At 60.1% G+C, this 57,277-nt stretch carries 53 protein-coding genes and 1 pseudogene (1 of these 54 cut by a window edge); 31 read left to right on the forward strand and 23 right to left on the reverse strand.

Features of this window, described 5'->3' with window-relative positions:
• Positions 1-121 precede the first annotated feature (121 nt).
• From gcvH to gap, 11 genes are all read right to left on the reverse strand, one after another.
• Positions 122-499 carry a glycine cleavage system protein GcvH gene (gene gcvH / locus JQF37_RS23965; protein ID WP_103406735.1) on the reverse strand — a complete coding sequence of 126 codons (378 nt, stop codon included), beginning with the start codon at positions 497-499 and terminating at the stop codon, positions 122-124.
• A gap of 377 nt (positions 500-876) precedes the next feature.
• A complete protein-coding gene (locus tag JQF37_RS23970) occupies positions 877-2,385 on the reverse strand; it encodes a sigma-54-dependent transcriptional regulator (protein WP_130211546.1) in 1,509 nt (502 codons plus the stop codon).
• Positions 2,386-2,517: 132 nt separating this feature from the next.
• Positions 2,518-3,867, reverse strand: a complete 1,350-nt coding sequence (locus JQF37_RS23975) for a CoA transferase (RefSeq protein ID WP_130211545.1) — start codon at positions 3,865-3,867, stop codon at positions 2,518-2,520.
• Between the two features lie 99 nt (positions 3,868-3,966).
• Entirely contained in the window at positions 3,967-6,105 is a 2,139-nt protein-coding gene (locus tag JQF37_RS23980) for a methyl-accepting chemotaxis protein (protein WP_130211544.1), read from the reverse strand.
• A gap of 201 nt (positions 6,106-6,306) precedes the next feature.
• Entirely contained in the window at positions 6,307-6,696 is a 390-nt protein-coding gene (locus JQF37_RS23985; protein ID WP_130211543.1) for a YbaN family protein, read from the reverse strand.
• 161 nt (positions 6,697-6,857) lie between these two features.
• Positions 6,858-7,466 carry a biliverdin-producing heme oxygenase gene (locus JQF37_RS23990; protein WP_130211542.1) on the reverse strand — a complete coding sequence of 203 codons (609 nt, stop codon included), beginning with the start codon at positions 7,464-7,466 and terminating at the stop codon, positions 6,858-6,860.
• A gap of 114 nt (positions 7,467-7,580) precedes the next feature.
• Positions 7,581-10,169, reverse strand: a complete 2,589-nt coding sequence (locus JQF37_RS23995; RefSeq protein ID WP_130211541.1) for a TonB-dependent receptor — start codon at positions 10,167-10,169, stop codon at positions 7,581-7,583.
• Positions 10,170-10,290: 121 nt separating this feature from the next.
• A complete protein-coding gene (locus JQF37_RS24000; protein WP_130211540.1) occupies positions 10,291-11,256 on the reverse strand; it encodes a FecR domain-containing protein in 966 nt (321 codons plus the stop codon).
• Positions 11,257-11,294: 38 nt separating this feature from the next.
• A complete protein-coding gene (locus tag JQF37_RS24005) occupies positions 11,295-11,813 on the reverse strand; it encodes a sigma-70 family RNA polymerase sigma factor (protein WP_047532469.1) in 519 nt (172 codons plus the stop codon).
• A 77-nt stretch (positions 11,814-11,890) separates the two neighbouring features.
• Entirely contained in the window at positions 11,891-12,355 is a 465-nt protein-coding gene (locus JQF37_RS24010; RefSeq protein WP_130211548.1) for a methylglyoxal synthase, read from the reverse strand.
• 727 nt (positions 12,356-13,082) lie between these two features.
• Entirely contained in the window at positions 13,083-14,084 is a 1,002-nt protein-coding gene (gene gap, locus JQF37_RS24015; protein WP_130210043.1) for a type I glyceraldehyde-3-phosphate dehydrogenase, read from the reverse strand.
• Between the two features lie 220 nt (positions 14,085-14,304).
• On the opposite strand from gap, the gene edd reads away from it, so the two are divergent.
• From edd to JQF37_RS24070, 12 genes and pseudogenes are all read left to right on the forward strand, one after another.
• Positions 14,305-16,131 (forward strand): phosphogluconate dehydratase, encoded by a 1,827-nt coding sequence (gene edd / locus JQF37_RS24020; protein ID WP_103406743.1) that lies wholly within the window; start codon positions 14,305-14,307, stop codon positions 16,129-16,131.
• A complete protein-coding gene (locus JQF37_RS24025; RefSeq protein WP_090464591.1) occupies positions 16,128-17,078 on the forward strand; it encodes a glucokinase in 951 nt (316 codons plus the stop codon). Before edd ends, JQF37_RS24025 begins: the two co-directional genes overlap by 4 nt.
• A 186-nt stretch (positions 17,079-17,264) precedes the next feature.
• On the forward strand, positions 17,265-17,996 hold the full coding sequence (locus tag JQF37_RS24030) for a response regulator transcription factor (RefSeq protein ID WP_034149176.1): 732 nt from the start codon (positions 17,265-17,267) through the stop codon (positions 17,994-17,996).
• Complete coding sequence (locus JQF37_RS24035) at positions 17,986-19,455, forward strand: ATP-binding protein (RefSeq protein ID WP_130210045.1); 1,470 nt, start codon at positions 17,986-17,988, stop codon at positions 19,453-19,455. Before JQF37_RS24030 ends, JQF37_RS24035 begins: the two co-directional genes overlap by 11 nt.
• Before the next feature lie 125 nt (positions 19,456-19,580).
• The gene (locus JQF37_RS24040) at positions 19,581-20,840 is read left to right on the forward strand and encodes an AGE family epimerase/isomerase (RefSeq protein ID WP_130210047.1); all 1,260 of its coding nucleotides are present in this window, start codon (positions 19,581-19,583) and stop codon (positions 20,838-20,840) included.
• A gap of 117 nt (positions 20,841-20,957) precedes the next feature.
• Positions 20,958-22,259, forward strand: a complete 1,302-nt coding sequence (locus JQF37_RS24045; RefSeq protein WP_130210049.1) for an ABC transporter substrate-binding protein — start codon at positions 20,958-20,960, stop codon at positions 22,257-22,259.
• A 144-nt stretch (positions 22,260-22,403) separates the two neighbouring features.
• The gene (locus tag JQF37_RS24050) at positions 22,404-23,312 is read left to right on the forward strand and encodes a sugar ABC transporter permease (protein WP_090324730.1); all 909 of its coding nucleotides are present in this window, start codon (positions 22,404-22,406) and stop codon (positions 23,310-23,312) included.
• The gene (locus JQF37_RS24055) at positions 23,305-24,150 is read left to right on the forward strand and encodes a carbohydrate ABC transporter permease (protein WP_130210051.1); all 846 of its coding nucleotides are present in this window, start codon (positions 23,305-23,307) and stop codon (positions 24,148-24,150) included. The genes JQF37_RS24050 and JQF37_RS24055 overlap by 8 nt, the downstream gene beginning before the upstream one ends.
• 2 nt (positions 24,151-24,152) lie before the next feature.
• Entirely contained in the window at positions 24,153-25,313 is a 1,161-nt protein-coding gene (gene ugpC, locus JQF37_RS24060; protein ID WP_130210053.1) for a sn-glycerol-3-phosphate ABC transporter ATP-binding protein UgpC, read from the forward strand.
• A gap of 30 nt (positions 25,314-25,343) precedes the next feature.
• Positions 25,344-25,418: pseudogene (locus JQF37_RS31860) on the forward strand (outer membrane lipoprotein carrier protein LolA); the annotation flags it as partial.
• Between the two features lie 99 nt (positions 25,419-25,517).
• Positions 25,518-26,864 carry a carbohydrate porin gene (locus JQF37_RS24065; RefSeq protein ID WP_130210055.1) on the forward strand — a complete coding sequence of 449 codons (1,347 nt, stop codon included), beginning with the start codon at positions 25,518-25,520 and terminating at the stop codon, positions 26,862-26,864.
• 158 nt (positions 26,865-27,022) lie between these two features.
• Positions 27,023-27,877, forward strand: a complete 855-nt coding sequence (locus JQF37_RS24070) for a D-hexose-6-phosphate mutarotase (RefSeq protein ID WP_130210057.1) — start codon at positions 27,023-27,025, stop codon at positions 27,875-27,877.
• Between the two features lie 129 nt (positions 27,878-28,006).
• Here the strand turns inward: JQF37_RS24070 and JQF37_RS24075 are convergent, their stop codons facing one another.
• Positions 28,007-28,867 carry a MurR/RpiR family transcriptional regulator gene (locus JQF37_RS24075; protein ID WP_170948639.1) on the reverse strand — a complete coding sequence of 287 codons (861 nt, stop codon included), beginning with the start codon at positions 28,865-28,867 and terminating at the stop codon, positions 28,007-28,009.
• Positions 28,868-29,095: 228 nt separating this feature from the next.
• Here JQF37_RS24075 and zwf point away from each other — a divergent pair, with 228 nt between their 5' ends.
• The 4 genes from zwf to JQF37_RS24095 all read left to right on the forward strand — a co-directional run bounded on the left by zwf (position 29,096) and on the right by JQF37_RS24095 (position 32,863).
• Complete coding sequence (zwf, locus tag JQF37_RS24080) at positions 29,096-30,565, forward strand: glucose-6-phosphate dehydrogenase (RefSeq protein ID WP_130210059.1); 1,470 nt, start codon at positions 29,096-29,098, stop codon at positions 30,563-30,565.
• The gene (gene pgl, locus JQF37_RS24085; RefSeq protein ID WP_130210061.1) at positions 30,552-31,265 is read left to right on the forward strand and encodes a 6-phosphogluconolactonase; all 714 of its coding nucleotides are present in this window, start codon (positions 30,552-30,554) and stop codon (positions 31,263-31,265) included. The genes zwf and pgl overlap by 14 nt, the downstream gene beginning before the upstream one ends.
• A 17-nt stretch (positions 31,266-31,282) precedes the next feature.
• Positions 31,283-31,948 carry a bifunctional 4-hydroxy-2-oxoglutarate aldolase/2-dehydro-3-deoxy-phosphogluconate aldolase gene (locus JQF37_RS24090; protein ID WP_090464570.1) on the forward strand — a complete coding sequence of 222 codons (666 nt, stop codon included), beginning with the start codon at positions 31,283-31,285 and terminating at the stop codon, positions 31,946-31,948.
• Positions 31,949-32,146: 198 nt separating this feature from the next.
• A complete protein-coding gene (locus tag JQF37_RS24095) occupies positions 32,147-32,863 on the forward strand; it encodes an intradiol ring-cleavage dioxygenase (protein ID WP_130210063.1) in 717 nt (238 codons plus the stop codon).
• Between the two features lies 1 nt (position 32,864).
• On the opposite strand, the gene JQF37_RS24100 is transcribed toward JQF37_RS24095, so the two are convergent.
• Positions 32,865-34,046, reverse strand: coding sequence for an aminotransferase class V-fold PLP-dependent enzyme (locus JQF37_RS24100; RefSeq protein ID WP_130210065.1), 1,182 nt, complete (start codon positions 34,044-34,046; stop codon positions 32,865-32,867).
• A 23-nt stretch (positions 34,047-34,069) separates the two neighbouring features.
• Entirely contained in the window at positions 34,070-34,306 is a 237-nt protein-coding gene (locus JQF37_RS24105) for a DUF3820 family protein (RefSeq protein ID WP_008056784.1), read from the reverse strand.
• Positions 34,307-34,508: 202 nt separating this feature from the next.
• On the opposite strand from JQF37_RS24105, the gene JQF37_RS24110 reads away from it, so the two are divergent.
• From JQF37_RS24110 to JQF37_RS24125, 4 genes are all read left to right on the forward strand, one after another.
• Positions 34,509-34,976, forward strand: a complete 468-nt coding sequence (locus tag JQF37_RS24110; RefSeq protein WP_103406526.1) for a PA2169 family four-helix-bundle protein — start codon at positions 34,509-34,511, stop codon at positions 34,974-34,976.
• A gap of 155 nt (positions 34,977-35,131) precedes the next feature.
• Positions 35,132-37,120, forward strand: a complete 1,989-nt coding sequence (locus JQF37_RS24115) for an FUSC family protein (protein ID WP_130210067.1) — start codon at positions 35,132-35,134, stop codon at positions 37,118-37,120.
• Positions 37,107-37,313 carry a DUF1656 domain-containing protein gene (locus tag JQF37_RS24120; RefSeq protein ID WP_047532442.1) on the forward strand — a complete coding sequence of 69 codons (207 nt, stop codon included), beginning with the start codon at positions 37,107-37,109 and terminating at the stop codon, positions 37,311-37,313. Before JQF37_RS24115 ends, JQF37_RS24120 begins: the two co-directional genes overlap by 14 nt.
• A 10-nt stretch (positions 37,314-37,323) precedes the next feature.
• Positions 37,324-38,187 carry an HlyD family secretion protein gene (locus tag JQF37_RS24125; RefSeq protein ID WP_130210069.1) on the forward strand — a complete coding sequence of 288 codons (864 nt, stop codon included), beginning with the start codon at positions 37,324-37,326 and terminating at the stop codon, positions 38,185-38,187.
• Positions 38,188-38,238: 51 nt separating this feature from the next.
• Here the strand turns inward: JQF37_RS24125 and JQF37_RS24130 are convergent, their stop codons facing one another.
• Complete coding sequence (locus JQF37_RS24130; protein WP_007974451.1) at positions 38,239-38,709, reverse strand: MaoC family dehydratase; 471 nt, start codon at positions 38,707-38,709, stop codon at positions 38,239-38,241.
• A 42-nt stretch (positions 38,710-38,751) separates the two neighbouring features.
• Positions 38,752-39,696 carry an alpha/beta hydrolase gene (locus tag JQF37_RS24135; protein ID WP_130210071.1) on the reverse strand — a complete coding sequence of 315 codons (945 nt, stop codon included), beginning with the start codon at positions 39,694-39,696 and terminating at the stop codon, positions 38,752-38,754.
• A gap of 250 nt (positions 39,697-39,946) precedes the next feature.
• Here JQF37_RS24135 and fadD2 point away from each other — a divergent pair, with 250 nt between their 5' ends.
• On the forward strand, positions 39,947-41,635 hold the full coding sequence (gene fadD2 / locus JQF37_RS24140) for a long-chain-fatty-acid--CoA ligase FadD2 (RefSeq protein ID WP_130210073.1): 1,689 nt from the start codon (positions 39,947-39,949) through the stop codon (positions 41,633-41,635).
• Between the two features lie 387 nt (positions 41,636-42,022).
• Positions 42,023-43,720 (forward strand): long-chain-fatty-acid--CoA ligase FadD1, encoded by a 1,698-nt coding sequence (fadD1, locus tag JQF37_RS24145; RefSeq protein ID WP_047532438.1) that lies wholly within the window; start codon positions 42,023-42,025, stop codon positions 43,718-43,720.
• 53 nt (positions 43,721-43,773) lie between these two features.
• Here fadD1 and JQF37_RS24150 read toward each other — a convergent pair whose 3' ends face one another.
• On the reverse strand, positions 43,774-44,151 hold the full coding sequence (locus JQF37_RS24150) for a hypothetical protein (protein WP_077047210.1): 378 nt from the start codon (positions 44,149-44,151) through the stop codon (positions 43,774-43,776).
• 199 nt (positions 44,152-44,350) lie between these two features.
• On the opposite strand from JQF37_RS24150, the gene JQF37_RS24155 reads away from it, so the two are divergent.
• The 3 genes from JQF37_RS24155 to def all read left to right on the forward strand — a co-directional run bounded on the left by JQF37_RS24155 (position 44,351) and on the right by def (position 46,218).
• Positions 44,351-44,542, forward strand: a complete 192-nt coding sequence (locus tag JQF37_RS24155) for a CsbD family protein (protein WP_090324694.1) — start codon at positions 44,351-44,353, stop codon at positions 44,540-44,542.
• Positions 44,543-44,719: 177 nt separating this feature from the next.
• Complete coding sequence (locus JQF37_RS24160; RefSeq protein ID WP_130210075.1) at positions 44,720-45,676, forward strand: YihY/virulence factor BrkB family protein; 957 nt, start codon at positions 44,720-44,722, stop codon at positions 45,674-45,676.
• Positions 45,677-45,678: 2 nt separating this feature from the next.
• On the forward strand, positions 45,679-46,218 hold the full coding sequence (def, locus tag JQF37_RS24165) for a peptide deformylase (RefSeq protein ID WP_130210077.1): 540 nt from the start codon (positions 45,679-45,681) through the stop codon (positions 46,216-46,218).
• 81 nt (positions 46,219-46,299) lie between these two features.
• Here def and JQF37_RS24170 read toward each other — a convergent pair whose 3' ends face one another.
• Positions 46,300-46,728 carry a GNAT family N-acetyltransferase gene (locus JQF37_RS24170; RefSeq protein WP_130210079.1) on the reverse strand — a complete coding sequence of 143 codons (429 nt, stop codon included), beginning with the start codon at positions 46,726-46,728 and terminating at the stop codon, positions 46,300-46,302.
• Positions 46,729-47,525: 797 nt separating this feature from the next.
• On the opposite strand from JQF37_RS24170, the gene JQF37_RS24175 reads away from it, so the two are divergent.
• Positions 47,526-48,845 (forward strand): PAS domain-containing methyl-accepting chemotaxis protein, encoded by a 1,320-nt coding sequence (locus JQF37_RS24175; protein ID WP_130210081.1) that lies wholly within the window; start codon positions 47,526-47,528, stop codon positions 48,843-48,845.
• 54 nt (positions 48,846-48,899) lie between these two features.
• Here JQF37_RS24175 and JQF37_RS24180 read toward each other — a convergent pair whose 3' ends face one another.
• From JQF37_RS24180 to JQF37_RS24190, 3 genes are all read right to left on the reverse strand, one after another.
• Positions 48,900-49,472, reverse strand: a complete 573-nt coding sequence (locus tag JQF37_RS24180) for a hypothetical protein (protein ID WP_130210083.1) — start codon at positions 49,470-49,472, stop codon at positions 48,900-48,902.
• A gap of 194 nt (positions 49,473-49,666) precedes the next feature.
• Positions 49,667-50,305 carry a glutathione S-transferase gene (locus JQF37_RS24185; RefSeq protein ID WP_130210085.1) on the reverse strand — a complete coding sequence of 213 codons (639 nt, stop codon included), beginning with the start codon at positions 50,303-50,305 and terminating at the stop codon, positions 49,667-49,669.
• A gap of 109 nt (positions 50,306-50,414) precedes the next feature.
• The gene (locus JQF37_RS24190) at positions 50,415-51,446 is read right to left on the reverse strand and encodes a LacI family DNA-binding transcriptional regulator (RefSeq protein ID WP_130210087.1); all 1,032 of its coding nucleotides are present in this window, start codon (positions 51,444-51,446) and stop codon (positions 50,415-50,417) included.
• Positions 51,447-51,661: 215 nt separating this feature from the next.
• Here JQF37_RS24190 and JQF37_RS24195 point away from each other — a divergent pair, with 215 nt between their 5' ends.
• Positions 51,662-52,195: a gluconokinase gene (locus tag JQF37_RS24195; protein ID WP_130210089.1), complete on the forward strand. Its 534-nt coding sequence runs from the start codon at positions 51,662-51,664 to the stop codon at positions 52,193-52,195.
• A gap of 81 nt (positions 52,196-52,276) precedes the next feature.
• Positions 52,277-53,629: a GntP family permease gene (locus tag JQF37_RS24200; protein ID WP_130210091.1), complete on the forward strand. Its 1,353-nt coding sequence runs from the start codon at positions 52,277-52,279 to the stop codon at positions 53,627-53,629.
• A gap of 117 nt (positions 53,630-53,746) precedes the next feature.
• Here JQF37_RS24200 and alaC read toward each other — a convergent pair whose 3' ends face one another.
• Positions 53,747-54,964: an alanine transaminase gene (alaC, locus tag JQF37_RS24205; RefSeq protein ID WP_130210093.1), complete on the reverse strand. Its 1,218-nt coding sequence runs from the start codon at positions 54,962-54,964 to the stop codon at positions 53,747-53,749.
• Between the two features lie 138 nt (positions 54,965-55,102).
• On the opposite strand from alaC, the gene JQF37_RS24210 reads away from it, so the two are divergent.
• From JQF37_RS24210 to JQF37_RS24220, 3 genes are all read left to right on the forward strand, one after another.
• Positions 55,103-55,765, forward strand: coding sequence for a LysE family translocator (locus JQF37_RS24210; protein WP_090464530.1), 663 nt, complete (start codon positions 55,103-55,105; stop codon positions 55,763-55,765).
• 66 nt (positions 55,766-55,831) lie between these two features.
• Positions 55,832-56,317 (forward strand): GyrI-like domain-containing protein, encoded by a 486-nt coding sequence (locus tag JQF37_RS24215; RefSeq protein ID WP_130210095.1) that lies wholly within the window; start codon positions 55,832-55,834, stop codon positions 56,315-56,317.
• 98 nt (positions 56,318-56,415) lie between these two features.
• Positions 56,416-56,904 carry an N-acetyltransferase gene (locus JQF37_RS24220; protein WP_130210097.1) on the forward strand — a complete coding sequence of 163 codons (489 nt, stop codon included), beginning with the start codon at positions 56,416-56,418 and terminating at the stop codon, positions 56,902-56,904.
• A 144-nt stretch (positions 56,905-57,048) separates the two neighbouring features.
• Here the strand turns inward: JQF37_RS24220 and JQF37_RS24225 are convergent, their stop codons facing one another.
• Positions 57,049-57,277, reverse strand: partial view of a GNAT family N-acetyltransferase gene (locus JQF37_RS24225; RefSeq protein ID WP_130210099.1) — the 3' portion only. The gene runs 257 nt beyond the window's last position; only the last 229 of its 486 coding nucleotides appear in the window; its start codon lies beyond the right edge, outside the window — the gene reads right to left on this strand; it ends in the stop codon at positions 57,049-57,051.

Raw genomic sequence — 57,277 nt, forward strand, 5'->3', positions numbered from 1 at the left:
GAGTCGAAGCCGAGGCTGTTGAGCATCGCTTGCTCGTCGCCGGCGCGCGGGCCGATGTGGCGGGCGATGAATTCGTTGGCTGTTGTCAGGCTTGCTTGAGTCATGTCAGCGCTCCTCAGGCTTAGGCGTTGGCTTTGATCAGACGGTCATAGGCGTCCTGATCCAGCAGTTGGGCAACAGCCGAGGCGTCATTTGGCTTGAAGCGGAAGAACCAGCCTTCACCCAGCGGATCTTCGTTGACCAGCTCAGGGCTGCTGTCCAGCGCAGGGTTCACTTCCAGCACTTCACCGTCCAGTGGCATGTACACGCCGCTGGCAGCTTTGACCGATTCCACGGTGGCGGCTTCAGCGCCTTTGTCGTAGGACTGCAGCTCAGGCAGTTGTACGAAAACCACGTCGCCCAATGCGTCCTGCGCGAAAACGGTGATGCCGACAGTAACCGTGCCGTCAGCTTCGGTGCGCAGCCATTCGTGATCTTCAGTAAAACGCAACTCGCTCATGGAAACTCCTAAGGGGGCCAGACTCGTCTGGTGGACGCTATTGAATGCTTGGGCAATGCCCTGATTTATGAAGGGTTACTAAGCAAAAACGCGGCCAATGTTAATTTCTTGTTATTAATCAATTATTTATGGGTATTTCGAGAGGCGCGGACAACGTTGACTGTAGCGAAATCGCTACGGTTGGGCACAAAGAAAAAAGCCTAGAGGGATCAAAGCCTTGCACGGCGCTGGTTGGGGGTGAGTGTAGCGATATCGTTACGCTGTAGCGCTTTCAGTACAGATGAAGGTCGCTTTTAGAGTGATTTTTTGCTGGACACGAAACCCGTGGGAGCGCGCTTGCTCCCACGGGATATGCGGTGATTCAGGCGTGGGCGGCGTCAGGGCTTGTTGGGAATGCCGTACTTGCGCAAACGGTGGGCAATCGCGGTGTGGGAGGTTTGCAGGCGACTGGCCAATTGCCGGGTCGAGGGGTAGCTGACGTAGAGTTTTTCCAGCAGGTCTTTTTCGAACGCCTCCATCGCCTGTTCCAGGCTGTCGACTTCATGGTCGCTTTGGCGCGCCACCGACGTGCCGGCGATGTCGAGGTCGCCGATGTCCACCAGGCTGCTTTCGCATATGGCGGCGGCGCGGAAGATCACGTTTTGCAGTTGCCTGACGTTACCCGGCCAGCGATTACCCAGTAGCGCCGGATAGGTGCCCGGCGCCAGGCGACAGACCGGACGCTGGATCTGTGCGCATGCCTGCTGCATGAAATAGCGGGCCAGCAGCAGAATGTCCTGACCGCGCTCGCGCAGGGGCGGGACTTCGACATTGAGCACATTGAGTCGATAGAACAGGTCTTCACGGAACAGGCCTTCGCTGACCATTTTTTCCAGGTCGCGGTGGGTCGCACTGAGGATCCGCACGTTGACCTTCACCTCCCGATCACCGCCGACCCGCCGGAAACTGCCGTCGTTGAGGAAGCGCAGCAACTTGGCTTGCAGGTAGGGCGACATCTCACCGATTTCATCAAGAAACACCGTGCCCTGGTTCGCCAGTTCCATCAGCCCCGGTTTACCGCCCCGTTGCGCACCGGTAAACGCGCCGGGGGCATAGCCGAACAGTTCGCTTTCGGCGAGGTTCTCCGGCAATGCAGCACAGTTCAATGCCAGAAACGGAGCGTTGTGTCGCGCACTGATGGCGTGGCAAGCCCGGGCCACCAATTCCTTGCCGGTGCCGGTTTCGCCCTGGATCAGCAGAGGCGCATCGAGGGCTGCCACCCGTTGTGCGCGAACCTTGAGCGTGCGAATCGCCGGCGACTCGCCCAGCAGCGCATCGAAGCCTTCGGCATGATCGTGATGCAGCGCCGACAGGCGTTCGCCGATGCGGTTCGGTTGATACAGGGTCAGCAGCGCGCCAGCGTCAGTGATGGGCGTGGCGTCCAGCAGTAATGTCTGCCCGTTGACGGTAATTTCCCGCAGTGGCAACCGGAAACCGTATTCGAGCAATGTATCGAGCAGGGCCGGGTCGCCGAACAGGTCGGCGACGCTTTCGCCGGCCGGCTCGCGACCGTACAGGGCAATCAGGGCCGGGTTGGCCAGCAACACCTTGCCGGCACTGTCCAGCGCCAGCACCGGATCGGTCATGGCCGCGAGCAGCGCGTCGAGCTGCAAGTGCCGACGCTGGCCGGGCAGGATGTCGACCACCGTCACCGCTTGCACCCCACGCACGCTGAACAGCGCATCACGCAGCTCTTCGAGGACTTCCGCGCTCAGGGTCGGGGCGTCGATATAAACGTTGGGCGGCACCATTTCCACCGCATCCAGATTGAGATTGCGCCCACCGAGCAAGGCCAGGACTTCCTGGGTGATACCGACGCGGTCGATGAAGCTGACGTGGATACGCATGGGACGCTAATGAATTCTGGACGGCGAGGGGGGGCAAGTATGCCTTGGCGCGGGCCAATGGTGAAATCCCGCGCACAATTTATGGGTAATGACAAACCTTGTGCGAGCCTGCTCGTGAAGGCTATCTGACCGTCACCACCACTGCGCGCGGTGGGAACCCAATTCAGAGGCCGCGATCGTCCACTGCAGGGGGGTACCGGTGATCTTCAATGGAACCTGCAGCCGATGCGCCGGCCCCCAGGTGGTCTGCTCGAGCACAAGTCCCTGATCGCCTTCGTCCTCTGCGCGCAATAACGCTTCGGTCCCGGGTCCATTGTCGATCAGCAACTTTGCCGTGCGCGCCAGTGACAGCCGCGCCGATCCACCACGGCCGTTGCTCAAGCGTTCAGCCAGCAGCTTGATCACACTGGCCGCCATCAGGTAGCCGGTGGCGTGATCCAGCGCTTGCAGCGGTAAAGGTGTCGGCTTGTCCGCGCACTTCCAGCGCATGCCGGCCTCGGCAATGCCGCTGCTCATTTGCACCAGGCTGTCGAAGCCTCGACGGTTTTGCCACGGGCCGCTCCAGCCGTAGGCGTTCAGGCAGACATCGATCAGGCCGGGGGCGAGTTTTTGCCGTTCGACGATGCCGTATCCCAGCCCTTCGAGCGCATCGGCGCGGTAGCCGTGGAGCAGAATATCGGCATCCTTGAGCAGCGTTTCGAACACGCTGCGATCAGCCTTGTCGTGCAGATCGAGGCGCGCGCAACGTTTGCCCAAGGTCATTTCTGGCACCACGCCGGGTTCGTTCCAGGTCGGCGGATCGATACGCAAGACGTCGGCGCCGAGGCCGGCCAGAAAACGGCTGGCAACAGGGCCGGCGAGCACACGGGTCAAGTCCAGCACTTTGATCCCGGCCAAAGGCTGTGCCACAGAACCTCGCCACGGTTTGCCCTCGTGGTTTCCGTGACGGTCGAACTGGATCAGCGGTTCTGCATTGACTGCCATGCCTTGCGGGTGAGACTGCCACTGCGCCCACGTACGCATTTCGGCGGCGCAACCTCCGGCATCGACCACCGCCTGCTCCAGGTCGCCCTTGGCCCATTGCGCCACTTTGCTCGCCATCGCGGATCGATCGGCACAGGCACCAAGCACGGTTTCGGCGGCGGCGCGGTGATGGGGAGCATTGGTGTGCAGGCGAATCCAGCCGTCCCGGGTGGCATAGTCACCGGCGATGGGGTCCCACAGCGGTGGCACACTCCAGCCCACCGGGCGGATCGAGGAGGAGAACCAGAACGAGGCTAAGCGGCGATCGACTTCAACCCCGGGCAAGCGACCGGTTTGCTGGTGCAGCAATTCACTGACAGCCTGGCCGGCGGCGGCGATGCTGGCGCACGCCAGGTCCGTGACGGCAAAGGCCGAGGGCAGGGCGCCACTGGCGGTGAATGAAACCTGGGTGCGGGGCAAGCCGAGTGCGGCTTGAATGGACGTGAGTAGATCAGTCATCGAAGGCCCTCCGGAGCGAGAGCCCGAGCATAGAACAAATAGGGGGCAGGCCGGATGAAATCCTGTGGGAGCGAGCTTGCTCGCTCCCAACGGGGGGCTCTATACGCGGAACTGATCCATCAGTTTCATCTGGTGGGTGGTCAGGTTGTTCAGCTGGCTGCTGATCTGCGCCGATTCATTGGCCTGCCCGGTCAAGGTTTCGGTGACGGTGCGGATCGCCGAGACGTTGCGATTGACCTCTTCGGCCACGGCGCTTTGCTGTTCGGCGGCGCTGGCGATCTGCAGGTTCATGTCGCTGATCACGGTGACCGCGTCGCTGATCTTGCTCAGCGCCTGCACGGCTTGCTGGATCTGCCCGGCATTGCTGTGGGCCTGGGTCTGGCTCGAATGCATGGTGGCGACCACACCGCGGGTGCCGCTCTGGATACGTTCGATCACCAGGCGAATTTCTTCCACCGAGTCCTGGGTGCGTTTGGCCAGGTTGCGCACTTCGTCGGCGACCACGGCAAAACCGCGACCGCTTTCGCCGGCCCGGGCGGCTTCAATCGCGGCGTTGAGCGCCAGCAGGTTGGTTTGTTCGGCGATGCTGCGGATCACTTCCAGCACCGATCCGATTTGCTCGCTGTTCACCGCCAGGGCTTCCACTTCAGTCACGGCCTTGCTGACTTCGTCGGCCAGTTGATTGATGTCGCGGGTGCTGCGCTCGATGATCTGCATGCCATCGCGGGCCGATTGGTCGGCGCCCTTGGCCGCATTCGCCGCGTTCGATGCGCTGTTGGCAACGTCGTGGGCCGTGGCGCTCATTTCGTTGGAGGCGGTGGCGACCTGGTCGACTTCGCGGAACTGCACCAGCATGCCTTCACTGGTCTGGCGGGCGATTTCCGCAGACTGGTCAGCAGTGCCGCGAGCATCGGTAATGCTCTGCTTGATCTGCGCGATGGTCGGTTGCAGCTTGTCGAGGAAGCGGTTGAACCAGCTGACCAGTTCACCCAGCTCATCCTTCTTGCTGTAGTGCAGGCGTTGGGTCAGGTCGCCGTCGCCGCTGGCAATCGCCTTGAGCATCTGGGCCACGCTATTGATCGGCCGGGTGACACCCGAAGCCGTCAGCCAGATCAACAGCAAGCCGATCAGGCCGGCAATGATCGCCACGCCAATGGCTTTGATCGTGCCGCTTTGCTGGGCGTCATCGAGCACCGCTTGCAGCTTCACCGAGTCGGCCAGCAACACTTGTTTGGGCAAATCGATCACCACGCCCCAGGCCTTGGCGTCAGGGATCGGGCTGACCGGGTAAACCGCACGGATCAGGTCGCCTTGCTGGAGAATTTTCGGAGCGCCACCGCTGAGCAATTGCAGAATGTCCTTGCCGTCGGCGCCCAGGGTGTCGTCGATGCTTTTGCCGACTTTGGCAGCATCGATGCTGTAGGCCGCCACCACGCCAGTACCGGAGGTGATCAGCATGTGCCCGGCACTATTGAACAGGTCACGCTGGGAGTCGACAGCCGCTGCTTGCAGGGTGTTGAGGGCGATGTCGATGCCCACCACGCCGATGGATTTGCCATCCACCAGCAGCGGTACGGAAACGGTGGTCATTAACACCTCCTTGCCACCAATGGTATCGGCGTACGGGTCGAGCAGGCAGGCGCGCTTGTTGTCCCGGGGGCAGGTGTACCAGATGTTATACGGCGTGCCGCTGAGGGTCAGGGTGGTCTTGTTCATGTCCGTTTCGAGCAAGACCGTGTTGAGCGATTCTCCCCCGGCACGGCTCCAGTAGGTGGCAAAACGTCCGACTTCGTTGGACTGGTGAGCGGCGTCATTGGCGAACTCGCTGTCCTTGCCATCCAGGCCGTTGGGTTCGAACGCGATCCAGATCCCCAGCACTTTGCTGTTGCGCTCGAACGCGGTTTTCAGGCTCTGGTTCAGTTCTTCTCGCAGGGCACCGGGCTCCAGGGAGCGCTTGGCGGCCAGGTTGCGCATGTCCTTGACCTGATCGGCCAGGGCGGTCACCACCGTCAGGGTCTCGCCAAATGCCTTCTGCACCCGCACCGCTTGCTCGGCAGCCTTGGCCTGCAGCAAATCCTGCACGCTGTTGGTGAGCATCTGGCTGCTGGAGGAACTGACCAGCGCATTGTTCTGATCGGTCTGGTAGACGTTCATGCCCTCGATCAGCGCGACCACGCCAAGCAGGCACAGACCGGAGAGCAGGACAATTTTCAGGCGGATGGACAGTGAGTCGAACATAGGGCGAACTCGCGAATGGATGAGGTGTTGGCTTTGAGTCCGGGCCGACTCGATTCGCCAAATCCATTCAGCGTATTCAATCCACATCGGCGAGGGGGGGGCATTGCATGAGGGTGATTCCGACGAACGGTAGCTGCTAAACGTTTGCGCGGGAAAATGTACCGAAAATCGTATAAAAAACAGGAAAAACAGCGGTTTGATTCAGGAAGGTTTCGGCAGTGTTTCGGGGCGCGACCAGATCCACACATTGCCCAGGCCCATGCCCGCCATCGCCAGGTAGATCGGCCAGCCATGATCGAGCATCACCAGCATCAGCGTGGCACACAGCAGCATGCTGACGGTGGCGCTGACCTTGGCCCGGCGCGCGATGATTTTGCCGTTGCGCCAGTGAATGAGAATGGGGCCGAACAGACGATGGTTTTCCAGCCAGGCGCTCAAGCGTGGCGAGCTTCTGGTCGCCGCCCAGGCGGCCAGCAGGATGAACTCGGTGGTTGGCAGGCCGGGTACGACAATGGCGATCAGGCCGATACCCAGGCTGACGCAGGCCAGCAGGCCGAACAGCAGACGGGTGAGTTTTGATGAGGACGGCATATTCTCAGAGGGGCGCGTGTGAGGCGGATCGGGATTTTACAGGCTGACCCGGTCCCTTGGGGGAGCGGGCTTGCCCGCGATAGCAGTCTTGCAGGCGACATCCGATTTGAATGCCAGTCCGTCATCGCGAGCAGGCTCACTCCCACAGGGATCGAGTGACTTCAGGCCGGTTCAGCCTTCGTGGCGTAAGCCTGTTCCAGCAACAGGGTGAAGCGGTTGAACGCGTCGATGGCGCCTTTATCCAGTTCGGCTTCCTCCTGGGCACTGAGCTCCAGTCCATCGAGGGTTTTGACGAAGCTTTTCCAGCCTTCAGCACGGCCACCGGCCGGTTCGCCCAGGTGGCGGGCGCCGAACGTTTCGCTCAGGCCCAGGCCGACGGCGCGCTTGATCAGGAAGGCCGCGCCGAGCTTCGACCCTTCGGACACGAAGAGCCAGCCCAGTGCCTGGGCTTTACTCGGATGGTGCAGGGCGCCGGCGACCGGTCCCGGCACTTCGGTGTCTAGGTCCGCCAGGTCGGCCATGGCCGCTTCGGCCCGACAGCGAGCAGGCAGGTCCGGAACGATGGCGGTCAAATCGGCATCGTTGTACAGCGGCACCAGTTCGGATTGGAACAGGTACTGCGCCACCACGAAACGGGCGAAGTTGGCTCGGGTTTCGAACGGTGCGTGGGCTTTGACCAACGCATCGAGTCGGGTGTGAGGTTCGTGGGTGATCTGGTTCAGGCGTTGCGAGCGCAATACCGGACGTTGAGGCGTTTCCTGGGTGGTCATGAGAAATCCTTGAGAATAAGAAGAGCCTGGTAACGAGACGTATGAGCAGGCCCACGACAGTAAAAAATCCTCACGACGCCGCTTTAATGAAGCGGCGTCGTGAGAAGGGCGGGATCAGATATCCCAGATCAGATTGACCGCGAAGTTGCGACCCGGTTGAGTCAGGCGATCAAGGTTGGCCGGTTGCGTCACCGAGGCTTCGCCGACGCTGTCGTAACCGCGCACGTCGTTCCACAACCAGTACTTCTTGTCGGTCAGGTTGTAGATGCCGGCGCTGACGGTCACGTCGTCGGTGACTTTGTAGAAGCCACTGAGGTCCAGCACGCCGAAGCCCGGGGTCTTGAACTGACTGCTGACGCCGTCCGGCGACTTGAAGTTGCTGTCGTCGACCCGATTTTTCTTTTTCACCAGCGTCCAGCTCAACAATCCGCCGTAGTTGTCCTGGTCGTAACCGAGCCCGAATACACCGGTCAGCGGATTGACGCTGTTGAGCGGCTCGCCGGTGTCGTCGTTGCGACCGTAGGCATAAGCCACGGAACCTTGGGTGTAGAGACCTTGCGGCGCACCGAAGGCATCGAGGTTCAGGCGACCTTTGACTTCCGCGCCTTTGATGGTGGCGTGCTTGATGTTGGCGCTCTGGAAGGTCGGCTCGTCATAACCCGGCGTGACGGCATCTTCGTTGATGAAATCGCGGTACTTGTTATAGAACACCGCCACATCGAAGGAGCCTTGCTCAAAAGTGCCGCGCAGGCCGGTCTCGTAGCTTTTGCTCTTTTCCGGTTCCAGGTTCGGATTTGGCTCTACGCGATAACCGGCAGCGGTGTTATCGAAGCGCCCGTACAGCGCCTTCGCGGTCGGGGTGCGGAATCCTTCGGCGTATTGGCCGTACCAGGTGTACTCGTCGGTCAGGGCATAGGTCAGGCCGAACTTGGGCGACACCTTGTGCCAGGTCTTGTTCTCGTCGCTGACGGTGCCGCGACCGTCGGCCGCCACGGTGTTGAGGAATTCCGGGGTAATGTGCGGCTTGAGTTCGGTGTAGTCGTAGCGCAGGCCAGGCAGGAAGGTCCACTGGTTCCAGCTGATCTGGTCTTGGGCGAACAGGCTGTAGGTGTTGATGGTCGGGTCCGGGAAGTCGCTGGATTTTTTCAGCACGTCCGCGGCACTGGTGGCGCCGACAACCCGACAGCTACCGAAGACCGCGAGGCAGGTGCCATTGCCACTGCGTGATCCGGTGACTTTCTGTTGCTTGAGGGTGGTGCCGTAGGTCAGCAGGTGTTCGGTGTCGGCAATGCTGAATGTCTTATCCAGTTGTGCATCGAAGACCCACTGCTTTTCTTCGTAGACCGTGTCTCGGGTCCGCAGCACTTTGCGTGACATCGGGTAGTAGAACTCCTCGGTGCTCTGATCGGTCTTGGCGACCTGGTGATTCAGGCTCCACTTGACGTTGTCCACCAGCAGGCTGTCGAGGGCGAAGCTGTGTTCCAGGCCGAAGCGTTCGCGGGTGATGGTGTCGTTACCGGTGCGCCACTGGTACATGCCGCCCGGCAAGATGTTGGCCGCAATGGTCGGTCGGCCGTTCAAGAACGGGCCGCCATAAGCGCTTTTCTGGTCGGTGTCGCGGTCGTCCTTGTACTTTTCGTAGACCAGGCCCAGGCGCGCGTCCTCTTTATAGTTCCAGCCGACTTTCGCCAACACGTTGCTGGCACGCACGTCTTCCGGGTTGGCGGCGGTACGTGCCAGCCCGGTGCCGTTGTTGCCGCCATAGGATTCGGTTTCGTGGCCATCGCGCTGGCTGTAATGCAACAGGCCATCGAACTGATCGGCACGGCCCGCCACGGTGGCGGATTTGAGCCAACTGTCGTCGGCGGAGCTGTAACCGGTCTTCAGCCGTGCACCGGCGTCCTGGCCAGGCTTGATGATGTCGTCGGGGTCCAGGGTGAAGTAGCTGACCGCACCACCGATGGCGTTGCTGCCGTAGAGCACCGAAGCCGGACCGCGGAGGATTTCGACGCGTTTGACGATTTCCGGGTCGACGTAGTTGCGCTGGGTCTTGGCGTAAGGGCCGTTGAAGAAGCCGTCCGGTACTTCGACGCCATCGACCTGGGTCAGGATCCGGTCACCGTCGATGCCACGGATGTTGTAGCCGCTGATTCCGCCGCGGGTGCCGGTACCGCCCACGGCAACGCCCGGTTCGTAACGCACCAGTTCCTTGATGGTATTGACGTTGTTGCGATCCAGCTCTTCACGCGTGTGAACGGTGACGGTGCTGGGCACGCTGTTCACGTCTTGCTCCTGGCGGGTGGCGCTGATGGTCACCTGTTGCAGGTTGAGGGTGCCGCTGTTGCCGCGCTTTTCCAGCACGATGTTGTTATTGCCCAGTTTGCGATAGCTCAGGTCGGTCCCCACCAACAGGCGATCGAGGGCTTTCTCTGGCGGCAGTGAGCCGCGTACACCCGGCGACGCCACACCTTCGGCCAGCGCTGAGGGCAAGCCAACCTGCCAGCCTGTGACAGCGGTAAACGCATTGAGCGCCGGCACCAGCGACTGTGGCGCAATGGCGAACGAATAGTCGCCCATGTTGCGGCTCGGCTGTTCGGCCGTGGCGGCCATGAGCGGTGCACTGCCGGCCATCAGAATGGCGGCGGTCAGCAGCGACAGTACGCGGGAAGGTGAAGAGGACTGGCGGGTAAGGCGAGAGGACATCGATAGCGCTCCGTGTCGCACGAATCTTTATAGGTGCTGATCGGCATTGAAGATGCGAATCAATTGCATTGGCTATAACGAGACGTACGAGGCTTGGCTATCGAGTAAAAATAATTCTCATTTAGTTCAGGATCACCAGTGCCGGGAACTCCCTGAGTTTGGCGGAGGTGATGTGGGCAAGGGAGCGGACGGCGTCCAGCGGCTGATCGAGGCGGTAATTCCCTGTCACCGCGACATTGGCCAACCGCTCGTTGTTGTTGATGATCCAGCCTGGGTAGTAGCGACGCAGTTCCGCCAGGACCTGGCTCAACGGACAGTTTTCGAACACCAGTCGGCCCTGGACCCACGCCAGTTCGGTGGCGGCATCCAGTTTGGCCGGGCGGTCGAACCCGTTGGGGCCGATGCGAATGCTTTCTCCGGCGCTCAAGCGAACGCGTTCGTCGTCGCGAGTGGCCCGCAGATCGACGTCCCCGCGTTGCACTCGAACCTGTGTCACACCATCCAGATAACGCACGGCAAATGCGGTATCCCGCACGCTCGCCGTGACCAGGCCAGCGTCGATTTCCAGCGGTTGTCCCGGATGAGGCGGCACCTCGAAATAGGCTTCGCCCTGATACAACCGCGCCACGCGTTGTTGGTCGTTGATGGTGCTGGAAAAGGCCGAGTTGGTGTTGAGCAGGACTTTCGAGCCGTCCTCCAGTTGCAGGCGCTGGCGTTCACCGACCACGGTCAGGTGATCGGCCTGCAGGCGCATCGGCAAATTGCTGAAGCTGAACAGGCCGAGGATCAGCACGGCGGCGGTGGCCAGGGGTTTGCAGTGGGGGCGCAGGCGCGAGAGTACGGTGATTTTCGCCGGGCGCGCGGCCAGGCTTTGTGCGCACTGTGTGATTTGCGGACCATTCCAGATCGCCTGGGCCCTGGCGAACGCATCGGCATGCGCCGGATCGGCCGCGAGCCATTGCTGGAACTGGCGGGTCTGTTCTTCGTTCGGGCTGTCCAGCACGATCAGCCAGTCGAGGGCCTGGTCCATCGCATCTGCAGTGTCCTGCGCCGGGGAGGGCGAAGGGAAGCGCTGGGTGTCCGTCACGGTATTTTCTCGGCAGGGGAGGAAATGCAGTTTCAAGCTTAAAGCTTCGAGCTGCGTCCTGCGACGCCCATACAGATTGTCATGATCAGTTTCAGCTCCTTTTGCACGGTGCTCAGCGATACACCGAGCTTTTCGGCGATCTCCAGATAGCTGTGACCGTGCAGGCGACTGAGGATGAAAATCTGCTGCTGGCGAGGGCTGAGTTGACTGAGGCGTACGTTCAAGCGCTCAAGCAATCGTTCGGCATGGACGGCATCTTCGGCATTGCCGGCCGGGGCGGCGACGCTTTGCACCACTTCCAGCGGGACGTCATCGACCATGGTTCGCGAGTGGATTCGCCGCGCACGCAGATGGTCCAGCGCCAGGTTGCGGGCAGTCTGGAAGACGAAGGGTTCAAGGTGATCGATGGCCCGCTCGCTGAGCGCACGGGTCACGCGCAGGTAGGTTTCCTGCAGCAGGTCTTCGGCGGTGCTGTGGTTGTTGACCATCCGCTCCAGCGTGCGCAGCAGAGTGATTCGCTGGGTGATGAAGACGTCGTTGAAGCGCGATTGACTCACGGGAGAACCTGATCCATTTCAAGCGGATGATAATGCTTATCATCCGCTTTGATGGTCAAGCACTGATTTGTTCCGGTTTATGCGCGATTCTGCAGATAGGTCGCGTAATCCGGAATCCTGTGCCCATGCGCCTGATCCATCAGCGGGCTGCTGAGCAGATAGTCGGCGCTGCATTCGTTGCACGCCACTGGAATGTTCCAGACCGCCGCGACGCGCAACAACGCCTTGATGTCCGGGTCGTGCGGCTGTGGCTCGAACGGGTCCCAGAAGAACACCAGCATGTCGACCCGTTGTTCGGCGATTCGCGCGCCGAGCTGCTGGTCACCGCCCAGCGGACCGCTGATCATGCTCTCCACCGGCAGGTCGAGGCGCTGTTGCAGCAACAACCCCGTGGTACCGGTGGCGACCAGTTCGTGTCGGGCGAGTTTATCTTTCTGCCGCTCGGCCCAATCCAGCAAGAACACCTTGCAGTGGTCATGGGCGACCAAGGCGATACGCTTGCGCGCCGCCAGGGTCTTTTGCGTAAAGCTGATGCCAATCATCGATTGTGGCTCCAAAAATGAGATGCACCTTGTAGGAGCGAGCCCGCTCGCGATGAACTTGAGAACACCGCGGGGCATCAGGTTCCCCGCGTTATCGTTCACGACCATCGCGAGCAGGCTCGCTCCTACAGGCAGGGGGTGCACCTTGTAGGAGCGTGCTTGCTCGCGATGAACTTGAGAACACCGCGCAGCATCAGGTTCCCCGCGTTATCGTTCACGACCATCGCGAGCAGGCTCGCTCCTACAGGCAGGGGGTGCACCTTGTAGGAGCGAGCCCGCTCGCGATGAACTTGAGAACACCGCGCAGCATCAGGTTCCCCGCGTTATCGTTCACGACCATCGCGAGCAGGCTCGCTCCTACAGGCAGGGGGTGCACCTTGTAGGAGCGAGCCCGCTCGCGATGAACTTGAGAACACCGCGCAGCATCAGGTTCCCCGCGTTATCGTTCACGACCATCGCGAGCAGGCTCGCTCCTACAGGCAGGGGGTGCACCTTGTAGGAGCGAGCCCGCTCGCGATGAACTTGAGAACACCGCGCAGCATCAGGTTCCCCGCGTTATCGTTCACGACCATCGCGAGCAGGCTCGCTCCTACAGGCAGGGGGTGCACCTTGTAGGAGCGAGCCCGCTCGCGATGAACTTGAGAACACCGCGGGGCATCAGGTTCCCCGCGTTATCGTTCACGACCATCGCGAGCAGGCTCGTTCCTACAGGCAGGGGGCGTGCTGCTTATTCAGCGTTGCACAGCGCCAGGCAGTTATCGAGCATGCGGTTGGAGAAGCCCCATTCGTTGTCGTACCAGGCCAGCACCTTCAGCAGCTTGCCGCTGACTTTGGTGTGGTTGGCGTCGAAGATCGACGACAGCGGGTTGTGGTTGAAGTCGCTAGAGACCAGCGGCAGGGTGTTGTAGCCGAGGATTTTCGAGTGCTGACTGGCTTCCTTGAGCAGCGCGTTGACTTCATCGGCCGACGCTTCGCGCTTGAGCTGCACGGTCAGGTCGACCAGGGAGACGTTGATCACTGGCACGCGCACGGCCATGCCGGTCAGTTTGCCCGCCAGTTCCGGCAGCACCAGGCCGACCGCTTCAGCGGCGCCGGTCTTGCTCGGGATCATGTTCTGGGTGGCCGAACGGGCGCGGTAGGGGTCGGTGTGGTAGACGTCGGTCAGGTTCTGGTCGTTGGTGTAGGCGTGAATCGTGGTCATCAGACCGCTTTCGATCCCCAGTTCGCGGTGCAGCACCTGGGCCACCGGGGCCAGGCAGTTGGTGGTGCACGAAGCGTTGGAAATAATCTGGTGCGACTGGCGCAGAATGTCGTGATTGACCCCGTACACCACCGTGGCATCGGCGCCTTTGGCCGGTGCCGAGATAATCACTTTGCGCGCGCCGGCCGTAATATGCGCCGCAGCTTTGGCGCGGTCGGTGAACAGGCCGGTGCATTCAAACACCACATCAATCCGTTCCGCGGCCCAGGGCAGCTCGGCCGGGTTGCGGATGGCGCTGACCGAAATACGGTCGCCGTTGACGGTCAGGCTTTCCTGATCGTGTTGGACATCGGCATCGAACGTGCCGTGAACAGTGTCGTACTTGAGCAAATGTGCGTTGATCGCGCTGTCGCCCAGGTCGTTGATGGCGACAATCTGCAAATCCTGTCGATAGCCTTGGGTATAGAGTGCGCGCAGGACATTACGGCCGATACGGCCAAAACCATTGATCGCGATTCGAAGAGTCATTTGTCAGCGCCGCCGTCGTTTTGTTGTTGGAATTACAAGATTATTCGCAAAAAAATAGAAAACAAGCCTTTTTAGTGGCAATATTTTGTTCAATCTACAACGAGTGACCTGAATCAACTGGTCCGATTGATCAAGAAAGCCGTCTGTCATCCCGTCAACAACGGCTCTTGTTCAGCATAGACAATCAGGTCGCCACATCCGTTAGCCTGGAGTTCTACACATGCATCCCCGCGTCCTTGAGGTCACCGAACGGCTTATCGCCCGCAGCCGCGCCACGCGTGAGGCTTACCTTGCACTGATTCGCGGTGCGGCCAGCGACGGTCCGATGCGCGGCAAGCTGCAATGCGCCAACTTCGCCCACGGCGTGGCCGGTTGCGGCAGCGACGACAAGAACAGTTTGCGGATGATGAACTCCGCCAACATTGCGATTGTTTCGTCATATAACGACATGCTCTCGGCGCATCAGCCGTACGAAGTCTTCCCGGAACTGATCAAAAAAGCCCTGCGTGAAATCGGTTCCGTCGGTCAGTTCGCCGGTGGCACCCCGGCGATGTGCGATGGCGTGACCCAGGGCGAACCGGGCATGGAACTGAGCCTGCCGAGTCGCGAAGTGATCGCGCTGTCTACGGCCGTGGCGTTATCCCACAACATGTTCGACGGCGCGCTGATGCTCGGCATCTGCGACAAGATCGTGCCGGGCCTGATGATGGGCGCGTTGCGTTTCGGGCATCTGCCGATGATCTTCGTCCCGGGCGGGCCGATGGTGTCGGGCATTTCCAACAAGCAAAAAGCCGATGTGCGCCAGCGCTACGCCGAAGGCAAGGCCAGCCGCGAAGAGTTGCTGGAATCGGAAATGAATTCCTACCACAGCCCCGGCACCTGCACTTTCTACGGCACCGCCAACACCAACCAGTTGCTGATGGAAGTCATGGGCCTGCACTTGCCAGGCGCTTCCTTCGTCAATCCGAACACGCCGTTGCGCGATGCCCTGACCCGCGAAGCGGCGCATCAGGTGACACGCATTACCAAGCAGAACGGCAACTACCTGCCGATCGGCGAAATCGTCGACGAGCGTTCGCTGGTCAATTCCATCGTCGCCCTGCACGCCACTGGCGGCTCGACCAACCACACCTTGCACATGCCAGCCATCGCCATGGCGGCAGGCATTCAGTTGACCTGGCAGGACATGGCCGACCTCTCCGAGGTGGTGCCGACCCTGAGCCACGTCTACCCGAACGGTAAAGCCGACATCAACCACTTCCAGGCGGCGGGCGGCATGTCGTTCCTGATCCGCGAACTGCTGGAAGCCGGGTTGCTCCACGAAAACGTCAACACCGTGCTGGGCCACGGCCTGAGCCGTTACACCCAGGAGCCGTTCCTCGATAACGGCGAGCTGGTCTGGCGCGAAGGCATTACCGAAAGCCTCGACGAAAGCATCCTGCGGCCGGTGGCTCGTGCGTTCTCGCCAGAGGGCGGCCTGCGGGTGATGGAAGGCAACCTCGGTCGTGGCGTGATGAAAGTCTCGGCCGTCGCGCTGGAGAACCAGATCGTCGAAGCACCGGCCATGGTGTTCCAGGATCAGCAAGACCTGGCCGATGCGTTCAAGGCCGGTTTGCTGGAGAAGGATTTCGTTGCGGTGATGCGCTTCCAGGGCCCGCGCTCCAACGGCATGCCGGAACTGCACAAGATGACGCCGTTCCTTGGTGTGCTGCAGGATCGCGGTTTCAAAGTCGCACTGGTGACCGACGGGCGCATGTCCGGCGCGTCGGGGAAAATTCCGGCGGCCATTCACGTCAGTCCCGAAGCGTACGTGGGCGGCGCTTTGGCGCGGGTGCAAGAGGGCGATATCATCCGCGTCGATGGCGTCAAAGGCACCCTGGAGCTTAAGGTGGACGCCGAAGAATTCGCAGCGCGCACCCCGGCCAAGGGCCTGTTGGGCAACAACATCGGTACCGGGCGCGAACTGTTTGGTTTCATGCGCATGGCCTTCAGCTCGGCGGAGCAGGGCGCCAGCGCCTTTACTTCTGCCCTGGAGACGCTTAATTGAAACTGGCTTTGGTCGGTGACATCGGTGGGACCAACGCACGTTTCGCGTTGTGGAAAAACCAGCAACTGGAATCGGTCCAGGTGCTGGCGACGGCAGACCACGCCAGCCCCGAAGAGGCGATCAGCCTCTACCTGAGCGGGCTCGGCCTGGCGCCGGGGGCGATCGGTTCGGTGTGCCTGTCGGTGGCGGGCCCCGTGAGCGGCGACGAATTCAAGTTCACCAACAATCACTGGCGCCTGAGCCGCAAGGGGTTCTGTCAGACCTTGCAGGTGGATCAGCTGTTGCTGGTCAACGACTTCTCGGCCATGGCCCTGGGCATGACCCGTTTGCAACCGGGCGAATTCCGTGTGGTTTGCGAAGGTACGCCGGAGCCATTGCGGCCTGCGGTGGTTATCGGCCCGGGCACCGGTTTGGGCGTCGGTACGTTGCTGGATCTGGGTGAGGGCCGTTTCGCGGCCTTGCCGGGAGAGGGCGGTCACGTCGATTTGCCCCTGAGCAGCCCGCGAGAAACCCAACTGTGGCAACACCTCTATAACGAGATTGGTCACGTCAGCGCCGAAACGGCGTTGAGCGGCGGTGGTTTGCCACGGGTGTATCGGGCGATTTGCGCGGTAGACGGTCATGAACCGGTACTCGACACCCCGGAGGCGATTACCGCTGCCGGGTTGGCGGGCGATCCGATTGCCCTGGAAGTGCTTGAGCAGTTCTGCTGCTGGCTCGGTCGCGTGGCCGGCAACAACGTGCTGACCACGGGCGCGCGCGGTGGCGTGTACATCGTTGGCGGGGTGATCCCGCGCTTCGCCGATTTCTTCCTCGAAAGCGGTTTCGCCCGATGCTTTGCCGACAAGGGCTGCATGAGCGATTACTTCAAGGGGATTCCGGTGTGGTTGGTGACGGCACCGTATTCCGGGTTGGTGGGGGCGGGAGTGGCACTCGACCAGGCTTGAAATGCGATCAGCTGTAGGAGCGAGCCTGCTCGCGATGGACGTCAACGATAACGCGTGCTTTCTGAATGCATGCGGTGCCTTCAAGTCCATCGCGAGCAGGCTCGCTCCTACAGTGGTTTTGTGGTGTTTGTAGATTCGGTGCTTAAGGCATAATCCGCCCAATTCAAACAACAAGGACGCCGCCCCGTGAGCTCAGTCAACAAGTCGATTTTGTTGGTCGATGATGATCAAGAGATACGCGAGTTGCTGGACACCTACCTGACCCGCGCCGGTTTCCAGGTCCGTACCACGCCCGACGGCGCCGGTTTTCGCCAGGCCTTGAACGATGAGCCCAGCGATCTGGTGATCCTCGACGTGATGCTGCCGGACGAGGACGGTTTCAGTCTGTGCCGCTGGATCCGCCAGCACCCGCGACGGGCCCAGGTGCCGATCATCATGCTCACCGCCAGTTCCGACGAAGCCGACCGTGTCATCGGCCTGGAACTGGGGGCGGACGACTACCTTGGCAAACCCTTCAGCCCCCGTGAGCTACAGGCGCGGATCAAGGCCTTGTTGCGTCGCGCGCAGTTCGGTCAGGAGCGTTCCGGCAGTGAAGTGCTGGCCTTCGATGACTGGCGCCTGGACATGGTCAGCCATCGGTTGTTTCACATCGATGGCGAAGAAGTGATTCTCTCGGGCGCCGATTTCGCCTTGCTCAAGCTGTTCCTTGATCACCCGCAGGAAATCCTCGACCGCGACACTATCGGCAATGCCACCCGTGGCCGTGAGTTGATGCCGCTCGACCGCATCGTCGACATGGCGGTCAGTCGTCTGCGCCAACGCCTGCGCGACACCGAAAAACCGCCGCGCCTGATCCGTACCGTGCGTGGCAGTGGCTACCAACTGGCAGCCAATGTGGTTGCCAGCAATGGTCACTGATTTTTTTCGCTCGCTCGTGGCGAAAGTGCCGGTGCCGCGCTCGCTGCTCGGGCGCATGTTGCTGCTGACCTTGCTCGCGGTGCTGTTCGCGCAGACGCTGTCCAGCGTGATCTGGGTCTCGCAACTGCGCGCCACCCAGCTGGAAGGCCTGGTCACCAGCGCCCGCAGCCTTGCCCATTCCATGACCGCCAGTGTCAGTTATTTCCGCTCCTTGCCGGTGGCGTTCCGGCCGCTGGTGCTCGACCAGTTGCGCAGCATGGGCGGCACCCGGTTCGTGGTGACGCTCAACGATAGACCGTTGGGGATGGAAGTGTTGCCGGTTACCCCGCGCAAGGCGGCGGTGATCAAAGCCGTGGACGAAGTGCTGCGTCAGTCGCTGGGCCAGGACACGGACATTTCGGTGACCTTCGTCAGCCCTGAAGACCTGCGGATTTTCAATGCCGGCCTGAAGCTCGATGAACTGCCACGCTCCTGGGCCCATTACGCGCTGACCCTGGAACCGGTGAATCCGCCGGTGCTGGTCACCCAGATCCAGATGGCGCCAGGCGAATGGCTGTATATCGCCTCGCTTCTGCCCGAGCCCTACACCAGCCTTGAAGAGCAGGGCCTGCCAGCGCAACAGATGTGGTTCATCGCCCTCACCAGCGGCTTTCTGTTGTTGTTCATCGGCCTGTTGGTGCATTGGCAGAGCCGGCCGCTCAAGCGTCTGGCGCGGGCGGCGCGGGATCTGTCCCTGGGCGCTGACGTCGAGCCTGTGGCCGAGGGCGGCGGCAGCGAAGTGGTGGAGGTCGGTCGCGCCTTCAACACCATGCGCGAGCGCATCAGCCGCTACCTGACTGAACGCAGTCAGTTGTTCAGCGCGATATCCCATGACCTGCGTACACCGATTACCCGCTTGCGCCTGCGGGTCGAATTGCTCGAAGACGAAAAACTGCAAGCCAAGTTCGGCCGCGATCTGGATGAGCTGGAATTGCTGGTCAAGGGCGCGCTGCAATGCGTGAAGGACACCGACATCCACGAAAATATCGAGCAGGTCGATCTCAATCACGTGCTCGATTGTCTGGTGGAGCCGTACCTGGCACCTAACGGCAATGGCCGCGTGACGCAGCAGGGGCGGGCAATAGCGGCGTATCCGGGCAAACCGCTGGCGCTCAAGCGCTGCATCGGCAACCTGATCGACAACGCCTTGAAGTACGGACAGAAGGCCCATCTGCACATCGATGATGACGACAGTGCGTTCGTGCTGCATGTCGACGACGAAGGGCCGGGGGTTCCGGAGCAACGGCTGGAACAGGTGTTCGAACCGCACTTCCGCTTGGCCGGGCAGCAGCAGGGGTATGGGTTGGGGTTGGGCATTGCGCGCAACATTGCCCACAGCCATGGCGGTGAAGTCAGCCTGCAAAACCTGCGTGAAGGTGGCTTGCGGGTGACCCTTCAGTTACCCCGCTCACTGGATTGACACGGACCCTGTGGCGAGGGGGCTATTGTCACAGCTTGGTGACATAACTCGCCCCCTTCGTTACAAGCCCGCCACCGCCCGTTGTTTAGACTGCCCTGCAGTCATAACAACAAAAAAGGTCCTCCATGCACAGCTTCCAACCAGGCTTCAGCAGTTGGCTGAACGCGCCTGCCCACCAACAATGGCTAGCCACCGAAGGCCTGCGTCTGTTGGCGTTTGCCAAGGCTTCGAAGCTTCCCGAAGGCTTCGGTAACCTCGATGAAAAAGGCCACCTGGCGGCCAACGCGCAAGCCGAAACCATGAACACCGCCCGCATGACCCACAGCTTCGCCATGGCCCATATCCAGGGCTTGCCGGGGTTCGCCGAGTTGGTGGATCACGGCATCAACGCCCTGCGCGGACCGTTGCGTGATGCCGTTCATGGAGGGTGGTTCGCCGTCGCGGAACACCGTGATGGCAACACCGGCAAAAACGCCTACCTGCATGCCTTCGTCGCACTGGCTGCCAGTTCTGCTCTGGTCGCGCAACGTCCCGGCGCACAAGCCTTGCTCGATGAGGCCATCGACATCATCGACACGTATTTCTGGAGCGAGGAGGAAGGCGCGATGCGCGAATCCTTCAACCGTGACTGGCGTGAGGAGGAGGCGTATCGCGGCGCCAACAGCAACATGCACGCCACCGAAGCCTTCCTCGCCCTGGCCGATGTCACCGACGACAACCGCTGGCTGTGCCGTGCCCAGCGCATCGTCGAGCGGGTCATCCATGGCCATGCGGCTGCCAATGATTACCTGGTGGTCGAGCATTTCGACCGCGACTGGCAGCCGTTGCGCGACTACAACCACGACAACCCGGCCGACGGATTCCGTCCCTACGGCACCACGCCGGGCCACGGTTTCGAATGGGCGCGCTTGTTATTGCACCTTGAGGCGGCGCGGGTGCGGGCCGGGATGCTCACGCCGGGATGGCTGGCCACCGACGCGGAAAAACTCTTCGAACACAACTGCCGTCACGGCTGGGGCGTCGATGGCGCGCCCGGCATCGTCTACACCCTCGACTGGGACAATCGCGCGGTGGTGCGCCATCGCCTGCACTGGACCCATTGCGAGGCCAGCGCCGCTGCCAGTGCGCTGCTCATGCGCACTGGTGATGAGCAATACGAGCACTGGTACCGACTATTCTGGGAATTCTGTGACAGTCATTTCATTGACCGTTGCGATGGCAGCTGGCACCACGAGCTTGACCCGCTGAACCGCCCGAGTGCCGATATCTGGGCTGGCAAACCCGACCTTTACCACGCCTGGCAAGCGGTGCTGATTCCACGCCTGCCCCTCGCCCCGAGCATGGCCAGTGCGCTGGCAAAGCTGTCCCAGAGCGGTTCTATGTAACCATGCGGTGACATTCGCGCGTCCCTTCGTTACCTGCGAAGGGGCATCCCCTGTTTAAAATCCTATGCAGCGCAAGCACCAGACTTGCATGCATAACAACAAGAAAGGTACTCCTAGATGAATGCGATTTCTCGCCTCGCTACTGTCATTTCTCTCGCCTCAATACTCCCTGTTGCTGCATTCCCCATCAGTGCCCTTGCCGCCGATTCCAAAGGAACTGTGGAAGTTGTTCACTGGTGGACGTCGGGTGGTGAAAAAGCAGCGGTCGATGTCCTCAAGGCACAAGTCGAAAAAGACGGCTTCACCTGGAAGGACGGCGCAGTCGCCGGTGGTGGCGGTGCCACGGCCATGACCGTACTGAAAAGTCGCGCAGTGGCCGGTAACCCGCCAGGCGTCGCTCAGATCAAGGGGCCGGACATCCAGGAGTGGGCCTCGACCGGCCTGCTGGACACCGACGTCCTCAAAGACGTTGCCAAAGAAGAGAAGTGGGACAGCCTGCTCGACAAGAAAGTCTCCGATACCGTGAAGTACGACGGTGATTACGTGGCCGTGCCGGTGAACATCCACCGTGTGAACTGGCTGTGGATCAACCCGGAAGTCTTCAAGAAAGCCGGTATCACCAAGAATCCAACCACCCTCGAAGAATTCTACGCCGCTGGCGACAAGCTCAAGGCTGCCGGTTTCATTCCGCTGGCCCATGGCGGCCAGCCTTGGCAGGACAGCACCGTGTTCGAAGCCGTCGTGCTGTCGGTCATGGGTGTCGATGGCTACAAGAAAGCCCTGGTTGATCTCGACAACGCCACGCTGACCGGTCCGGAAATGGTCAAGGCGCTGACCGAGCTGAAGAAAGTCGCGACCTACATGGACGCCGACGGCAAAGGCCAGGACTGGAACCTGGAAGCCGCCAAGGTCATCAACGGCAAGGCCGGCATGCAGATCATGGGTGACTGGGCCAAGTCCGAGTGGACCGCCGCCAAGAAAGTCGCGGGCAAGGACTACGAGTGCGTAGCGTTCCCGGGCACCGACAAGGCGTTCACCTACAACATCGACTCCCTGGCGGTGTTCAAGCAGAAAGACAAGGGCACTGCTGCCGGTCAGCAGGACATCGCCAAAGTCGTGCTGGGTGAAAACTTCCAGAAAGTCTTCAGCATCAACAAGGGCTCGATCCCGGTGCGCAACGACATGCTGGCCGATATGGGCAAGTTCGGTTTCGACTCGTGCGCCCAGACCGCGGCCAAGGACTTCCTGGCTGACGCCAAGTCCGGCGGCCTGCAGCCGAGCATGGCGCACAACATGGCGACCACGCTGGCGGTACAGGGCGCGTTCTTCGACGTAGTGACCAACTACATCAACGACCCGAAAGCCGACCCGGCCGACACGGCCAAGAAGCTGGGCGCAGCGATCAAGTCGTCCAAGTAATGCTTGGCCCCTGTAGGCGCGAGCCTGCTCGCGATGGCGGACTGTCAGCCACCTGATGTGAGAACTGACACAACGCAATCGCCAGCAGGCTGGCTCCCACAGGGAACGCACTTGTAATCCTAATTCTCTATTCTGGATTTCCCCATGAGTTCTGTTGCTGTGTTCAGCAAGGCCTCGCCGTTCGATGCATTGCAGCGCTGGCTACCAAAACTGGTGCTGGCGCCGAGCATGTTCATCGTTCTGGTGGGCTTCTATGGCTACATCCTGTGGACGTTCGTTCTGTCGTTCACCACCTCGACCTTCCTGCCGAACTACAAGTGGGCGGGCCTGGCGCAATACGCACGGTTGTTCGACAACGACCGCTGGTGGGTGGCGAGCAAGAACCTGGCGCTGTTCGGCGGCATGTTCATCGGCATCACGTTGGTGATCGGCGTGATGCTGGCGGTGTTTCTCGATCAGCGCATTCGTCGTGAAGGCTTCATTCGCACCATTTACCTGTACCCGATGGCGCTCTCGATGATCGTCACCGGTACCGCATGGAAATGGCTGCTCAACCCGGGCATGGGCCTGGACAAACTGTTGCGTGACTGGGGCTGGGAAGGCTTCCGCCTGGACTGGCTGATTGACCCGGATCGCGTGGTCTATTGCCTGGTGATCGCCGCTGTATGGCAGGCCTCGGGCTTCATCATGGCGATGTTCCTTGCCGGCCTGCGTGGCGTCGATCAATCGATCATCCGTGCCGCGCAGATCGATGGCGCGAGCATGCCGCGCATCTACTGGAAAGTGGTGCTGCCAAGCCTGCGTCCGGTGTTCTTCAGTGCGGTGATGATTCTGGCGCACATCGCGATCAAGAGTTTCGACCTGGTGGCGGCGATGACGGCCGGCGGCCCGGGTTACTCCTCGGATCTGCCTGCGATGTTCATGTATTCCTTCACCTTCAGTCGCGGCCAGATGGGCATGGGCTCGGCCAGTGCGATTCTGATGCTCGGTGCGATTCTCGCAATCATCGTGCCTTACCTGTACTCCGAGCTGAGGACCAAGCGTCATGACTAGTCTCGCTGCCAAACCTGCCATCAGCCTGAGTCGCATCGCCATCTACGCGGTGCTGATCCTCGCCGTGATGCTTTACCTGATTCCGCTGGTGGTCATGCTGTTGACCAGCTTCAAGACCCCCGAAGACATCAGCACCGGCAACCTGCTGAGCTGGCCGACCGTGGTCAGCGGCATTGGCTGGGTCAAGGCCTGGGCCACGGTTGACGGTTACTTCTGGAACTCGATCAAGATCACCGTTCCTGCGGTAATTATCTCCACGGCCATCGGTGCCTTGAACGGCTACGTGCTGTCGATGTGGCGTTTTCGCGGTTCGCAGTTGTTCTTCGGTCTGCTGTTGTTCGGCTGCTTCCTGCCGTTCCAGACCGTCCTGCTGCCGGCCTCGTTCACCCTCGGCAAGATGGGCCTGGCGAGCACCACCACGGGCCTGGTGTTCGTGCACGTGGTCTACGGCCTGGCGTTCACCACGCTGTTCTTCCGTAACTACTACATCAGCATTCCCGATGCGCTGGTCAAAGCCGCGCGCCTCGACGGTGCGGGTTTCTTCACCATCTTCCGCCGGATCATCCTGCCGATGTCGACGCCGATCATCATGGTCTGCCTGATCTGGCAGTTCACTCAGATCTGGAACGACTTCCTGTTCGGGGTGGTGTTCTCCAGCGGTGATTCGCAACCGATCACGGTGGCGTTGAACAACTTGGTCAACACCAGTACCGGGGCCAAGGAATACAACGTTGATATGGCGGCGGCGATGATCGCCGGTTTGCCGACCCTGCTGGTCTATGTGGTCGCAGGCAAGTATTTCGTGCGCGGGCTGACGGCCGGCGCAGTCAAGGGGTAATCATGGCAACGCTCGAACTTCGCAACGTAAACAAGACCTATGGCGCCGGCCTGCCGGACACCCTGAAGAACATCGAACTGTCGATCAAGGACGGTGAGTTCCTGATCCTCGTCGGCCCCTCGGGCTGCGGCAAGTCGACTCTGATGAACTGCATCGCCGGCCTCGAGACCATCACGGGCGGCGCGATCATGATCGGTGACCAGGACGTCAGCGGCATGAGCCCCAAGGATCGCGACATCGCCATGGTGTTCCAGTCCTATGCGCTGTACCCGACCATGAGCGTGCGCGAGAACATCGAGTTCGGACTGAAAATCCGCAAGATGAGCCAGTCGGCCATCGATGAGGAAGTCGCTCGCGTGGCCAAGCTGTTGCAGATCGAACACCTGCTCAATCGCAAGCCAGGCCAGCTCTCCGGTGGCCAGCAACAGCGCGTGGCGATGGGCCGCGCCCTGGCACGTCGGCCGAAGATCTATCTGTTCGACGAACCGCTGTCCAACCTCGACGCCAAGCTGCGGGTCGAGATGCGCACCGAAATGAAACTGATGCACCAGCGCCTGAAGACCACCACTGTCTACGTGACCCACGACCAGATCGAAGCGATGACCCTGGGCGACAAAGTGGCGGTGATGAAGGACGGGATCATTCAGCAGTTCGGCACGCCGAAAGACATCTACAACGATCCGGCCAACCTGTTCGTGGCGAGCTTCATCGGTTCGCCGCCGATGAACTTCATCCCGCTGCGCCTGCAACGCAAGGACGGTCGTCTGCTGGCGTTGCTCGACAGCGGCCAGGCCCGTTGCGAGTTGCCGCTGGGCATGCAGGACGCCGGTCTCGAGGATCGCGAAGTGATCCTCGGCATGCGCCCGGAGCAGATCGTTCTGGCGAATGGCGAAACCAATGGTTTGCCGACCATTCGTGCCGAAGTCCAGGTCACTGAACCGACCGGTCCCGACACCCTGGTCTTCGTCAACCTCAACGACACCAAGGTCTGCTGCCGCCTGGCGCCGGACGTCGCCCCGGCCGTGGGCGAGAGCCTGACCCTGCAATTCGATCCGGCCAAAGTGCTGTTGTTCGATGCCAAGACCGGGGAGCGTTTGGGGGTGGCCGGTCTGCCGAAAGCCGAAGCGCACGCTGCCAACGTCGCGCAATTCAAAGGCCGCTGAACAACAACTGTAGGAGCGAGCCTGCTCGCGATGGACGTCAACGATGACACTGGAAACCTGACACCCCACGGTGTTCTCAGGTTTCTCGCGAGCAAGCTCGCTCCTGCAGGGGGGAATCCGTGATGCGCGGCCTGTCGTGCATCGCAACCGCTGTAACCGCGTTAGAAAAAGAAAAGTTAATAACAATAAAACGAGGATGTAGGGATGAAGACGAGAAACACGGCCCGGTTGATCTGCCAGGTCTCAGCAGCGGCGGCACTGGTTCTGGCCGGTAATGCGATGGCCGATGAAGCGTTCAGCTCCGACTCCAAGTGGATGACGGGCGATTGGGGTGGCGAGCGTACCAAGCTGATCGAGCAAGGCATCGACATCAAGATGGACTACGTCGGGGAAGTCGGCGGTAACCTGCACGGCGGCTTCAATGACGACAAGACCGCACGCTACAGCGACCAGTTCGGCCTGGGTGCGGCGCTGGACTTGCAAAAACTGCTGGGCTGGGACAACACCCAGGCCAAGATCCAGCTCACCAACCGTAACGGTGAGAACATTTCCAATGACCGTATCGGTGACCCGCGTGCCGGCACCTTGAGTTCCTCCCAGGAAGTCTACGGTCGTGGCCATATGGTCCGCCTGACCCAGTTGTGGATTCAGCATCAATTCTTCGACAACAAGCTGGACGTCAAGGCCGGTTACTTCGGTGAAGGCGAAGACTTCAACACCTTCCCGTGCGAATTCCAGAACCTGGCGTTCTGCGGCTCCCAGGTGGGTAACTGGGCGACCAATATCTGGTACAACTGGCCGGTCAGCCAAGCGGCGATCCGCGTGAAGTACAACATCAATGACGAGCTCTACGCTCAGATTGGCGCGTACAACCAGAACCCGTCACAGCTGGAGCACGGTAACGGCTTCAAGCTCAGCGGCAGCGGTACGGCGGGCACCGTGTTGCCGGTCGAGCTGGTCTGGTCGCCGAAGGTCAACAGCCTGCCTGGCGAATACCGTGTCGGTTACTACAAAAGTACCGCCCCGGCCGACGACGTGCTCGAGGACGACAACGGCCAGAACGCCGCGACCAGCGGCAACCCTTATCGCGTCCACGATAGCAAGCACGGCTACTGGTTCGTCGCGCAACAGCAACTCACCAGCCACAATGGCGATGCTTCTCGCGGTCTGAACATCGCCGCCAACGCCACTTTCCACGACAAGGACACCAACTTCATCGACAACTACCAGTCGCTGATGTTTGTGTACAAGGGCCCGTTCGACGCGCGTCCGAAGGATGACGTGGGCATCGGTTTCGCCCGTATCCATGTCAACGATGACGTGAAGAAAAACGCTGAACTGGTCAATGCTTCCAATGGCGTTTCGGACTACGACAATCCGGTGTTCTCGCCGATTCGTGAAACCGAATACAACTACGAGGTCAACTACGGTTTCCACGTGACCAACTGGCTGACCGTGCGTCCCAACCTGCAATACATCACTCACCCTGGCGGTGTGGATGAAGTCGACAACGCATTGGTCGCCGGCCTGAAAATTCAGTCGGTGTTCTAACGCGGTTGCGATAAGCTCCTCTCTATGTGCGCATTTTTGCGGACAGCCATGGCTGTCCGCTTTTTTTTGTGCGGCCCTGTGGCGAGGGGGGCAAGCTCCCTCGCCACAGATAATTTCAGTGACTGTTAGTACACCCATGTTTTTCAGGACCGTGGCCCATGCTTGAGCATCCGCTACAACGCTTCTTCAAATCCTTGCGCGAACGACCGGTGTTTGCATGGGAGCGCTATCAGAAGCGCGACGTGTTGGTGATCGATCACCCGTTGTGTCAGGCGGTGTTCAGTCGCCAAGGCGCGCAATTGCTGCACTTTCAGCCCAAGGGGCAGAAGCCGTGGCTTTGGTGTGCGGCGAAGTGGCCGCAAGTCGGTGCCATCCGTGGTGGCGTGCCGGTGTGCTGGCCGTGGTATGGCCGTCATCCCAGTGAAAATGCCTGGCCGTCCCATGGCTGGGCGCGGCTGATCGACTGGAAGTTGATCGACAGCAGCAGTGATGATGACGGCGTGCGTTTGCACTGGCAGCTGGAACTGTGCGACTGGCAAGTGGACCTGCATGCACACTTGGGCGAATGCATGGATCTGCGCCTGAGTACCGAGCATCAGGACGACATGCCGTGCCAGTTGAGTCAGGCTTTGCACGCTTACTGGCGTATTGGTGACGTCGGTGAGGTAGCGCTGTCTGGGCTCGAAGGTGCGCAAGGTTACGACCAGTTGAACCGTCAGGTTTGCCAGCAGGAAGGCGAGTTGCGCGTCGATGGCGGTTGTCAGCGGGTGTTCCAGCATGACGGCGAACTGCAGCTCAACGACCATGCCTGGCAACGGGCGTTGTGCATCGATACCGGCGACACGGCCGACACGGTTGTCTGGCATCCGGGCTCACGGCCGTTGCTGGGGGTGAGCTGGAACGAGATATCCGAGTTCGTTTGCGTAGAAGCCGCCAGCGGCGGGACTGACAGCCTGTGCCTGAAACCGGGGGAGCGGGCGCATTTGAGTCTGCAGGCGCGGGTGGGGGGGTAGTTCAGTAGCGACGGTGCGCCGAATACCGCCATCGCGAGCAGGCTCGCTCCCACATTTGGAACGCATTCCCTTGTGGGAGCGAGGCTGCTCGCGAAGAGGCCGGATCATTCAACGCAGAAGCCTCTGGCCTCAGTTGAACTCGTCGCCCACTGGATACCGGCTGGCATTCAGGCTCTCTTTGATCTTGCGCAGATGCGGCTGGAAATCCACGCCCCGGCGCAGGGTCATGCCGGTGGCGAGCACGTCCAGCACGGTGAGCTGAATGATCCGCGAAGTCATCGGCATGTAGATGTCGGTGTCTTCGGGCAGCGGAATGTTCAGGCTCAAGGTACTGGCCTTGGCCAGCGGCGAGTTCTCGGCGGTCAAGCCCAGTACCGATGCGCCGTTTTCACGGGCGATGCGTGCCACTTCCACCAGTTCGCGGGTGCGTCCGGTGTAGGAAATGATCACGAACAGCTCGCCGGTGTGCGCCACCGAAGCAATCATGCGCTGCATCAGCACGTCGGCATGGGCGGTCACGGCCAGGTTGAAACGGAAGAACTTGTGCTGCGCATCCAGGGCCACGGGAGCCGAGGCGCCGAGGCCGAAGAAGTGGATCTGCCGTGCCTGGATCAGCAGGTCGACGGCGCGGCTGATCAGGTTCGGATCGAGGGCCTGGCAAGCGCTGTCGAGGGAGGCGATGGCGCTGCCGAAAATTTTCTGGGTGTAGGCTTCCGGATTGTCGTCGGCCTCCACCGCACGGCTGACGTACGCCGCGCCGCTGGCCAGGCTTTGGGCCAGTTGCAGCTTGAGCTCGGGGTAGCCGCTGACGCCGAATGAACGGCAGAAACGGTTGACCGTCGGTTCGCTGACCGAGGCGGCCTGGGCGAGGGCGGCGATGCTGAAGCGAGTGGCCTGCTGTGGGTTGAGCAGGATCACCTCGGCGACTTTGCGTTCGGCCTTGTTGAGCTCTTCAAGGCGATTCTGGATCTGTTCCAGTAAATTTCGCACGCGGTCCATATGAGTTTCCTTGATTCACCGGCGCCGATAAGCGCGCGGCTAATGCAAAAAGGGCCTTTGGTGTGGCCCATAACGGTGGCCTATCCTACTGATGGCTCTGACCGACCACCACTCGGAATCTGTATTTTGCGAAAATGTTGTGGTTATTACTACATTTTCCCTTGAGTGATGCCTTGAAAAAAGGTATTTGTAGCTTAACTTGATAAAAGAACAAACATCATGCCTTCGATTACGGTTGAACCGTGCACCTTCGCCTTGTTTGGCGCCCTTGGCGACCTGGCCTTGCGCAAGCTGTTTCCTGCCCTTTATCAACTCGACGGTGCGGGCCTCCTGCACGAGGACACGCGGATCATTGCGCTGGCCCGTGAGCCGGGCGATGAAAAGCAGCATCTGGCGTTCATCACCGCCGAACTGCGCCGCTACGTCGGTGCCAAAGAGCTGGACGAAGCCGTGGTCGAACGCTTCCTGGCCCGCCTGAGCTATCTGCACGTCGATTTCCTCAAGTCCGAAGACTATGTGGCCCTGGCTGAAATGGCCGGCAGCGCGCAGCGGGTCATTGCCTATTTCGCCACGCCGGCAGCGGTGTATGGCGCGATCTGCGAAAACCTGGCAAAGGTCGGCCTGGCGGAAAACACCCGCGTGGTGCTGGAAAAACCTATCGGTTCGGACCTGGAATCCTCGCGCAAGGTCAACGATGCCGTGGCGCAGTTTTTCCCGGAAAACCGCACGTATCGCATCGACCACTACCTGGGCAAGGAAACCGTCCAGAACCTGATCGCCCTGCGTTTCGCCAACAGCCTGTTCGAAACCCAGTGGAACCAGAACTACATCTCCCACGTGGAAATCACCGTGGCCGAGAAGGTCGGGATCGAAGGCCGCTGGGGTTACTTCGACAAGGCCGGTCAGCTGCGGGACATGATCCAGAATCACCTGCTGCAACTGCTCTGCCTGATCGCCATGGACCCGCCGGCCGACCTGTCCGCCGACAGCATCCGCGACGAGAAAGTCAAAGTCCTCAAGGCGCTGGCGCCGATCAGTCCGGAAGGCCTGACCACGCAAGTGGTGCGCGGCCAATACATCGCCGGCTACAGCGAAGGCAAACCGGTACCGGGTTACCTGGAAGAACCGAATTCCAACACCCAGAGCGACACCGAAACCTTCGTCGCCTTGCGTGCCGACATCCGCAACTGGCGCTGGGCCGGCGTGCCGTTCTACCTGCGTACCGGCAAGCGCATGCCGCAGAAGCTCTCGCAGATTGTCATCCACTTCAAGGAACCGTCGCATTACATCTTCGCTCCCGAGCAGCGCCTGCAAATCAGCAACAAACTGATTATCCGCCTGCAGCCGGACGAAGGCATTTCCTTGCGTGTGATGACCAAAGAACAAGGCCTGGACAAGGGCATGCAGTTGCGCAGCGGTCCGTTGCAGCTGAATTTTTCCGACACCTGGCGCAGCGCACGGATTCCCGATGCCTACGAACGGTTGTTGCTGGAAGTGATGCGCGGCAATCAGAACCTGTTTGTCCGTAAAGATGAAATCGAAGCCGCGTGGAAGTGGTGTGACCAGTTGATCGCCGGATGGAAAAAATCCGGTGATGCGCCCAAGCCGTACGCGGCCGGGTCCTGGGGGCCGATGAGCTCCATTGCTCTGATCACGCGGGACGGGAGGTCGTGGTATGGCGATATCTGATTTGAAACTGCCTCAGGGCGTCAGCGCCCGTGAGTTCAAGAACCCGGTGCAATTGGCCGAAGGCCTGGCGATGGGCGTGGCCAGGCAATTGCGCGAGGCGATCGACACCCAGGGCACCGCAACGCTGGTGGTGTCCGGTGGTCGCAGCCCGGTGGCCTTTTTTCAGCACCTGGCCAAGCAGGCGCTGGACTGGTCGAACGTGGTGGTCAGCCTGGCTGATGAGCGTTGGGTCCCGGTCGAGCACGCCGACAGCAATGCCGGCCTGCTGAAGAAGTATCTGCTGCAAGGCCCGGCGGCCAAGGCGCAGTTCCTGAGTCTGTACAGCGCCACCGCCAACCTTGAACAAGCCGCCGAGAACGCTGACCGTTTGCTCTCCGAGCTGCCGGTGATTGACGTGCTGGTGCTGGGCATGGGCGACGACGGTCACACCGCATCCCTGTTCCCCAATAGTCCGAACCTCGCCGATGCCTTGAAAGCCGATGGCACGCGTCGTTGCTACCCGATGCTGGCGCCGACCGTGCCGCATCAGCGCCTGACCATGAGTCGCGCGCTGCTGGCTTCGGCCAAACATAAAGTGCTGTCGATTTCCGGTCAGTCCAAGCTGACCACCCTGAACACCGCATTGGCCGGCGACGATGTCGCCGAATTGCCGATTCGCGCATTTTTGCAACCCACGTTAGAGATTTACTGGTGCCCATGAGCCAAGGAACAGCCGCTATGAAAAACCCATCCCCGACCGTTTCCATGGCGGACAAAGTTGCCCTGATCGACGACCTCTGCGCCAGGGCGCGGATTCTGCCGGTGATCACCATCGCTCGTGAGCAGGATGTTCTGCCGCTGGCCGATGCGCTCGCCGCTGGCGGCCTGACTGCACTGGAAGTGACCCTGCGTTCGCAGTTCGGCCTCAAGGCCATTCAGATCCTGCGTGAGCAGCGTCCGGAGCTGGTGACCGGTGCCGGCACCGTGCTCGATCGCCACATGCTGGCGGCCGCGGAAGCTGCCGGTTCGCAGTTCATCGTGACGCCGGGCATTACCCGTGACCTGCTGGAAGCCAGCGTCGCCAGCCCGATCCCGCTGTTGCCGGGCATCAGCAATGCGTCGGGCATCATGGAGGGCTACGGTCTGGGCTATCGCCGCTTCAAGCTGTTCCCGGCGGAAGTCAGCGGCGGCGTCGCGGCCATCAAGGCCCTGGGCGGCCCGTTCGGCGAAGTGAAATTCTGCCCGACCGGCGGTGTCGGTCCGGCCAACATCAAAAGCTACATGGCGCTGAAAAACGTCATGTGCGTGGGCGGTAGCTGGATGCTTGATCCGGAGTGGATCAAGAACGGCGACTGGGCCCGCATTCAGGAATGCACCGCCGAAGCTCTGGCGCTGCTGGACTGATCCGCTTCACCTGACACCTCGTTGTGTGTTCTACGGCTTTTCGGTGCGCTTGGTCGGCGCACCGTTTTTTTTGCCCGCAAAAAAACAGGCGGGAGCGAGCCCGTTCGCTCCCACAGGGACATCATGCGATACATAGTTACCGCGTGACGCGTTTTGGCCAGTGCTAGCCTGCGTTCTTCTTATGGAAGAGAGAACGTCATGGACGACAACACCTCAGCAACACCCGTTTACCTGCTTTCACCGGAACAGATAGCCGGTCCCTATTTCCGCAACCCGAAACTGATCAGACGCAATATCAGCGAAGGCGCCGACGGCATCCCGTTGGTGTTGCGGCTGGCCATAGTCGACGCCATGACCGGCCAGCCCGTTCCCGATGCGCTGGTGGATATCTGGCACTGCAATGCGCGCGGGGCATACTCCGGCTGGAGCAAGGTCAATCCGGATGTGGAAGTCGATGCCGCAGACATCGGCTCGGTCCCGCGAACCGACGACGACACTTACCTGCGCGGCGGGCAATTCACCGACAAGAAAGGCATCGCCCGGTTCACCACGATCTGTCCGGGGTTTTATGCCGGGCGTGCCTTGCATATCCACGTCGCCGTTCGCATCACCAGCGGTAACAACTATCTGCAGGAGCGACACGTCGCCTGGGTCGGTCAGTTGTACTTCCCCGAGGTCGCCGCGCGCTCGGTGCTCAATGCCCGGGAGTACAGCGGTCGCGCCATCCCTGCATTGAGTAACGATCAAGACTTTTTCTACCAGAGCATGGGCGGCGAAGCCTCGACCCTGAACGTTCACACCCTCGGTCGAGACTCGAATGAAGACGGCTTTTTCGGGCAGGTGACCATCGGCATCGACACCTTTGCAGTGTCATCCCAGATCAAGCCCGAGGACTTCGACAAGTACACGGTGTGAGTCAACTCAGTTCGGTCAGCGCCGTGATCAGTTGTGCCATGTCGGCAGCGGTGGTGGTCAGTCCCGGCGTAATGCGAATGCAGGGACCGCAGGCCGCACCGCTGCGCACCACGGTGAACAGGTTGTAGTCGTTGAGCAGCCGCTCGGCCATCGACTGCTGATCGTTGTGTGCGGTGAAACGCATCGAGGTGATGCCGCAATAGAGCCTTGGGTCATCCGGTGTCAGCACTTCAATGCCCGGCAGCTCACGTGCCGCTCGAACCCACAGGTTACGCAGGTAGTTGAGCCGTGCACCCTTGGCGGCGGCGCCGCCCATGGCCCAATGTTCCTCCAGCACCAGCGGCAGGGTCAGCAACGCCGGGATGTTCGGGGTGCTGTAGGGCGTGCGGGCGCGAATGTCGGTTATCGGGAAATGCATCTCGCCCATGTCCGGGTCGATGTCGCCCAGGCGTTCAGGGGCAATGTAGAGGAAGCCCAGGGTCAGCGGCGCGCCGATCCACTTGTGCAGGTTATAGGCCGCGAAGGCGATGCCCAGCTCCTCAAGATCGAACGCCAACTGGCCCAATGCATGGGCCCCATCGAGAATCACGTCGATCCCGTGTTCCCTGGCTGCGGCGGCAATCGCCTGTACCGGCATCACCAGCCCCGTGCGATGGGTGACATGGGTCAGGGCCATCAGCTTGAGCCGTGGATAACGCTCGAAAGCTTCGCGATAGGTGGTCAGCAAACTGTCGAAACTGGCGGGATGCCGATGTTCGATCTCGATCACTTCGACGCCACGGTGACGGGCCAGCCAGCGCATGGCGCCCTTGACCGTGTCGTATTCCAGATCGCATACCAGCACCTGGTCGCCCGGCTGCAAGCGGTTGTAGTTGCGGATCAGTGACTGCAAGCCGTCCGAGGCGTTGCGTGTAAGCGCGACAGCTTCGGCGGGCACATCAATCAGCCCGGCCACCCGCGCACGGATCTTCAGGCCGTCGCTCGTCTCGAAGCGCTGGCGTACGTAGACCGAGTTACTGCGGTTGATCAGCTCGATGTTGTGCTGATACTCCTCGATCACCGTGCGCGACATGCGTCCGAAGTAACCGTTTTCCAGGTTGATCGGGCCGGGCTGGACATCGTAGCGGTCGGCAAACGTCCGCCAGAAGGATTCATCACGGGCGCGGCGGGTGTTATCGGGCATGGGCAACTCGATGAGTGGACATTTCAGTGACGTGGCGCGGGTTTGCCGTGTTTGGCACGCAAGGGTTCGAGCAATTCAGACAAACCGTTGTGATCGATTTCCTGCATCAGGGCCAACAGACCGCCCAGTTCGCCGTGGGGAAATCCTTCCCGGGCAAACCAGTTCAGGTAGGGGCCGGGCAGGTCGGCAATGATTCGACCCTTGTATTTGCCGAAGGGCATCTGGCGAGTTATCAGCAGTTCGAGCTTTTCAGGGTTCATCAATCAATCCTGGATTCAATCAGTCTGGAAAATACAGGCATTCTGCATGCAGGCCAAATGACAGATCATGCAAAAGAAACGGATACAGATTCATCTGATATTTATAACTCACTGAAATATATAGAGTAATTGCTTGATGGATAGCTGGCATGCGAGGTGCAACACCTATTGCAACTTTCATCCACCTGCAAGGAATTGAAAAATGACTGACATGAATAAAGAAGCGATTTCTGTACTCAACGACCTGATTGAAACCAGCAAGGACGGTCAGGAAGGGTTCAAGACTTGCGCTGAAGACATCAAACACCCTGAACTCAAAACCCTGTTCGTGCAACGTTCCGCAGAGTGCGCCACAGCGGCTTCCGAACTGCAAAGTGCGGTTCGTTCCATGGGCGGCGATCCGGAAACCTCCACCAGTGTCAGCGGTGATTTGCACCGTCGCTGGGTTGACGTGAAGTCGATGTTCACCGGCAAGGACGAAGAAGCGGTGCTCAATGAAGCCGAGCGTGGCGAAGACCATGCGCTGAAGGCCTATCGAGACGCCATGGAAAAAATCAACAAGCATAATCTGGTGGGCATTCGCGACCTCGTTGAGCGTCAGTACCACGGCGTGCAGCGCAATCACGATCAAGTCAAAGCCTTGCGTAACCAGGCGCGTGCACGTTCGTAAGCGTACGTTTGCTGTCAAAAACGCCAGCCAGTCTGGCGTTTTTTTGTGCCTGTGAATTAGCGCTGGACGGGATATCGATAGCTAGCTAATAATTTGTTTCTCAAGTGTTCACCGAAGCCGTCTATCGTTAAATCGTCCTTCCAAGAGTCCCTTTCGTGCCCATCACTTTCCAGGCTTTATTTGCGCCTGACCGCCGCGCTGTGCAATTCGCGATCAAGACCCTGATTGGCGGAGGCCTGGCGCTGTGGCTGGCCTTGCGCTGGGGACTGGAGCAACCGGCCTGGGCGCTGATGACGGCGTTCATCGTGGCGCAGCCATTGTCCGGCATGGTGCTGCAAAAGGGCCTGGCGCGGCTGCTGGGCACGTTGATCGGGACGATCATGTCGGTGGTGTTCATGGGCGCCTTCGCCCAGACGCCGTGGTTGTTTCTGTTGGCCCTGGCGCTGTGGCTCGGCCTGTGTACGGCGAGTTCGACCCTGCTGCGCAGCGCCTGGTCCTATTCATTTGTGCTGGCCGGGTACACGGTGGCGATCATTGCTTTGCCGGCCATTGCCCATCCGCTGACCGTGTTCGATCAGGCCGTGGCGCGCTGCACGGAAATTTGCCTGGGGATTGTCTGTGCCACCGCCAGCAGTGCCTTGCTCTGGCCGATGCGGGTCGAGCTGCAACTGGCCGATCAGGCCCGCGCGGCCTGGCGGAGCGGAATGAACGCCGCGCGGGCGACCCTGGCCGGCGATGGCCAGGCGCGCAAGGACTTGCTGGAAATCCTCGGCAGAATCGTCGCGGTAGACGCCCAGCGCGAACACGCCTGGTTCGAAGGCCGTCGCGGCCGGCAACGTGCGCGGGCTATCAGTGGTCTGAGTCAGAAGTTGTTGATGTTGCTGCGCATCGCCCGTTCGGTTCGTCGTCAGTGGAAGCCGTTGGAGCCCCAGGAGACGGCGCAATTATCGTCCTGGATGCACGAAGTCCAGGAAGCGCTCGGCAGCGGCGATCCCGCGCCGTTGCAAGCCTTGCGTCCACGCTTGCTGGAGGCGTCCCATGCGCGGCACATCAGCGCCGCGCAAAGTTACTGCCTGGTGCGGTTGACCTTGTTGATGGACACCGCGCTGGCAGCCGGTACCGCGTTGCAAGCGGTGGAGCAGGGGGGTGAGTCCCTCGACCCACCAAGATCCCTGGCCCCACACCGTGACCTGTCCCTGGCGCTGGTGTTCGGTGCCCGCAGCGCGCTGGCCTTTCTGGTGGTTTCGTGTTTCTGGCTGGCGACGGCATGGCCCGCCGCGGCCGGGGCGCTATTGCTGACGTGTGTGGTGTGCAGCCTGTTCGCCAGCCGCGAGAACGGCGCGCAGATCGGCATGAGTTTCATGCGCGGGATTTTCCTGGCCCTTCCGGCGGCGTTTATCGTCGGACAGATTCTGCTGCCGCAATGGAGCGGTTTCGCGATGCTCTGTCTGGGCATGGGCGTGCCATTGTTTTTCGGAGCGCTGGGCATGGCCAAACCGCAGATTGGCGCCACGGCGACTTCGTTCTGTCTGCATTTCATTGTGCTGGTGGCTCCGTTGAATCAGATGAAGTTCGACGTCGCCGGGTTTTTCAACAGTGCACAAGCCATGGTGATAGGCGTCGGTGCGGCGGTGCTGGCGTTTCATTTACTGATCCTGCGCAACCCGACCTGGCATGCCCGACGCCTGTTGGCCGCGACCCTTGGCGACCTGGTACGCCTGACCCGGCGCAATCTGGCCGGCGCCGAGAGCTGGTTCGGCGGACGCATGGCCGACCGTTTGCTGCAATTGGCGCGGCATTATCCGGAGCTGCCGGAGCCAGCACGCAGTCGCTGGGACGATGGCTTGCTCGGCCTGGATATCGGCGATGAATTGCTGCACCTGCGTTTGAGCCTGGCAGTGGCGCAGGTGCCGCTGACCGCACCGCAACGGCAATACCTGGAGCATCTGGAAAAAGTCCTGCAACAAGGTCCGGCTGGCCGTCGCGCCGACGCGTTGGCCGAGCCGAGCGAAGCCTTGCTGCAATCCTTGTACGCCTTGCCCCCTGATGACGCGGTGAAGCTGGCCCAGGGCGCGGTGCTGCAATTGCAAAACAGCTGGCGTGCCTGGTGCCGCCAGCAGGAGGACGTCGATGGGCTTGCGTGAGTGGTCGGTGGGCGGCGTACTGCTCAGCCCGTTTCTGATTTATGTGGTACTGGCGTTGCTGGTGACCGGCGCTTTGCGCCTGTTGTTGCGGCTGACCCCGGTGAGCCGCTGGATCTGGCATGAAGCATTGTTTGATTGCGCCTTGTACGTCTGTGTATTGACCGTGATCACCTTCGTCCTCGGTCCCTTATAAGGAGTTGAATATGCGTACCTCCGTACGTGTCGCGGTAACCCTGTGTCTGGTGGCGGTGGCGATTTTTGCCGGGTTCCATTTATGGCAGTACTACATGCTCACGCCCTGGACTCGCGACGCGCGAATCCGTGCCGATGTGGTGGTGATTTCCCCGGACGTGTCGGGTTGGGTGCGTGAACTCAAGGCGTATGACAACCAGCAGGTGAAGGCCGGCGACCTGTTGTTGAGTATCGACCGTGACCGTTTCGAAGCCGCGCTGGAGAAGGCCCAGGCCGTGGTGCAGACCCGTCAGCAACAACTCAATCTGCGCGAGCGCGAAGCCAGCCGTCGCGCCAGCCTCGGGCCGCAAGCGATCAGCGCCGAACTGCGTGAAAACGCGCAAATCAACGCGGGCATTGCCCGTGGCGAACTGCGTGAAGCCCAGGCCGAAGCCAAGATGGCACAAATCAATCTGGACCGCAGCCAGGTCCACGCGCCGCGCAATGGCCATATCACCAACCTGCGCCTGGCCGAAGGCAATTATGTGAATGCCGGGCAATCGGTCATGGCGCTGATCGACGATTCGACCTTCTATGTGCAGGCGTATTTCGAAGAAACCAAACTGCCGCGGATTCGCGTCGGCGATCCGGTGAAGGTCTGGTTGATGAGCGCCGGGGAGGCGTTGCAGGGACATGTGGAAAGCATCAGTCGCGGGATTACCGATCGCAATACGACGCCTGATGGTCAATTGCTGGCGGAAGTGGAGCCGACCTTCAACTGGGTCAGGCTGGCGCAACGGATTCCGGTGCGGATCAAACTGGACCACGTGCCCGAAGGGCTGAATCTGAGTGCGGGGATGACGGCGAGCGTGCAGGTGCAGGAGGGGGAGCGCTAAATTGTGCCCGTGGCGAGGGAGCAAGCTGCCTCGCCACGGGTTAGAGGGGGATCAGCCGATGCTGATGGCCGGCAACTCAGTCAGGGTCACGCTCTGCTGTTTGCGCGGCGCCAGAATTTCCGCTTCGCCATCCACCACCAGCTCATCACGCTGGTTGAACACGCGGGTGGCAATGCGCACCCGAAATTTTGGTAGTTTTTCGAGAATCTCCAGACGCACGGTCAGGGTGTCGCCAATTTTCACCGGCTTCTGAAAGCTCATCTGTTGACCGATATAAATCGTGCCCGGCCCGGGCAGCTCGCAAGCCACTGCCGCACTGATCAGCGCGCCGCTGAACATGCCATGGGCGATACGTTCCTTGAACATGGTGCTGGCGGCGTATTCGGCGTCCAGGTGTACCGGATTGTGGTCGCCCGACATCGCGGCGAACAACTGGATGTCGCGCTCTTCGACGGTCTTGCTGAAGCTGGCGGTCTGGCCGACTTCAAGGGCTTCGTAAGGGGTGTTGGTAACCTGGGTCATCTGTCTCAATTCCTGTGACGAATAAAAAAATTCACAAAAAAACTATTCGGCTCGGTGTGGACGACGATGGCTCAAGACCTGGGCGATCCAGGCCAGCACATCGGCGGTCACTTCATCGCGGTTGCTTTCATTGAACAGTTCATGCCGCGCCTGCGGGTAAATAGTCAGTTGCAGGCTCTGGCTGCCGGCCTTGCGCAAGGCATTGGCCAGATCTGTCAGACGTTTGCCTTCGCTCACCGGATCACATTCGCCGCCAATCACCAGCAACGGCAGGCCCGGATCGATCTGAGCGAGATTGGACGCTTTGCTGATTTGCTGCAAGCCGCCGAGCAAATCGATCCACAGCTGATTGGTGCAACGGAAGCCGCAGAGCGGATCATTGGCGTACAAGTCGACTTCCTTCGGATCGCGGCTGAGCCAGTCGAACCGGGTACGCACCGGTTTGAACTTCTTGTTGAACGAGCCGAATGACAACCATTCGATCAGGGCGCTGCGGCCCTTGGGGCCTTGGCGCAGGCGTTCGAACCGGGCGATTTGCCGCGCCGCGCGATAAAGCGCGACGGGCTGGAAATTCGATCCGCTGAGAATGGCCCCGTGCAGGCTGGCACTGTGATGCAGCAAATAAGCCTGGGCAATGTAGCTGCCCATGCTGTGCCCGAGCAGCACAATCGGCATGTCGGGATGCTGCTGGCCGATGTGCTGGTTGAGGCACGCCAGATCACCCACCACTTTGCTCCAGCCATCGCTATCGGCGAAATGACCGAGGGTCCCGTGTTCGGCAGTTTTGCCATGTCCGCGCAAATCCGGCGCGTACACGCCGTAACCCTGTTCACAGAGTTTTTCCGCCAGACGCGCATACCGCCCACTGTGTTCCGCCATGCCATGAGCCAGCAAAATCAATGCCTTGGGAATGCCTGCCGGTAGCCACTGGTTGACGAAGAGACGGCTGTGATCGCTGGTGGTCAGCCAGAAAGTGTCGTGGATCATGGCGTTTCCTTTGCTGGGGCATGGTACGTGCGGCTTGCAACCCAAGTGTATAGCGCATCCTGCGTCGGGCGTCTGATCTGGTCACGCCATGGCACGAAGATTCACACGATCTATGACGATCGTGCGCGTATTTGCCTGATTCGACATAGCTGCTAGTGTCCGTGAAGCTCCGCTTTTCGCTTTCTGCTTTTAAGAAATGACAGAGACAGAAAAGTGGCCCGGATAGGTTCAGGTAAAGAGGACAAGAACAATGCAACCTGATTTCTGGAATGACAAACGCCCGGCCGGCGTGCCCCTGGACATTGATGCGGGCGCCTATAAGTCGGTGATCGAGGTGTTCGAACGTTCCTGCAAGAAGTTTGCTGATCGCCCGGCGTTCAGCAACATGGGTGTCACCCTGACCTACGCTGAGCTGGAACGCTATAGCGCAGCCTTCGCCGGTTACCTGCAAGCCCACACCGACCTGGTGCCGGGGGATCGCATCGCGGTGCAGATGCCCAACGTCCTGCATTACTCGATCGCCGTGTTCGGCGCCTTGCGCGCCGGGTTGATCGTGGTCAACACCAACCCGCTGTACACAGCGCGGGAGATGCGTCATCAGTTCAAGGACTCCGGAGCCCGAGCGCTGGTGTACCTGAACATGTTCGGTGCCAAAGTCCAGGAAGTAGTGCCTGACACCGACCTGCAGTACCTGATCGAAGCGAAGATGGGCGACCTGATGCCGACCGCCAAGGGTTGGCTGGTCAATACCATGGTGAGCAAGGTCAAGAAAATGGTCCCGGCCTATCACTTGCCCCAGGCGATTTCCTTCAAGAGTGCACTGCGCATGGGCCGGGGCCTGGGGATCAAGCCGTTGAACGCCGGCCTCGATGACATCGCGGTGCTGCAATACACCGGTGGCACCACCGGCCTGGCCAAGGGCGCGATGCTGACCCACGGTAACCTGGTGGCCAATATGCAGCAGGCGCGGGCCTGCCTCAGTCAGACCGCTGTCGATGGCCACCCGCTGCTGCGCGAAGGACAGGAAGTGATGATCGCGCCGCTGCCGCTTTACCACATCTATGCCTTCACGGCGAACTGCATGTGCATGATGGTGACCGGCAACCACAACGTGCTGATCACCAATCCACGGGACATCGGCGGCTTTATCAAGGAGCTGAAAAACTGGCGGTTCTCGGCATTGCTGGGGCTCAACACGCTGTTTGTCGCGCTGATGGATCACCCGGATTTCAAGACCCTGGATTTCTCCAGCCTCAAACTCACCAACTCCGGCGGCACCGCACTGGTCAAGGCCACCGCCGAGCGCTGGGAGCAAATGACCGGGTGTCGGATCACCGAAGGCTACGGCCTGACGGAAACCTCGCCAGTGGCTTGCACCAACCCCTATGGCGACCAGTCGCGCATCGGCACGGTCGGCTTGCCGGTGCCAGGCACCACGCTGAAGGTCATCAACGATGAAGGCGTCGAGCAGCCGTTGGGCGAGCGCGGCGAGCTGTGCATCAAAGGCCCGCAGATCATGAAGGGCTATTGGCAGAAACCCGAAGCCACCGAAGAAGTGCTGGATGCCGAGGGCTGGTTCAAGTCCGGCGACATTGCCGTGATCGACCCGGACGGGTTTGTGCGCATTGTCGATCGCAAGAAGGACATGATCATCGTCTCGGGTTTCAACGTGTACCCGAACGAGATTGAAGACGTGGTCATGGCCCACCCGAAAGTCGCCAACTGCGCGGTCATCGGGGTGCCGGACGAGCGCTCGGGCGAAGCGGTGAAGTTGTTTGTGGTGGCCCGTGAAACGGGGGTCAGCCTTGAAGAGCTGAAGGCGTACTGCAAGGAAAACTTCACGGCGTACAAAGTGCCCAAGCACATTGTGTTGCGTGAATCGTTGCCCATGACACCGGTGGGCAAGATCTTGCGGCGGGAGTTGCGTGATATCGCTTGATCGATGAATGGCCGCGCTTTGCGCGGATCGGTGTAGGAGCGAGCCCGCTCGCGAGGGTCTTGAACGATGACGCGTAAACCCAGATGCCCCGCAACGGCCTCCAGTTTTTCGCCAGCGAGCTCGCTCCTGCATTGATTTAAGCCCCGATTTTCGGGGCTTTCAGGGCTTTATAGAATTTTTGCTCTAAAATGACCGCTTGTCATTCTTGAGTCACAAAAGTGACCGTAGAGGCCGCTTTTGGCTCTAGTCGACCCTTGGCAAAGCTGCTACTCTCGGCGCGCTTTGTGACTTCTCGGCCTTGTAAAAAGCCAGACTCACCAATAAACACACCAATAATAATCGCATCAAATGCGGTGCTGAATTCGCGTTGCTGAGGAGTGGGCTTCCATGAACGAAGACTTTTGGAAGGATAAGTACCCAGCTGGAGTTGCTGCCGACATCAATCCAGATGAGTACCCGAATATTCAGGCAGTGTTGAAGCAATCCTGCCATCGCTTCGCCAACAAGCCGGCGTTCAGCAACCTGGGCAAGACAATCACGTACGGTGAACTGTACGAATTGTCCGGTGCCTTTGCGGCTTACCTGCAACAGCATACCGATTTGCAGCCCGGCGATCGAATCGCCGTGCAACTGCCCAACGTGCTGCAATACCCGATTGCCGTCTTTGGTGCCATCCGAGCGGGCTTGATCGTGGTCAATACCAACCCGCTGTACACCGCGCGGGAAATGGAACACCAGTTCAACGATTCCGGTGCCAAGGCCCTGGTGTGCCTGGCCAACATGGCGCACCTGGCCGAGACCGTCGTGCCGAAAACCGGCGTCAAGCACGTGATCGTCACCGAAGTGGCCGACCTGCTGCCACCGCTCAAGCGCCTGCTGATCAATAGCGTCATCAAATACGTGAAGAAGATGGTCCCGGCGTACCACTTGCCAAAAGCCGTCAAGTTCAATGACGTATTGAGCAAGGGGCATGGTCAGCCAGTGGCGGAAGCCAGCCCGGCCAGCAGTGACGTGGCGGTGCTGCAATACACCGGCGGTACCACCGGCGTGGCCAAGGGCGCCATGCTGACCCACCGCAACCTGGTGGCGAACATGCTGCAGTGCAAGGCGCTCATGGGCTCCAACCTCAATGAGGGCTGCGAGATCCTGATCACACCGCTGCCGCTGTACCACATCTATGCCTTCACCTTTCACTGCATGGCGATGATGCTGATCGGCAACCACAACATCCTGATCAGCAACCCGCGCGACTTGCCGGCGATGGTCAAGGAGCTGTCGAAGTGGAAGTTCAGCGGTTTCGTCGGCCTCAACACCCTGTTCGTCGCCCTGTGCAATAACGAAGGCTTCCGCAAGCTGGACTTCTCGGCGCTGAAAGTGACCTTGTCCGGCGGCATGGCCCTGCAACTGGCGGCGGCCGAGCGCTGGAAAGCCGTCACCGGTTGCGCCATCTGCGAAGGTTACGGCATGACCGAAACCAGCCCGGTGGCGACGGTCAACCCGATCCAGAACATTCAGATCGGCACCATCGGCATTCCGGTGCCATCGACCCTGTGCAAAGTCATCGACGATGCCGGTGTTGAACAGCCAATGGGCGAAATCGGCGAACTGTGCGTGAAAGGTCCGCAGGTCATGAAGGGCTACTGGCAGCGTCAGGACGCCACCGATGAAATCCTCGACAGCGAAGGCTGGTTGAAGACCGGTGACATCGCGCTGATCCAGCCGGATGGCTACATGCGCATTGTCGATCGCAAGAAAGACATGATCCTGGTGTCCGGTTTCAACGTTTACCCGAACGAACTCGAAGATGTACTGGCAACCCTGCCGGGTGTGCTGCAATGCGCGGCCATCGGCATTCCGGACGAGAAGTCGGGGGAGGCGATCAAGATCTTCATCGTCGCCAAGCCAGGCGTGACGCTGACCAAGGAACAGGTGATGGAGCACATGCGCGCCAACGTCACCGGCTACAAGGTGCCGCGTTCCGTGGAGTTCCGCGATGCATTGCCGACCACCAACGTTGGCAAGATCCTGCGTCGCGAGTTGCGGGATGAAGAGTTGAAGAAGATCAAGGCGAAGAACGCCGCCTAATCAAAGAGCCCCGCCGATGCGGGGCTTTTTGTTAGTGCTCTTGTGGCGAGGGGTTATTGGCGGAACGGCGCGAAATTGACGTTGGTGCCCGCCGGGCGCATGTCCTGCAGGTACGAGTCCTTGTCGGCGCTCAGTTCCAGGCTCAATGCCGCCTTGCGCTTGCCCTGATTGCGCACCACCAGGCCTTCGAGTTTCTCGCGCAGGAACACCGTCGGCACTTTCAGGTGCAACAGTTCGTCGGTATCCGGGGTGTGCATCAGCAGGTGAATCCACTCGTACTGACCAATGGCCAGGCGCGCGACCGGAATATCGAACCACCAGATGTTGCGGTTGCGGTTCAATTCGGTGAAGTGGCAGTTGTTGACGCCAAGCACAGCACCGCCGAGTTCCTGGTTTCTGCGGGCAATGGCCTGCTTTTTATCGAGTTTCATAACATTCCTACGGGATTGGATCTTCAGCGCCATGGCCTGAATACGTTGCGCATTCTCGGGGGTTGCCGGGCAAACATAAAGCCCAACCTGCGCTGAACGATGAAATGTCGGGCTGAAAATAAATGAAACTCCGTGCAAACGCCCCCGGTCAACCTTGTGTAACGACCTTTTTCATCGAGATGTTCACAGGAGAAACACCATGAGCAGCACTGGCGATAAAGTAAAAGGCATGGCCAACGAAGCAGCCGGTAACGTCAAGCAAGGCGTGGGCAAAGTCACCGGTAACGACAAAATGCGCGCCGAAGGCGTGATGCAGGAAAAGAAAGGTGAAGCCCAGCAAGCCGTTGGCAAAGCCAAGGATGCGCTGAAGAAAGGCATCGACAAGGCGTAACCCAGCCTTTAATAAAGGTAAGAAACGGCCATCCGCGGATGGCCGTTTTTGTGTCAGCCTGAACTTGAGCCCAGAAATTGTTTCAAAGTCGCCAGCTAGAGTATTTTGAAGCAGTAAACGGCCCTTGAGTCGCCACGACTTAACCCACCATTTTGTTTGCGGCGAAAGGAGACGCTAATGATTTTCCCGGACATGAAAGGCCTGCCCTTGCACCGTGTGATGGTGCGCACGGTCACCGAGTTCGTCGCCGACGAAATGTCGACCTACGCCTCGGCACTGGCCTATCAAATGCTGTTCTCGCTGTTTCCGTTCATTCTGTTCCTGATCGCCCTGATCGGTTTCCTGCACCTGCCGGACTTCTTCTCCTGGCTGCGCCTGCAATCTGAACTGGTACTGCCACCCCAGGCACTGGAGCAGGTGAACCCGGTGATCGACCAGCTCCAGCAGTCCAAGGGTGGGCTGCTTTCAGTGGGTATCGTAATCGCCCTGTGGACGGCCTCTGCCGGCGTGCGGCTGATGATGAGCGCGATGAACGCCGCCTACGATGTGGTCGAAGGCCGGCCGGCGTGGAAGCGTTTTCCGCTGTCGATCATCTACACCGTCGGCGTCGCCGGCATGCTGTTGATTGCCGCCGCGCTGATGGTGCTCGGGCCACAAGTGATGAGCTGGATCGCGTCGCAAGTCGGCCTCGAATACTTCATCGTCACGCTGTGGACCATCGCCCGCTGGCCGGTGATCGTGATTCTGTTGATGGTGGCCGTGGCCCTGATTTACTACGTGATGCCCGACGTCAAACAGGAGTTCCGCTTCATCACCCCCGGCTCGGTACTGGCCGTGGTGGTGTGGATCATCGCGTCCCTGGGCTTCGGTTTCTACGTCAAGGAGTTCGCCAACTACAACGCCATGTATGGCAGTATCGGCGCGATCATCGTGTTGTTGCTGTATTTCTATATTTCTTCCGCGGTGCTGCTGCTCGGTGCCGAGATGAATGCGGTGATCGAGCACATGTCCAAGGAAGGCAAGGACCCGGGCGAAAAAGTCCCCGGCGAACACAGCCCGGGCATTGAACCCAAACACCATGTGTCGGGACTGGGCCGGGATCACTCGCTCAAACCGACCGCTGACGAAGCCTGATCATGATCCGTGAAATTCTGAAAATGGGCGACGAACGCCTGCTGCGCATTGCCCCGCCGGTGCCGGCCGAGATGTTCGACAGCCCGGAACTGTGGCAACTGATCGACGACATGTTCCAGACCATGGAAAGCGTTGGCGGTGTTGGCCTCGCCGCGCCGCAAATCGGCGTCGACCTGCAACTGGTGATCTTCGGCTTCGAGCACAGCGAGCGTTATCCGGATGCCGAAGCGGTGCCGCAGACGATCCTGATCAATCCCTTGATCACGCCGCTGAGTCCCACGCTGGAAGAGGGCTTCGAAGGTTGCCTGTCGGTGCCCGGTTTACGCGGTGCCGTGGATCGTTATCAACACATCCGCTATGAAGGCTTCGATCCCAAGGGCGAGCCCATCGTGCGCATCGCCTCGGGTTTTCATGCGCGTGTGGTGCAGCATGAGTGTGATCACCTGATCGGCCGGTTATACCCGTCGCGCATCAGCGATTTCAGCAAGTTCGGGTTTACCGAGGTGATGTTTCCGGACCTTGATCCGAACGCCGACGATTGAATCCTCCACAAGACCCATGTGGGAGCGAGCGTGCTCCCACAGGTGATCTCAACGCTTTCGTCACTCGCTCCGACTCATCGGTTACCCTGTGGTCCTGACCAGCGGTTCCAGGCCCATGGCGATCATCGGCTTGCTGCGCGCGTAACGGCTCAGGCGTTCGGTCATGGCGTAGGGCATCTGTGGATCGAAGACAAAGCCGCGACGCTCATAGAAGCCGCGCAAGTCCGGGTGGCAGAACAACCAGACCGGGCTTTCGGCCTCCTTTACCGCGGCAGCGATCAACGCGGCGGCGATGCCTTGCCCGCGACAGGCCGGATCGACAAACAACCCCGTCAGCCAATGCCCGCCGGACACCGGCCGCAAGCACAATGCCCCGACGATTTCGTCACGCCGGGCGACCCACAATTGCGCGTCGCGGACTGCTTTCGTCGAAGATTGGTGGGCGCGATAAAACTTGTTCATCAACGGCCATAATGGCTCATCGAGCCGAGTGTACTGAGTGTTGGGCATGGGACCGGACTGTCGGTGTGCAAAGCGGGCGATTATAAAAGAACGCGACCCCAAGGATAGGTGTATACCTGATCTCACATCCCGTGTGAGTGGAGTACGCATCATGTCCAAAGGTATGGATTCAAAGAAAGCAGCGAAGAAAAAACCGGCAAAAACCGCCATCGAGAAGCGTGCGGACAAGAAGGCCAAGAAAGTCGATATTTTCGGTCATTGATCCCGTGATCAGGGAGCCCGGTCCAAGGGCTCCCGCTGTTCGTCCAGTGAAGAGAAAATCTGCAAGAAAACCCGGCGTCGTTGCACAGAAGGGAATTGATCCCGATCCGGGCAACGCCATGCCCCATGACTTCGATACTGCCCACCGATCCCTGTTTGGGATCCCTTCTCAGTCACACCAACGCTGAACCGATTTTGTCCTCAATACTGGCCGACTAGTGGCCTTGCTTAGCCATAACGGCTGTCTATGCTCACTTATAACTAACTATGTCGGTGGCCTCCGGGTGACCGGCGTTCAACCGTGAGAGTGCGCATTCCAAGGCACCGAGGCTGGGCAAAATGGAGCGATCGGGTAAAGGGAATTTGATTTTGAGTAGGTTAGGGCTGGCCCGAATCCGGGCGATCAAGAGAAGGATGTCTTGATAAGAGTGTCACTAAAGGGACCCTCCGATTAAACATCATTTATCACCTGACAAGTCCTTCCCGTGGAGGGGCGCGTGTACCTGTTCTGTGGAACGTAGTGGTGGATGTGAAAGATCAGCAGCTTTCATTAATCAAAAGACCGCGCTCAAGGTGGTACGAACATGTTCAACCTACATCACAAGGCTGACCTGCAGGAAATCGAACGCTTCAGCTGTGCGCTGGGCGAGGCCAATGCCAGGTTGGCCGCCATCAGCCGTTCGATGGCGATGATTGAATTTACCCCGGACGGCATTGTGCTCGATGCCAACGAAAACTTTTGCAGCGCCATGGGTTACAGCGTCGAAGAAGTACGCGGCAAGCATCACCGGATATTTTGCGAAGAGGCGTTTTACCGTAGCGAAGAGTACGCCAAGTTGTGGCGCGACCTGGCCCGTGGCGAGCCCATCAGTGGCACCTTTTCACGCTTGAACAAGAGCGGCAAGGAGATCTGGCTCGAAGCCAGCTACATGCCGGTCTACGGTCCTGATCGGCAAGTGAGCAGTGTGATTAAAATCGCCAGCGACATTTCGGCGAGAGTTTACAAAGAGCACGAAGACGAAAGCATGCTCGCGGCGATCGGGCGCTCCATGGCAGTGATCGAGTTCACCCCCGAAGGCAAGGTGATCACGGCCAATGACAACTTCCTGAAGACCATGCACTACTCGCTCAATGAAATCGTCGGCCAGCATCACAGCTTGTTTTGCCACCGCAGCGAAAGTGAATCGCCCAACTACAGAGCGTTCTGGGCCTCACTCAATCGCGGCGAATATCACTCGCACCGATTCGAACGCAAGGACAAGTTCGGCCACATGGTTTATCTGGAAGCGTCCTACAACCCGCTGTTCGACACCAAGGGCCGGCTGTACAAAGTGGTGAAGTTCGCCAGCAATATCACCGAGCAGGTCACTACCCTGCAAACGGCCGCGGAATCGGCCCACAGCACCTCGGTACAAAACGATGCCTGCGCGCGCAAAGGGTCCGAGGTGGTGCAGCAAACGGTGCAGATCATCCAGGACATTTCCCGCGACTTGAACGAGGCGGCGGTAAGCATCGATGCCGTCAGCAAACAGTCCGACATCATCGGCACCATCGTGCAGACCATTCGCGGCATTGCCGATCAGACCAACCTGCTGGCCCTCAACGCCGCCATTGAAGCGGCCCGCGCCGGCGAGCATGGACGCGGCTTCGCGGTGGTGGCCGATGAAGTGCGCAGCCTGGCCGCACGCACCAGCCAGGCGACGGTGGAGATCGTCGAAGTGGTGCGCAAGAACCACGATTTGTCAGTGAGTGCTGTGTCGAGCATGCAGTCGAGCTTGAGTCGAACCGGGCTTGGGGTAGAGCTGGCGAATGAGGCGGGGGAGGTGATTCTGGAGATTCAACAGGGCTCGCGGCACGTGGTGGACGCCATCAGCCAGTTCAATTCGACCTTGCAGCTGAATTGATCGCGGCCAAATGCAAAGGGGCCCGGTAAGAGAGCCCCTTTTGTTCCGGCGCCATTAAAGCGAAGCAAGGAACTTGTCGACCACCTGGCTGCTGCCTTTATCGCTGCTGCCGTTGTCTTTCTCGGCCTGCGTCAGTTTCACCTTGTCCTGCATGCGCTCGGCGATCTCTTTGCCAATCGCCAATTGTTGCTCAGGAGGCATGGCATTTACCTGGTCTTCCGTCAGGCCCATCTCTTTCAGAATGCTGTCGCGCAAACGCTGTTCAGGCGTTTTGCTCATATAGTCCTTGAATTCGTCCGTGGCCGAGCCACTGCCGACCTTGTTCTGGGTGTCGGCCGGTACGCTTGCAGTCGTCGCCTGCAGATTCACGCGGGTCTTGGCGAACGCTTCATCAACGTTGTCACTGATTTTGCTGGCCTGGCTGACCTGTTGCGTGGCGAGTTGTGTGGCGGATGCCTGTACCTGCTCGCTGGCTTGCGCGGTTTGCGTCTGCACATTGTTTTGCAGCGCTTGCATCATGGCGCCTTGAAGGCCGCTCTGAAGTCCGGCAGCGGCGTCGGCGTTTGGATTTTCACCGGGCCGTTTGGGCAGTGGCGTCACCTGGTTTAATTTTGCACTGACCAGCATGATAAATAGACCTTGTAGGTATGGGCGGTACAGTGTGTTGAGCAAATAGTATGCCTATAAGATAAATATCTTATATATCAAATGCTTGGTTTGTTTTGTCCGGCGAGTATCGGACGTTTGCGGTCAAGCCTTGCCGCCAGGCGGCAGGGCTCGACCGCCGGGCCGTCAGCGATGCTCACTGGCACACGGAGGGCTCAAGGCAGGCCGTTGCAGCAATGCTTGAGAAAACCGGGGTGCTGCGCCAAACGCCTGAAATACTCATCGATGGCCGGGTAATCGGGGCGCTCGATCGGTGTCATCAACCAGCGATTGACCGACAGCCCGATGACGATATCGGCCAAGGTGAATGTTGGTCCGGCCACATAAGCCTTGGTGGTTGCCAGTTGATGTTCGAGGATGCCCATCTTCTGGTTCCAGTCGCGCACACTGACGTCCAGTCGATGCGGGTCCTGGAATTCCGGGTCCTTGCGCACCAGCGCCATGAACGCATGGCTCCATGACGGATTGAGCTCAATCGCCTGCCAATCCATCCACTGTTCCACCCGGGCCCGCGCGACCGGTTCGGTGGGCAGCAGTTCGGCATGGTGATGGTGGTGTTTGCCGGCCAGGTAGCGGCAGATGGTGTTGGATTCCCACAGCGCCCCGTTCTCATCGATGATCACCGGCACCTTTGCATTGGGATTGAGCCGCAGAAACTCAGGGCTGTGGGTCGAGGCAAAACCGCTGCCCCAATCCTCACGCTCGTAGGACAGGCCCAGTTCCTCGCACGTCCACAAGACTTTGCGGACGTTGATCGAAGAGGCTTTACCGAGGATCTTCAGTGCATGTTCCATGTTGCGACTCCGTTAACGAATTGGCGCGCTACGGGAGACTGGCAGGGTGCGGACCGGTTGGCGACATTCGTTGTTCTAAAAAGGTTAGTTGAAATCCGAAGGCCCATCCTTACGTGCTCTCGCGCACCTTCAACTCAAACCCCATGTCCTGCACCGGTTTGGCCACGGTGTTGCCGGCCATCAGCGTCAACATTTGCTCCGCCGCACGCCGACCGATTGCCTCGCGCGGGGTGTTGATGCTGCTCAGGCGCGGGACCATGTGTTCCGACATGGGCAGGTCGTTGAAGCCGAGAATCGCCACCTGCCCGGGGATCTTGATCCCGCAGCGCATGGCTTCAAGCAATGCACCCTGGGCCAGGTCGTCGTTGCCGAAGAAAATCGCATCGACATCCGGGTGACCGGCGAGCAGTTGCAGAAACAGTTCGCCACCGAGGCCGACCGAGGAGGCGCGTGGCGTCAGCACTTCCAGGTCCGGGTCATACAAACCGGCCTTTTGCAGGGCCTTGCGGAAACCTTCGCCGCGCAGCAGCGTGCGCTGGTCGAGTTGCGCACCGATGTAGGCCAGGCGCTTGCGCCCGCGGGACAGCAAGTGTTCGGCCGCCGTTTCGCCGGCAGCCAGTTGTGAAAAGCCTACGCAATTGACTCCGGCGGCGCTGTCGAGCTCCATCATGTAGACGCAGGGAATGTTGCTCGCTTCGATCATCCGCCGCGAACTTTCAGTGCGGTCGAAACCGGTCAGCAGCAAGCCGCGCGGCTGATAGGCCATGTAGTTGCGCAGCAGGTTTTCTTCTTCGTCGCGGGAATAGTGGAAGTTGCCGATCAGCACTTCGAAGCCCTTGGGGCGCAGCACCTGATGAATGGCTTCCAGGGTGTCGATGAATAACAGGTTGGACAGCGACGGCACCAACACCACCACCGAATGGCTCTGGGCCGAGGCCAGGGCGCGGGCAGCCGGGTTGACCACATAGTTGAGTTCGAGCGCCGCTTTCTGGACCTTTTCCACCAGTTCGGCGGCCACAGTGCTGACGCCGCGCAGGGCGCGCGAAGCGGTAATCGGACTGACGCCGGCCAGGCGGGCAACTTCGTTGAGGGTAGGGCGGCCAGTGGTTCGTGTGTTTTTATCGTTTTTGGTTGAGGTCATCGATGGCTTGCCAAACAAAATTCAAGGCACTAAGGTAGCGCTGTCTCGATGCAGCTGCAAATGCGTGAGCGAGGGTTTGCCTGATCCTCGCTTTTTGGTGTTGGGAACGAACATGCTGCAACCCACAAAAATGACAAGAAGGCGTCGGCAACTTCTACTTTTGGTCTAGTGTCATAACTGGCAAAGGTAGCGCTGTCTGCGCGCTGAGGTGTTACATGAATCATCCCATCACCGCCCTGGTCATCATGGGCGTTGCCGGTTGCGGCAAGACGTGCGTCAGCGAAGCCCTGTGCCAGCTCAGCGGCGCCACCGCCATTGAAGGCGACTCTTTTCACCCTGCCGCCAATATCGAAAAGATGAGCGCGGGTATCCCCCTGAACGATGAAGACCGTGCCGGCTGGCTCGACAGCCTGTGCGCTGAATTGCGCCGTGTCGACGCCCTGGGCCAGCGCCCGGTCCTGACGTGCTCGGCGCTCAAGCACATTTACCGCGAGCGCCTGCGCAGCGCCTTGCCGGGCCTGGGCTTCGTGTTCCTTGAACTGACCCCTGAAGTCGCCGCCGACCGTGTCTCCCACCGGCCGGGCCACTTCATGCCGTCGACCTTGATCGACAGCCAGTTCGCCACCCTCGAGTCCCCCGTCGGCGAGCCCTTGACCCTGGCCCTCGATGCGTCGACCCACAGTGTCGATGAGTTGGCCGTGCAGGCGCACCACTGGTGGCTCGGGCACGGCCTGAAGCGTGCCGGCTAATTTTGCTTCTAGAGATAGCGCTGTCCTTATGGCTTTCGAATTACCCGCTTCAATAACAACAACAACCAGGAGACACCCCTAATGTTTGGCATGTCCCACGAGACGTTCCTGCTGCTCGATGCAGTGGTCACGGTGATCGGGCTTATCGTTCTGATCACCAAGTTCAAGTTGCATCCCTTTCTTGCCCTGATCATCGCCGCCGCCTTCCTCGGGCTGACCTCCGGCATGCCGATCGGCACCATCATCAAGGCGTTCCAGGACGGCTTCGGTGGCGTGCTCGGTTTCGTCGGGATCATCCTCGCGCTGGGCACCATGCTCGGCAAAATGATGGCCGAGTCGGGCGGGGCGGACCAGATCGCCCAGACCCTGATCCGCGCCTTCGGCAAGGACAAAGTGCAGTGGGCCATGATGTTCGCCGCGTTCCTCGTGGGCATCCCGCTGTTCTTCGAAATCGGCTTCGTGCTGCTGATTCCGCTGGTGTTCATCGTTGCCCGGCGTACCGGCGTGTCGATCATCAAGATCGGCATCCCGCTGCTGGCCGGTCTGTCCGCCGTCCACGGCCTGGTGCCACCGCACCCGGGGCCGCTGCTGGCGATCGGCGTGTTCGGCGCCGACATCGGTAAAACCATTCTGTATGGCCTGATCGTGGCGCTGCCTACCGCGATCATTGCCGGCCCGATCTACGGTACGTTCATTGCCAAGCACATCCCTGGCCATCCGAACCAGGAGTTGGTGGATCAACTGGCACGCGAAACCGATTCGGCTGAACTGCCGAGCTTCGGCATCACATTGGTGACCGTGCTGCTGCCGGTGTTCCTGATGCTGCTCAAGACGTTTGCCGACGTGGTGCTGCCCGATGGCAACATCTTCCGCTCCTTCATGGACCTGATCGGTCACCCGATCTCGGCGTTGCTGCTGGCCTTGCTGCTGTCGCTGTACACCTTCGGCTACAAGCAGGGCATCGGTTCCAGCCAAATGATGAAATGGCTGGACGCGAGCCTGGCGCCGACCGCCGCGATCATTCTGATCATCGGTGCCGGCGGTGGCTTCAAGCAGATGCTGGTGACCAGCGGTGTGGGTGACGTGATCGGCCACATGGCGGTGAACGCACAGATCTCGCCGATCCTGCTGGCGTGGCTGGTGGCGGCGGTGATCCGCATCGCGACCGGTTCGGCGACCGTGGCGACCATCACTGGCGCGGGCATCGTGGTGCCGGTGGTGGGGATGATTCCGGGCGTGAACCGTGAGCTGCTGGTGTTGGCCACCGGTGCCGGTTCGTTGATCCTGTCCCACGTCAACGACGCCGGCTTCTGGCTGGTGAAGCAGTACTTCAACATGACCGTGGCAGAAACCTTCAAGACCTGGACCGCGATGGAGACCATCCTGTCGGTGGTGGGCCTGGGCTTCATTCTGCTGTTGTCGTTGTTCGTTTAAGCGCACCACAAAACCAAATGTGGGAGCGAGCCTGCTCGCGATGGCGGACTTACATTCAACATCTTCGTTGAATATAAGCCCTCATCGCGAGCAGGCTCGCTCCCACAGTGTTTTGTATTAGCTGGTGGCCTTTGGTGCCACCCCATCGGCCCGGAACATCCCGCGAATGCCGCGAACAGCCTGACGAATCCGGTCCTGGTTTTCGATCAGCGCAAAGCGCACGTGATCGTCCCCGTACTCACCAAAGCCCACGCCTGGCGAGACACAGACCTTGGCTTCGGCCAGCAGTTTCTTGGCGAACTCCAGCGAACCCAGATGGGCATAAGCCTCGGGAATCTTGGCCCAGACGTACATCGACGCCTTCGGATTCTCGACCATCCAGCCCAGCTCATGCAGGCCTTTGACCAACACGTTACGGCGCTGGCGGTATTGCTCGGCGATGTCGAGCACGCATTGCTGGTCGCCTTCGAGCGCCGCAATCGCTGCGACTTGCAGCGGGGTGAAGGTGCCGTAGTCGTGATAACTCTTGATCCGCGCCAGGGCGTTGACCAGTTCCGGGTTGCCGACCATGAAACCGATGCGCCAGCCCGCCATGTTGTAGCTCTTGGACAGGGTGAAAAACTCCACCGCAATGTCCTTGGCGCCCGGCACCTGCATGATCGACGGGGCTTTCCAGCCGTCGTAGACGATGTCGGCGTAGGCCAGGTCATGCACCACCAGCACGTCGTACTGCTTGGCGAGTGCGATCACCCGTTCGAAGAAATCCAGCTCCACACATTGTGCGGTGGGGTTGGACGGGAAGCCGAGGATCATCATTTTCGGCTTCGGAATCGAACCCCGGATAGCCCGTTCCAGTTCGGCGAAGAAATCCACGCCCGGCACCAGCGGTACCGAACGCACCTGGGCGCCGGCAATCACGGCACCGTAGATGTGAATCGGGTAGCTGGGGTTCGGCACCAGCACGGTGTCGCCCTGGTCGAGGGTCGCCAGCATCAAATGCGCCAGGCCTTCCTTGGAGCCGATGGTGACAATGGCTTCGGTTTCCGGGTCGATGTCGACCTCGTAGCGATCCTTGTACCAGTTGGAAATCGCCCGGCGCAGGCGCGGAATACCCTTGGACGTCGAGTAGCCATGGGTGTCTTCGCGCTGGGCGACGGTCACCAGTTTCTCGACGATGTGCGGCGGCGTGGCGCCGTCGGGGTTGCCCATGCTCAAGTCGATGATGTCTTCGCCACGACGACGGGCAGCCATCTTCAGCTCGGCGGTGATGTTGAAAACGTAAGGAGGGAGTCGATCTATGCGCGCAAAGCGGCGCGGCGAACCTTGTTCGGCCATTGTTGCCTCGGATAACGTAAGCGCCCGGAACCGTCCGAGCGACGCTGGTCACTGCGGTGACCTGTGCGGAATGTACGGTCAGCTGTGGCAGACTGTCCAGCCTCCATGTAAACAAATTTTTCCGAAGGAATTGGGACGATGGAATTCACCAGTGGCTTTTTGCTGAGTCTTTCGCTGTGCCTGGACATTGGCGTGGCCAATATCGCCATGATCACCCTGGCGATGCAGCGCGGCTATTTTCAAGGCTTTGCTCTGGGCCTGGGGACCTGCGTCGGCGACCTGATCTACGCGGTGCTGGCACTGGCGGGCATGACGGTTTTGCTGCAGTACGAAACCGTGCGTTGGGTGCTGTGGATCGGTGGTTCGGCGTTGCTGGTGTATTTCGCGGCGAAGATGATTTATTCGGCGATCCACCATGAAGCGTTGATGGCCGAAACGGTCGAGGTGGGGCAGAACTCCCATCGCAAAGAGTTTTTTCGCGGGATCTTCCTCGCCATGTCCTCGCCCAGCGCGATTCTCTGGTTCGCCGCCGTGGGCGGCACGTTGATCGCACGATCCGGCGGCGGTGGCCCGCTCAGTTCGGCGCTGTTCCTCGGCGGTTTTCTCTGCGCCGGTTTGCTGTGGTCCGCCGGCCTGTGCTTTGCCGCAAGCCATGGCGGCAAGTTGCTCGGCGACAAGTTGCTGCGGTACTCCTATATGGCATCTGCGGCGATCTTCTGCTATTTCGCGGTGTACGTGATCCTTTCCGGCTATAACGAGTTTGTCGGTGCGGCTGCCGTCGAGCAGTTGCACGCACTGTAAGTGGGCGAAACGGGTTTGGCTTCTATACTCCCAGCCGAACCCATTTTTCCTTCCAGGAGTCGAGTCATGGATGAGCAAAAAAGCGTCGAATTGTTGGAACCGCGCTTTGAACACGGACACTTCCTGCTGATTGCAGGGCTTGGCGCTCCCTTCACCCAGCAGACCACCGCAGGCATTCCCGCGCTTTGGGAAAAATTCAGTCCCCACATCGGCAACGTGCCGGGTCAAAAGGGTGAAGTCACCTACGGCGTCTGCTGCAATTTCGATGGCAAGGGTGGCTTTGATTACATCGCCGGGGTCGAGATCAGCAAGCTCGACGATTTGCCCGAGCAATACCGCTGGGTTGAAATTCAGCCGCAGTATTACGCCGTGTTCGAGCATAAAGGGCCGCTGGAATCCTTGCCCCAGACTTTTCGGTACATCTACGAGACCTGGCTGCCGCAGTCCGGGCATCAGGCGGCGGACGCCCCGGAATTCGAACGCTACAGTGAAGACTTCAACCCCAGGCTCAACACCGGAACACTGGAAATCTGGCTGCCGATCAAGGCCTGATCAGCCGCATCGAGAGACGTATCGACGATTCGTCTCTCGATGTCACGGGGAGGCTGATTTATGATCCCCGGCTTTCCCATCGCTGATTCCGAGTTGCCATGAACACCGTCATCCGTCACGTCACGCCCGCCGACCTGGACCGTTGCTACGCCATCGAAACCATAGCCTACGAGGGCGACGAAGCCGCGACCCGCGAAAAAATCGCCACCCGCATCGCCACCTGGCCCGAGGGTTTCATCGTCGCCGAAGTGGACGGCGTGGTGGCCGGCTTCATCAATTCCGGTGCGGCATTTGAAGTTGAAATGTCGGACGAAGCGTTCAAGGAACTGATCGGCCACGACCCGGCCGGGCCCCATGTGGTGATCATGTCAGTGGTGGTGCATCCGGATTTTCAGGGGCAGGGCCTGGCCAAGCGTTTGATGGGCGAGTTCATCGAGCGCATGCGCGCACTGGGCAAGGCCAGCATCAACCTGATGTGCAAGGAGCGGCATATCCCGCTGTACGCCGGGTTCGGCTTTGCCTACGTCAAGCCATCGGCGTCGGACCATGGCGGCATGGCGTGGCATGAGATGGTGCTCAGTCTCTAAAATTTTGCACAAAACCTGTGGGAGCGGGCTTGCCCGCGATGGACTTAAGAACACCGCGTTTAACCGGTAAACACGCGTTATCGTTATCGACCATCGTCGGAACGCCGCCCGGAGCGAGCTCGCTCCTACAGGTGCGTGGCGCACCTAGAACATCATTCCCATCCGCCGTTCATAGCCAATCCGCCCCTTGTACGCCTCGCCGCTGTCGACAAAACCATATTTGGCGTACAGGGCAATGGCCGCGGCGTTGTCTGCATCCACCGACAACTCCAGCCCGCGAATTTCCGGCCAGGCCTGGCGGGCCACTTCGGCCAAGTCTTGCAGGCAAGCCTTTCCATAGCCCTTGCCCTGGGCGCGCTGATCGACCTGCAAG

The organism is Pseudomonas sp. MIL9, assembly GCF_016887925.1.
GTDB lineage: Bacteria > Pseudomonadota > Gammaproteobacteria > Pseudomonadales > Pseudomonadaceae > Aquipseudomonas > Aquipseudomonas mohnii.

Coding starts and splice junctions, on each gene's coding strand:
- gcvH (WP_103406735.1), bottom strand. CDS start 499: ATGAGCGAGTTGCGTTTTACTGAAGATCACGAATGGCTGCGCACCGAA.
- JQF37_RS23970 (WP_130211546.1), bottom strand. CDS start 2,385: ATGCGTATCCACGTCAGCTTCATCGACCGCGTCGGTATCACCCAGGAA.
- JQF37_RS23975 (WP_130211545.1), bottom strand. CDS start 3,867: ATGACTGATCTACTCACGTCCATTCAAGCCGCACTCGGCTTGCCCCGC.
- JQF37_RS23980 (WP_130211544.1), bottom strand. CDS start 6,105: ATGTTCGACTCACTGTCCATCCGCCTGAAAATTGTCCTGCTCTCCGGT.
- JQF37_RS23985 (WP_130211543.1), bottom strand. CDS start 6,696: ATGCCGTCCTCATCAAAACTCACCCGTCTGCTGTTCGGCCTGCTGGCC.
- JQF37_RS23990 (WP_130211542.1), bottom strand. CDS start 7,466: ATGACCACCCAGGAAACGCCTCAACGTCCGGTATTGCGCTCGCAACGC.
- JQF37_RS23995 (WP_130211541.1), bottom strand. CDS start 10,169: ATGTCCTCTCGCCTTACCCGCCAGTCCTCTTCACCTTCCCGCGTACTG.
- JQF37_RS24010 (WP_130211548.1), bottom strand. CDS start 12,355: ATGATTGGCATCAGCTTTACGCAAAAGACCCTGGCGGCGCGCAAGCGT.
- gap (WP_130210043.1), bottom strand. CDS start 14,084: ATGACTCTTCGAATCGCGATCAATGGTTTTGGCCGTATCGGCCGTAAT.
- edd (WP_103406743.1), top strand. CDS start 14,305: ATGCATCCCCGCGTCCTTGAGGTCACCGAACGGCTTATCGCCCGCAGC.
- JQF37_RS24035 (WP_130210045.1), top strand. CDS start 17,986: ATGGTCACTGATTTTTTTCGCTCGCTCGTGGCGAAAGTGCCGGTGCCG.
- JQF37_RS24040 (WP_130210047.1), top strand. CDS start 19,581: ATGCACAGCTTCCAACCAGGCTTCAGCAGTTGGCTGAACGCGCCTGCC.
- JQF37_RS24045 (WP_130210049.1), top strand. CDS start 20,958: ATGAATGCGATTTCTCGCCTCGCTACTGTCATTTCTCTCGCCTCAATA.
- JQF37_RS24050 (WP_090324730.1), top strand. CDS start 22,404: ATGAGTTCTGTTGCTGTGTTCAGCAAGGCCTCGCCGTTCGATGCATTG.
- JQF37_RS24055 (WP_130210051.1), top strand. CDS start 23,305: ATGACTAGTCTCGCTGCCAAACCTGCCATCAGCCTGAGTCGCATCGCC.
- ugpC (WP_130210053.1), top strand. CDS start 24,153: ATGGCAACGCTCGAACTTCGCAACGTAAACAAGACCTATGGCGCCGGC.
- JQF37_RS24065 (WP_130210055.1), top strand. CDS start 25,518: ATGAAGACGAGAAACACGGCCCGGTTGATCTGCCAGGTCTCAGCAGCG.
- JQF37_RS24070 (WP_130210057.1), top strand. CDS start 27,023: ATGCTTGAGCATCCGCTACAACGCTTCTTCAAATCCTTGCGCGAACGA.
- zwf (WP_130210059.1), top strand. CDS start 29,096: ATGCCTTCGATTACGGTTGAACCGTGCACCTTCGCCTTGTTTGGCGCC.
- pgl (WP_130210061.1), top strand. CDS start 30,552: ATGGCGATATCTGATTTGAAACTGCCTCAGGGCGTCAGCGCCCGTGAG.
- JQF37_RS24090 (WP_090464570.1), top strand. CDS start 31,283: ATGAAAAACCCATCCCCGACCGTTTCCATGGCGGACAAAGTTGCCCTG.
- JQF37_RS24095 (WP_130210063.1), top strand. CDS start 32,147: ATGGACGACAACACCTCAGCAACACCCGTTTACCTGCTTTCACCGGAA.
- JQF37_RS24100 (WP_130210065.1), bottom strand. CDS start 34,046: ATGCCCGATAACACCCGCCGCGCCCGTGATGAATCCTTCTGGCGGACG.
- JQF37_RS24105 (WP_008056784.1), bottom strand. CDS start 34,306: ATGAACCCTGAAAAGCTCGAACTGCTGATAACTCGCCAGATGCCCTTC.
- JQF37_RS24110 (WP_103406526.1), top strand. CDS start 34,509: ATGACTGACATGAATAAAGAAGCGATTTCTGTACTCAACGACCTGATT.
- JQF37_RS24120 (WP_047532442.1), top strand. CDS start 37,107: ATGGGCTTGCGTGAGTGGTCGGTGGGCGGCGTACTGCTCAGCCCGTTT.
- JQF37_RS24125 (WP_130210069.1), top strand. CDS start 37,324: ATGCGTACCTCCGTACGTGTCGCGGTAACCCTGTGTCTGGTGGCGGTG.
- JQF37_RS24130 (WP_007974451.1), bottom strand. CDS start 38,709: ATGACCCAGGTTACCAACACCCCTTACGAAGCCCTTGAAGTCGGCCAG.
- JQF37_RS24135 (WP_130210071.1), bottom strand. CDS start 39,696: ATGATCCACGACACTTTCTGGCTGACCACCAGCGATCACAGCCGTCTC.
- fadD2 (WP_130210073.1), top strand. CDS start 39,947: ATGCAACCTGATTTCTGGAATGACAAACGCCCGGCCGGCGTGCCCCTG.
- fadD1 (WP_047532438.1), top strand. CDS start 42,023: ATGAACGAAGACTTTTGGAAGGATAAGTACCCAGCTGGAGTTGCTGCC.
- JQF37_RS24150 (WP_077047210.1), bottom strand. CDS start 44,151: ATGAAACTCGATAAAAAGCAGGCCATTGCCCGCAGAAACCAGGAACTC.
- JQF37_RS24155 (WP_090324694.1), top strand. CDS start 44,351: ATGAGCAGCACTGGCGATAAAGTAAAAGGCATGGCCAACGAAGCAGCC.
- JQF37_RS24160 (WP_130210075.1), top strand. CDS start 44,720: ATGATTTTCCCGGACATGAAAGGCCTGCCCTTGCACCGTGTGATGGTG.
- def (WP_130210077.1), top strand. CDS start 45,679: ATGATCCGTGAAATTCTGAAAATGGGCGACGAACGCCTGCTGCGCATT.
- JQF37_RS24170 (WP_130210079.1), bottom strand. CDS start 46,728: ATGCCCAACACTCAGTACACTCGGCTCGATGAGCCATTATGGCCGTTG.
- JQF37_RS24175 (WP_130210081.1), top strand. CDS start 47,526: ATGTTCAACCTACATCACAAGGCTGACCTGCAGGAAATCGAACGCTTC.
- JQF37_RS24180 (WP_130210083.1), bottom strand. CDS start 49,472: ATGCTGGTCAGTGCAAAATTAAACCAGGTGACGCCACTGCCCAAACGG.
- JQF37_RS24185 (WP_130210085.1), bottom strand. CDS start 50,305: ATGGAACATGCACTGAAGATCCTCGGTAAAGCCTCTTCGATCAACGTC.
- JQF37_RS24190 (WP_130210087.1), bottom strand. CDS start 51,446: ATGACCTCAACCAAAAACGATAAAAACACACGAACCACTGGCCGCCCT.
- JQF37_RS24195 (WP_130210089.1), top strand. CDS start 51,662: ATGAATCATCCCATCACCGCCCTGGTCATCATGGGCGTTGCCGGTTGC.
- JQF37_RS24200 (WP_130210091.1), top strand. CDS start 52,277: ATGTTTGGCATGTCCCACGAGACGTTCCTGCTGCTCGATGCAGTGGTC.
- alaC (WP_130210093.1), bottom strand. CDS start 54,964: ATGGCCGAACAAGGTTCGCCGCGCCGCTTTGCGCGCATAGATCGACTC.
- JQF37_RS24210 (WP_090464530.1), top strand. CDS start 55,103: ATGGAATTCACCAGTGGCTTTTTGCTGAGTCTTTCGCTGTGCCTGGAC.
- JQF37_RS24215 (WP_130210095.1), top strand. CDS start 55,832: ATGGATGAGCAAAAAAGCGTCGAATTGTTGGAACCGCGCTTTGAACAC.
- JQF37_RS24220 (WP_130210097.1), top strand. CDS start 56,416: ATGAACACCGTCATCCGTCACGTCACGCCCGCCGACCTGGACCGTTGC.